The organism is Streptococcus hyovaginalis DSM 12219 (genome assembly GCF_000420785.1).
GTDB lineage: Bacteria > Bacillota > Bacilli > Lactobacillales > Streptococcaceae > Streptococcus > Streptococcus hyovaginalis.
Map to the genome: position 1 here is coordinate 1 of NZ_ATVP01000009.1, position 57,440 is coordinate 57,440.

General features: G+C 39.5%; 61 protein-coding genes and 1 pseudogene (1 of these 62 running past the window's edge). 52 read left to right on the plus strand and 10 right to left on the minus strand.

Translation table 11 applies throughout. The features are described from left to right. Positions 1–266: 266 nt before the first annotated feature. The 27 genes and pseudogenes from pcrA (at position 267) to G574_RS0107315 (ending at position 25,036) form a co-directional block, all read left to right on the plus strand. On the plus strand, positions 267–2,582 hold the full coding sequence (gene pcrA / locus G574_RS0107185) for a DNA helicase PcrA (protein ID WP_029691598.1): 2,316 nt from the start codon (positions 267–269) through the stop codon (positions 2,580–2,582). A gap of 567 nt (positions 2,583–3,149) precedes the next feature. Continuing rightward, positions 3,150–3,395 (plus strand): GlsB/YeaQ/YmgE family stress response membrane protein, encoded by a 246-nt coding sequence (locus G574_RS0107190; protein WP_017769121.1) that lies wholly within the window; start codon positions 3,150–3,152, stop codon positions 3,393–3,395. Between the two features lie 19 nt (positions 3,396–3,414). After that, on the plus strand, positions 3,415–3,984 hold the full coding sequence (gene amaP / locus G574_RS0107195; RefSeq protein ID WP_029691599.1) for an alkaline shock response membrane anchor protein AmaP: 570 nt from the start codon (positions 3,415–3,417) through the stop codon (positions 3,982–3,984). 8 nt (positions 3,985–3,992) lie between these two features. Next, positions 3,993–4,184: a DUF2273 domain-containing protein gene (locus G574_RS0107200; protein ID WP_029691600.1), complete on the plus strand. Its 192-nt coding sequence runs from the start codon at positions 3,993–3,995 to the stop codon at positions 4,182–4,184. Between the two features lie 44 nt (positions 4,185–4,228). Continuing rightward, a complete protein-coding gene (locus G574_RS0107205; RefSeq protein WP_029691601.1) occupies positions 4,229–4,765 on the plus strand; it encodes an Asp23/Gls24 family envelope stress response protein in 537 nt (178 codons plus the stop codon). A gap of 27 nt (positions 4,766–4,792) precedes the next feature. Then, complete coding sequence (locus G574_RS0107210; RefSeq protein WP_017769125.1) at positions 4,793–4,984, plus strand: CsbD family protein; 192 nt, start codon at positions 4,793–4,795, stop codon at positions 4,982–4,984. A gap of 25 nt (positions 4,985–5,009) precedes the next feature. Next, positions 5,010–5,498 (plus strand): annotated as a pseudogene (locus G574_RS12020) (Asp23/Gls24 family envelope stress response protein); the annotation flags it as partial. Between the two features lie 423 nt (positions 5,499–5,921). Beyond that, a complete protein-coding gene (locus G574_RS0107220) occupies positions 5,922–6,563 on the plus strand; it encodes a GntR family transcriptional regulator (RefSeq protein WP_029691603.1) in 642 nt (213 codons plus the stop codon). A gap of 91 nt (positions 6,564–6,654) precedes the next feature. Beyond that, positions 6,655–7,245, plus strand: coding sequence for a restriction endonuclease subunit S (locus tag G574_RS0107225; protein ID WP_051130550.1), 591 nt, complete (start codon positions 6,655–6,657; stop codon positions 7,243–7,245). 42 nt (positions 7,246–7,287) lie between these two features. Next, positions 7,288–8,622, plus strand: a complete 1,335-nt coding sequence (locus tag G574_RS0107230; protein ID WP_029691605.1) for a DUF2130 domain-containing protein — start codon at positions 7,288–7,290, stop codon at positions 8,620–8,622. Positions 8,623–8,652: 30 nt separating this feature from the next. Beyond that, positions 8,653–8,880, plus strand: coding sequence for a DUF1858 domain-containing protein (locus G574_RS0107235; RefSeq protein ID WP_029691606.1), 228 nt, complete (start codon positions 8,653–8,655; stop codon positions 8,878–8,880). A 4-nt stretch (positions 8,881–8,884) separates the two neighbouring features. After that, a complete protein-coding gene (locus tag G574_RS0107240; protein ID WP_029691607.1) occupies positions 8,885–10,228 on the plus strand; it encodes a DUF438 domain-containing protein in 1,344 nt (447 codons plus the stop codon). A 168-nt stretch (positions 10,229–10,396) separates the two neighbouring features. Next, entirely contained in the window at positions 10,397–11,281 is an 885-nt protein-coding gene (gene truB, locus G574_RS0107245) for a tRNA pseudouridine(55) synthase TruB (protein WP_029691608.1), read from the plus strand. Beyond that, positions 11,278–12,189, plus strand: coding sequence for a bifunctional riboflavin kinase/FAD synthetase (locus G574_RS0107250; protein WP_029691609.1), 912 nt, complete (start codon positions 11,278–11,280; stop codon positions 12,187–12,189). Before truB ends, G574_RS0107250 begins: the two co-directional genes overlap by 4 nt. A gap of 68 nt (positions 12,190–12,257) precedes the next feature. Continuing rightward, positions 12,258–12,671, plus strand: a complete 414-nt coding sequence (locus G574_RS0107255; RefSeq protein WP_017769134.1) for a Spx/MgsR family RNA polymerase-binding regulatory protein — start codon at positions 12,258–12,260, stop codon at positions 12,669–12,671. Then, positions 12,664–12,945: a UPF0223 family protein gene (locus G574_RS0107260; RefSeq protein ID WP_029691610.1), complete on the plus strand. Its 282-nt coding sequence runs from the start codon at positions 12,664–12,666 to the stop codon at positions 12,943–12,945. Before G574_RS0107255 ends, G574_RS0107260 begins: the two co-directional genes overlap by 8 nt. Beyond that, positions 12,935–13,693, plus strand: coding sequence for an inositol monophosphatase family protein (locus G574_RS0107265; protein ID WP_029691611.1), 759 nt, complete (start codon positions 12,935–12,937; stop codon positions 13,691–13,693). The genes G574_RS0107260 and G574_RS0107265 overlap by 11 nt, the downstream gene beginning before the upstream one ends. A gap of 58 nt (positions 13,694–13,751) precedes the next feature. Beyond that, positions 13,752–15,083: an RsmF rRNA methyltransferase first C-terminal domain-containing protein gene (locus G574_RS0107270; protein ID WP_029691612.1), complete on the plus strand. Its 1,332-nt coding sequence runs from the start codon at positions 13,752–13,754 to the stop codon at positions 15,081–15,083. 138 nt (positions 15,084–15,221) lie between these two features. Continuing rightward, positions 15,222–16,088 (plus strand): phosphate ABC transporter substrate-binding protein PstS, encoded by an 867-nt coding sequence (locus G574_RS0107275; RefSeq protein WP_029691613.1) that lies wholly within the window; start codon positions 15,222–15,224, stop codon positions 16,086–16,088. Positions 16,089–16,098: 10 nt separating this feature from the next. Then, a complete protein-coding gene (pstC, locus tag G574_RS0107280; protein ID WP_029691614.1) occupies positions 16,099–17,034 on the plus strand; it encodes a phosphate ABC transporter permease subunit PstC in 936 nt (311 codons plus the stop codon). Next, positions 17,024–17,908: a phosphate ABC transporter permease PstA gene (gene pstA, locus G574_RS0107285; RefSeq protein WP_029691615.1), complete on the plus strand. Its 885-nt coding sequence runs from the start codon at positions 17,024–17,026 to the stop codon at positions 17,906–17,908. Before pstC ends, pstA begins: the two co-directional genes overlap by 11 nt. Positions 17,909–17,924: 16 nt before the next feature. Beyond that, complete coding sequence (gene pstB, locus G574_RS0107290; RefSeq protein WP_029691616.1) at positions 17,925–18,728, plus strand: phosphate ABC transporter ATP-binding protein PstB; 804 nt, start codon at positions 17,925–17,927, stop codon at positions 18,726–18,728. Positions 18,729–18,740: 12 nt separating this feature from the next. After that, positions 18,741–19,499, plus strand: a complete 759-nt coding sequence (gene pstB, locus G574_RS0107295; RefSeq protein WP_029691617.1) for a phosphate ABC transporter ATP-binding protein PstB — start codon at positions 18,741–18,743, stop codon at positions 19,497–19,499. Between the two features lie 22 nt (positions 19,500–19,521). Further along, positions 19,522–20,175, plus strand: coding sequence for a phosphate signaling complex protein PhoU (gene phoU / locus G574_RS0107300; RefSeq protein ID WP_029691618.1), 654 nt, complete (start codon positions 19,522–19,524; stop codon positions 20,173–20,175). A gap of 159 nt (positions 20,176–20,334) precedes the next feature. Continuing rightward, positions 20,335–22,878 carry a M1 family metallopeptidase gene (locus G574_RS0107305; protein ID WP_029691619.1) on the plus strand — a complete coding sequence of 848 codons (2,544 nt, stop codon included), beginning with the start codon at positions 20,335–20,337 and terminating at the stop codon, positions 22,876–22,878. A 186-nt stretch (positions 22,879–23,064) separates the two neighbouring features. Continuing rightward, complete coding sequence (locus tag G574_RS0107310; protein WP_029691620.1) at positions 23,065–23,736, plus strand: response regulator transcription factor; 672 nt, start codon at positions 23,065–23,067, stop codon at positions 23,734–23,736. Further along, positions 23,729–25,036, plus strand: coding sequence for a sensor histidine kinase (locus G574_RS0107315; RefSeq protein WP_029691621.1), 1,308 nt, complete (start codon positions 23,729–23,731; stop codon positions 25,034–25,036). Before G574_RS0107310 ends, G574_RS0107315 begins: the two co-directional genes overlap by 8 nt. An 81-nt stretch (positions 25,037–25,117) precedes the next feature. On the opposite strand, the gene rpsT is transcribed toward G574_RS0107315, so the two are convergent. Then, positions 25,118–25,351 (minus strand): 30S ribosomal protein S20, encoded by a 234-nt coding sequence (gene rpsT / locus G574_RS0107320; RefSeq protein ID WP_017769147.1) that lies wholly within the window; start codon positions 25,349–25,351, stop codon positions 25,118–25,120. Positions 25,352–25,419: 68 nt separating this feature from the next. Next, positions 25,420–26,340, minus strand: a complete 921-nt coding sequence (gene coaA, locus G574_RS0107325) for a type I pantothenate kinase (protein WP_029691622.1) — start codon at positions 26,338–26,340, stop codon at positions 25,420–25,422. Between the two features lie 126 nt (positions 26,341–26,466). On the opposite strand from coaA, the gene G574_RS0107330 reads away from it, so the two are divergent. From G574_RS0107330 to G574_RS0107375, 10 genes are all read left to right on the plus strand, one after another. Continuing rightward, a complete protein-coding gene (locus G574_RS0107330) occupies positions 26,467–27,057 on the plus strand; it encodes a class I SAM-dependent methyltransferase (protein ID WP_029691623.1) in 591 nt (196 codons plus the stop codon). Further along, complete coding sequence (locus G574_RS0107335) at positions 27,054–28,331, plus strand: pyrimidine-nucleoside phosphorylase (RefSeq protein ID WP_029691624.1); 1,278 nt, start codon at positions 27,054–27,056, stop codon at positions 28,329–28,331. Before G574_RS0107330 ends, G574_RS0107335 begins: the two co-directional genes overlap by 4 nt. Before the next feature lie 12 nt (positions 28,332–28,343). Continuing rightward, positions 28,344–29,006, plus strand: a complete 663-nt coding sequence (gene deoC, locus G574_RS0107340; RefSeq protein ID WP_029691625.1) for a deoxyribose-phosphate aldolase — start codon at positions 28,344–28,346, stop codon at positions 29,004–29,006. Next, positions 28,993–29,382 (plus strand): cytidine deaminase, encoded by a 390-nt coding sequence (locus G574_RS0107345; RefSeq protein WP_029691626.1) that lies wholly within the window; start codon positions 28,993–28,995, stop codon positions 29,380–29,382. The genes deoC and G574_RS0107345 overlap by 14 nt, the downstream gene beginning before the upstream one ends. 74 nt (positions 29,383–29,456) lie before the next feature. Then, positions 29,457–30,509, plus strand: a complete 1,053-nt coding sequence (locus G574_RS0107350) for a BMP family lipoprotein (RefSeq protein WP_029691627.1) — start codon at positions 29,457–29,459, stop codon at positions 30,507–30,509. Between the two features lie 269 nt (positions 30,510–30,778). Further along, complete coding sequence (locus tag G574_RS0107355; protein ID WP_029691628.1) at positions 30,779–32,311, plus strand: ABC transporter ATP-binding protein; 1,533 nt, start codon at positions 30,779–30,781, stop codon at positions 32,309–32,311. Then, on the plus strand, positions 32,304–33,365 hold the full coding sequence (locus tag G574_RS0107360; protein WP_029691629.1) for an ABC transporter permease: 1,062 nt from the start codon (positions 32,304–32,306) through the stop codon (positions 33,363–33,365). The genes G574_RS0107355 and G574_RS0107360 overlap by 8 nt, the downstream gene beginning before the upstream one ends. Positions 33,366–33,367: 2 nt before the next feature. Next, positions 33,368–34,324, plus strand: coding sequence for an ABC transporter permease (locus tag G574_RS0107365; protein ID WP_029691630.1), 957 nt, complete (start codon positions 33,368–33,370; stop codon positions 34,322–34,324). Positions 34,325–35,090: 766 nt separating this feature from the next. Beyond that, positions 35,091–36,458 carry a H2O-forming NADH oxidase gene (gene nox / locus G574_RS0107370; protein WP_029691631.1) on the plus strand — a complete coding sequence of 456 codons (1,368 nt, stop codon included), beginning with the start codon at positions 35,091–35,093 and terminating at the stop codon, positions 36,456–36,458. Between the two features lie 139 nt (positions 36,459–36,597). Continuing rightward, entirely contained in the window at positions 36,598–36,936 is a 339-nt protein-coding gene (locus tag G574_RS0107375) for an ATP cone domain-containing protein (protein ID WP_017769954.1), read from the plus strand. Positions 36,937–36,998: 62 nt separating this feature from the next. Here G574_RS0107375 and G574_RS0107380 read toward each other — a convergent pair whose 3' ends face one another. From G574_RS0107380 to G574_RS0107390, 3 genes are all read right to left on the minus strand, one after another. After that, positions 36,999–37,727 (minus strand): histidine phosphatase family protein, encoded by a 729-nt coding sequence (locus G574_RS0107380; protein ID WP_029691632.1) that lies wholly within the window; start codon positions 37,725–37,727, stop codon positions 36,999–37,001. Between the two features lie 144 nt (positions 37,728–37,871). Then, on the minus strand, positions 37,872–38,816 hold the full coding sequence (locus tag G574_RS0107385; protein ID WP_029691633.1) for an FAD:protein FMN transferase: 945 nt from the start codon (positions 38,814–38,816) through the stop codon (positions 37,872–37,874). An 8-nt stretch (positions 38,817–38,824) separates the two neighbouring features. Next, the gene (locus G574_RS0107390; protein ID WP_017769951.1) at positions 38,825–39,010 is read right to left on the minus strand and encodes a 4-oxalocrotonate tautomerase; all 186 of its coding nucleotides are present in this window, start codon (positions 39,008–39,010) and stop codon (positions 38,825–38,827) included. 201 nt (positions 39,011–39,211) lie between these two features. On the opposite strand from G574_RS0107390, the gene G574_RS0107395 reads away from it, so the two are divergent. The 11 genes from G574_RS0107395 (at position 39,212) to G574_RS11840 (ending at position 49,739) form a co-directional block, all read left to right on the plus strand. Then, positions 39,212–39,784 (plus strand): thymidine kinase, encoded by a 573-nt coding sequence (locus G574_RS0107395; RefSeq protein ID WP_029691634.1) that lies wholly within the window; start codon positions 39,212–39,214, stop codon positions 39,782–39,784. A gap of 26 nt (positions 39,785–39,810) precedes the next feature. Beyond that, positions 39,811–40,890 carry a peptide chain release factor 1 gene (gene prfA / locus G574_RS0107400; RefSeq protein WP_029691635.1) on the plus strand — a complete coding sequence of 360 codons (1,080 nt, stop codon included), beginning with the start codon at positions 39,811–39,813 and terminating at the stop codon, positions 40,888–40,890. Then, a complete protein-coding gene (gene prmC / locus G574_RS0107405) occupies positions 40,890–41,720 on the plus strand; it encodes a peptide chain release factor N(5)-glutamine methyltransferase (protein ID WP_029691636.1) in 831 nt (276 codons plus the stop codon). Before prfA ends, prmC begins: the two co-directional genes overlap by 1 nt. Continuing rightward, positions 41,713–42,315, plus strand: coding sequence for an L-threonylcarbamoyladenylate synthase (locus G574_RS0107410; protein ID WP_029691637.1), 603 nt, complete (start codon positions 41,713–41,715; stop codon positions 42,313–42,315). Before prmC ends, G574_RS0107410 begins: the two co-directional genes overlap by 8 nt. Before the next feature lie 10 nt (positions 42,316–42,325). Further along, a complete protein-coding gene (locus G574_RS0107415; protein ID WP_029691638.1) occupies positions 42,326–42,760 on the plus strand; it encodes a GNAT family N-acetyltransferase in 435 nt (144 codons plus the stop codon). Between the two features lie 120 nt (positions 42,761–42,880). Next, positions 42,881–44,137, plus strand: coding sequence for a serine hydroxymethyltransferase (glyA, locus tag G574_RS0107420; RefSeq protein ID WP_029691639.1), 1,257 nt, complete (start codon positions 42,881–42,883; stop codon positions 44,135–44,137). Positions 44,138–44,142: 5 nt separating this feature from the next. Continuing rightward, positions 44,143–45,117, plus strand: coding sequence for a nucleoid-associated protein (locus G574_RS0107425; protein ID WP_029691640.1), 975 nt, complete (start codon positions 44,143–44,145; stop codon positions 45,115–45,117). Next, entirely contained in the window at positions 45,117–45,722 is a 606-nt protein-coding gene (locus G574_RS0107430; protein ID WP_029691641.1) for a lysozyme family protein, read from the plus strand. The genes G574_RS0107425 and G574_RS0107430 overlap by 1 nt, the downstream gene beginning before the upstream one ends. Before the next feature lie 10 nt (positions 45,723–45,732). Beyond that, the gene (locus G574_RS0107435; RefSeq protein WP_029691642.1) at positions 45,733–47,472 is read left to right on the plus strand and encodes an ABC transporter ATP-binding protein; all 1,740 of its coding nucleotides are present in this window, start codon (positions 45,733–45,735) and stop codon (positions 47,470–47,472) included. After that, positions 47,472–49,202 (plus strand): ABC transporter ATP-binding protein, encoded by a 1,731-nt coding sequence (locus G574_RS0107440; RefSeq protein WP_029691643.1) that lies wholly within the window; start codon positions 47,472–47,474, stop codon positions 49,200–49,202. The genes G574_RS0107435 and G574_RS0107440 overlap by 1 nt, the downstream gene beginning before the upstream one ends. A 321-nt stretch (positions 49,203–49,523) precedes the next feature. Continuing rightward, positions 49,524–49,739, plus strand: a complete 216-nt coding sequence (locus G574_RS11840; protein WP_245540406.1) for an NAD(P)H-dependent oxidoreductase — start codon at positions 49,524–49,526, stop codon at positions 49,737–49,739. 200 nt (positions 49,740–49,939) lie between these two features. On the opposite strand, the gene G574_RS0107450 is transcribed toward G574_RS11840, so the two are convergent. The 4 genes from G574_RS0107450 to G574_RS0107465 form a co-directional block, all read right to left on the minus strand. Then, entirely contained in the window at positions 49,940–51,658 is a 1,719-nt protein-coding gene (locus tag G574_RS0107450; protein ID WP_029691644.1) for a phospho-sugar mutase, read from the minus strand. Positions 51,659–51,764: 106 nt separating this feature from the next. Continuing rightward, positions 51,765–52,334, minus strand: a complete 570-nt coding sequence (locus tag G574_RS0107455) for an ECF transporter S component (RefSeq protein ID WP_029691645.1) — start codon at positions 52,332–52,334, stop codon at positions 51,765–51,767. After that, on the minus strand, positions 52,321–52,872 hold the full coding sequence (gene coaC / locus G574_RS0107460; RefSeq protein ID WP_017769937.1) for a phosphopantothenoylcysteine decarboxylase: 552 nt from the start codon (positions 52,870–52,872) through the stop codon (positions 52,321–52,323). Before coaC ends, G574_RS0107455 begins: the two co-directional genes overlap by 14 nt. Next, positions 52,865–53,548 (minus strand): phosphopantothenate--cysteine ligase, encoded by a 684-nt coding sequence (locus tag G574_RS0107465; protein ID WP_029691646.1) that lies wholly within the window; start codon positions 53,546–53,548, stop codon positions 52,865–52,867. The genes coaC and G574_RS0107465 overlap by 8 nt, the downstream gene beginning before the upstream one ends. Before the next feature lie 153 nt (positions 53,549–53,701). Here G574_RS0107465 and G574_RS0107470 point away from each other — a divergent pair, with 153 nt between their 5' ends. Further along, positions 53,702–54,532, plus strand: coding sequence for a lipoate--protein ligase family protein (locus tag G574_RS0107470; RefSeq protein ID WP_029691647.1), 831 nt, complete (start codon positions 53,702–53,704; stop codon positions 54,530–54,532). An 82-nt stretch (positions 54,533–54,614) separates the two neighbouring features. Beyond that, positions 54,615–54,947 carry a glycine cleavage system H family protein gene (locus G574_RS0107475; RefSeq protein WP_029691648.1) on the plus strand — a complete coding sequence of 111 codons (333 nt, stop codon included), beginning with the start codon at positions 54,615–54,617 and terminating at the stop codon, positions 54,945–54,947. A 121-nt stretch (positions 54,948–55,068) separates the two neighbouring features. On the opposite strand, the gene G574_RS0107480 is transcribed toward G574_RS0107475, so the two are convergent. Then, positions 55,069–55,812: a PHP domain-containing protein gene (locus G574_RS0107480; protein ID WP_029691649.1), complete on the minus strand. Its 744-nt coding sequence runs from the start codon at positions 55,810–55,812 to the stop codon at positions 55,069–55,071. A gap of 401 nt (positions 55,813–56,213) precedes the next feature. On the opposite strand from G574_RS0107480, the gene hisC reads away from it, so the two are divergent. After that, the gene (gene hisC / locus G574_RS0107485) at positions 56,214–57,266 is read left to right on the plus strand and encodes a histidinol-phosphate transaminase (protein ID WP_029691650.1); all 1,053 of its coding nucleotides are present in this window, start codon (positions 56,214–56,216) and stop codon (positions 57,264–57,266) included. Continuing rightward, positions 57,263–57,440, plus strand: the 5' end (the start) of a protein-coding gene (locus G574_RS0107490) for an ATP phosphoribosyltransferase regulatory subunit (RefSeq protein ID WP_029691651.1). It continues 797 nt past the right edge of the window; 178 of the gene's 975 nt are visible here — the first part of the coding sequence; its start codon is at positions 57,263–57,265; its stop codon lies beyond the right edge, outside the window. The genes hisC and G574_RS0107490 overlap by 4 nt, the downstream gene beginning before the upstream one ends.

Below are 57,440 nucleotides of genomic sequence, written 5' to 3' on the forward strand. Positions count from 1 at the left end.
TTTTGGTAGGTTTTAACCGCGTGGTAACGTGTTTCTAGAGTATGTGGTAAATAGCGAAGATTTTGTGATATACTAGTCATGAGAAGATTCCTTTTTGATGAGTCGTGGTACTCTTATCATATCAGGGAATCTTCTTTTTGACTTCTAGAAGTCTCACATCTATTGTAACGCTACATTTTAGAGAAAGGGATCTGTCATTAGTGAGTGTAATTCTTTCTCAAACATGATAAAATAGAGTGTGATTTTACAAAAAGAAAGAGGACCTTATGAATCCTTTATTAAATGGTATGAATGATCGTCAGGCTGAAGCGGTGCAGACTACAGAAGGACCGCTTTTAATAATGGCAGGGGCTGGTTCAGGAAAAACTCGTGTATTGACCCACCGCATTGCTTATTTAATTGATGAAAAGTTTGTCAATCCTTGGAATATCCTCGCTATCACCTTTACCAATAAGGCAGCGCGTGAGATGAGAGAGCGTGCTATGGCACTTAATCCAGCCACCCAAGATACTTTGATTGCGACCTTTCACTCCATGTGTGTACGTATCTTACGTCGGGAAGCTGATCATATTGGCTACAACCGTAACTTTACTATCGTAGATCCAGGTGAGCAGCGCACGCTCATGAAGCGTATTCTCAAGAATCTTAATTTAGATCCTAAAAACTGGAATGAAAGAAGCATTTTAGGAACGATTTCAAATGCTAAAAATGATCTCTTAGATGAAAAGGCTTATGAGATGCAGGCTGGCGATATGTACACGCAAATTGTTGCCAAATGTTATAAGGCTTATCAGGAAGAGCTAAGACGTTCTGAAGCCATGGATTTTGATGATTTGATTATGATGACTTTGCGTCTTTTTGATCAACATCCTGATGTGCTTGCCTACTACCAGCAGCGTTACCAGTACATTCATGTGGATGAGTATCAAGATACCAACCATGCCCAGTATCAGCTCGTAAAATTATTAGCTTCACGATTCAAAAACATCTGTGTGGTTGGGGATGCGGACCAATCCATCTACGGATGGCGTGGGGCTGACATGCAGAATATCTTGGACTTTGAAAAAGATTACCCAGAAGCCAAAGTGGTTTTACTTGAAGAAAATTACCGTTCGACCAAGAAAATTCTGCAAGCTGCCAATGAAGTCATTAACAATAACCGTAATCGTCGTCCTAAAAAACTTTGGACACAAAATGCGGATGGGGATCAGCTGGTTTATTATCGCGCCAATAACGAACAAGATGAGGCAGTTTTTGTGGCGTCGACCATCTCTAATATGGCGCGTGAACTGGGCAAAAATTTTAAGGATTTTGCCGTGCTTTATCGCACCAATGCCCAATCGCGTACCATTGAGGAAGCTCTGCTCAAGTCTAACATTCCTTATACCATGGTCGGTGGTACCAAGTTCTACAGTCGTAAGGAAATTCGTGATGTAATTTCTTACTTAAATGTCATTGCTAATACAGCGGATAACATTTCCTATGAGCGTATTGTCAATGAACCTAAGCGTGGTGTTGGTCCTGGAACCTTGGAAAAGATCCGTAGCTTTGCAAATATTCAAAACATGAGTCTCCTTGATGCGTCCGAACAAATCATGCTCTCAGGTGTCAAAGGAAAAGCTGCTCAGGCAGTTTGGGACTTAGCCAATCTTCTCTTAAATCTTCGATCTGACTTGGACAAGTACAGCATCACTGAACTGGTTGAAGCTGTTTTGGAAAAATCTGGATATCTAGAGACTTTGCAAATACAAAACACGCTAGAAAGTCAGGCTCGCATTGAAAATATCGAAGAGTTTCTCTCTGTAACCAAAAACTTTGATGAAACTAACGAAGATGGGCCTGAAGATGAGTCTGGTCTTGACAAACTTGGTCGTTTCTTAAATGACTTGGCCTTGATTGCTGACACAGATGACGGTAATGAAGAAGCTGCTGAAGTAACCTTAATGACCCTTCATGCAGCCAAAGGTTTGGAATTCCCTGTTGTCTTTCTGATCGGCATGGAGGAAGGTGTCTTTCCACTGTCGCGGGCTGCAGAAGATCCAGATGAACTGGAGGAAGAACGTCGTTTGGCTTATGTTGGTATTACCCGTGCGGAAGAAGTCCTCTTTATGACCAATGCCAATACGCGTACCCTCTTTGGTAAGACTTCTTATAATCGTCCTAGTCGTTTCTTGAGAGAGATTTCAGATGAGTTGTTACAATACCAAGGCTTGGCTCGTCCAGCTAACTCATCATTCGGTGTCAAATACACCAAAGAGAGCTCAACACAGTTTGGACAAGGTATGAGTTTGTCACAGGCTCTGCAGGATCGAAAAGTCCAAGCACAGCCACGTTCAACTGGTCAGCCTTTTACTAAAGCTACAGGAGCAAGCGGTCCCGTGCCCTTTGGGCAGGCGGCTAAATCCGAAACAAGTGACACCAACTGGCAAATCGGCGATATTGCCCATCACAAAAAATGGGGCGATGGCACTGTTTTAGAAGTGTCTGGTTCAGGTTCAACCCAAGAATTAAAAATCAAATTCCCAGAAGTGGGGCTCAAAAAACTATTGGCCTCAGTAGCACCTATTACTAAGAAATCATAATATCAGTGATAATGAAGTGAAACAAGTGCATTATCAAGTGCTACATTATTACATTATATAGAAGATAAGTCTGGTAGACTTTATCAATTTAGTTATTTCTGATTTGGAAATCAGCTCCTATAACCGCGTCTTTAGGCCATGTTTTGGGGCTTTTTTTCTTGAATTTTAGCTTGTTTATGAGGGTAGTAGGCTTGATCGATTTGTTTTGATATTTTAGAAAGACAATATATTAGAGGAAAAAATGCCATGTGACAGACAAAAAAGTAATATATCAAAAAAATTTTAAAAATTTCAAGCATATATATTGTATTTCGGATAGAATATTGTATAATAACAATATAAGTTAAATGAGATGTGGTCAGTTTTAGAAATGCTGATTCAGAAGCATAGGAAACGTTTTCTTGGTTTGATCAACAAATCTAAATCGTTATATTACACAATCACTTAATTTATAAAATAGTCACTTTGACCAATTCTCGAGAAAAACTTATTTATTTAATTGTTGTGATACTTCTAATGAAGTATCTGTTGGACTCACATAGAGATGTGAATAGAAAGGTTTATATTATGTCGTTATTATGGTCACTTATCGTTGGAGCACTTATCGGTCTTGTTGCAGGAGCTATCACTAAAAAAGGTGGTTCAATGGGTTGGATCGCTAACATCGCAGCTGGTATCGTTGGTTCTTGGGTTGGTCAATCACTCTTTGGCGCTTGGGGTCCAAGCTTAGCTGGTATGGCACTTGTTCCATCAATTCTTGGTGCTGTGATTGTTGTTATCGTTGTATCATTTGTGCTTGCAAAAACAAAATAATCTATTATAAGGAGACGTTATGGCAAAAGGATTGAAAATTATCTACAGCCTCATCGGGTTAGTGCTCCTCACAATACTTGCTTATGTTATTGTTCTCAATCAACGGGTACTTCGTTTACCAGCCCTAGCTTGGTTACCAGTTAGTTGGCGTCCAAACTTTTGGTTTAGAGAAGCTCTGGCACAGTATTTCTTATGGGTTTCAGTTATCTTATTTGTTGTTGTTCTAGTTGGAATCTTTGTCATTATCTTCTTCCCTCGTCGTTATAGTGAAGTAGAATTGGCAGATAACCAAGGTAAGTTGAAACTGAAAAAATCAGCTGTTGAAGGTTATGTAAAGAGCTTAGTAGAGTCTGAAGGATTGATGAAAAATCCTCGTGTGACAGCTAACCTCTACAAAAAGAAATTCAAAGTTGATGTTAAAGGGCAAGTCGTTCCACGTACTAACGTGATTGCAAACACCGAACAGCTTAAAAAGGATCTGGAAACAGGACTTAAAGCATTCTTTGGTGTGGAACACGATGTTGACTTTGCAGTTAAGGTTAAGGATGTTGTTGAGGAGCGTCAAACACTTAAAGGGCGTGTAGAGTAGGAGTGAGTATGGAATTATTTGAAAAGTATAAATACCCCATCATTGGTGGAGGGTTAGCTTTCTTCTTAGCACTTCTGCTAGTGACATTTGGCTTCTTTAAAACATTGTTGGTGCTTATTCTGGTTGTAGCTGGTACATTTGCGGGCTACTATCTCCAAGAAACAGGCCTAATCGATCGTTTTTTCGAAAATTTTAAATAAGATTACCTTTTAAAATGTGGTAAAAATAGAAAGAGGAATTTATTATGGTAGAAAATCACAAAGTAAATAACAACCCAGTTGATCCAAAGTCTGTACGTGGTCAATTGACCTACGAAGATAAAGTGATTGAGAAAATCGTTGGTCTTGCAGTGGAGCATGTTAATGGTCTTCTTGCTGTCAATGGTGGCTTCTTCTCAAACATCAAGGACAAATTGGTTAACACAAACAATGTCACTGATGGTGTTAATGTTGAAGTTGGTACAAAACAGGTTGCAGTTGATTTGGATGCTGTTGTTGAATACCAGCAACACGTTCCAACAATCTTTGACCAAATTAAAAAAGTTGTCCAAAATGAAATCACTAAGATGACAGATCTTGACGTTGTTGAAGTCAATGTTAACGTTGTTGATATCAAAACTCGTGCACAACATGAAGCTGATTCTGTAAGTCTTCAAGATCGAGTGACAAGTGGTGCACAAGCTACAACTGAATTTGTATCAAACCAATATGATAATGCTAAAGGTGCAGTAAGTAATGGTGTTGACCGTGTTCAAGAAAATCGTGAGCCACGCGTAAAATAACCAAGAGAGATAAGTGGAGGAACTAATATGTCTGAAGAAAAATTCAATGCTAAAGCGGAACAAGTTTCTGGAAGTGTCAAGGAAGGTCTTGGTAAATTAACTGGAGACAAGCGCACAGAATCAGAAGGTAAGACTGAAAAAGCATCTGGCAGTGTCAAAGAAAAACTAGCTGATGCTAAAGACGCTGTTAAAGGCGCTATTGACGGTCTTAAAAAATAATCAAAATTAGAAATAGGTAAGTATTATGTCTGAAATTAAAAGTACAGTAACTTATGATGAAAAAGTAATTCAGAAAATCGTTGGACATGCTCTTGAAAACATTGATGGATTATTAGCTATCAGCGGTGGATTTTTCGCTAACGTGAAAGACAAATTAGTTAACTCTGATGATGTGACAACTGGTGTCAATGTTGAAGTTGGTAAAGAAGAAGTCGCTACTGATCTTGATATCATTGTTGAATATGGCAAAGATATTCCATCAATCGCCGAAGGGATCAAAGCCATCGTTGCTCAAAACGTTGAGGTTATGACACACCTTAAAGTGGTTGAAGTGAATGTTAATGTTGTTGACATCATGTCTCGTGAAGAGTATGAAGCATCATCTGTAACCGTTCAGGACCGTGTGGAAGCTGGCTACGAAAAAGCTAAAGAAGCGACTGCAGCTGGTTATGAGCGTACAAAAGAAGCTGCTCAAACGGCAGGTGAGTATATTTCTGAAAAATCATCTGAAGCAGGTGAGTACATTTCAGAAAAAGCTTCAGATGCTAAAGATTTTACAGCTGAGAAAGCTTCAGATGCCAAAGATTTTACAGCTGAGAAAGCTAAAGATGTTAAAGAATTCACAGCTGAGAAAGCTAAAGATGCTAAAGAATTCACAGCTGAAAAAACAGAAGAAGCAAAACAATATGCTTCTGAGAAAAAAGCTCAAGCTAAAGATGCTATTGATCAGGAAGACAATAGCGAAGTCACTTACACAGCATCTTCAGATGGCGATGTCGTTGTTGCAGATTAATTTTTAGGTTAATTATCTTAGTAATGTGTTGTGGAAGGGTTGGGAAGGATATCCCAGCCCTTTAATGTTAAAATGAAATATTAAAAACATTTCTATTTTCAAGGTGGCTTACCTATGGTAAAATCTCACGCGGAGGTGAAGAATATGCGGAGAGTTAACTCAGAGGTAAGGAGCTCGAAGTACCAACAGGTAGCCGTTGCCGTCGCAAAACGCATTGCAGATGGTGACTATGAGGTGGGAGAAAAGTTAAAATCCCGCTCTACTCTAGCCAGTACTTTTAACGTTTCTCCAGAAACAGCGAGAAAAGGATTAAATATCCTGGCGGATATGCAGATATTAACCCTAAAACATGGAAGTGGTGCCATTGTATTATCTAAGGAAAAGGCGGAAGCCTTTCTTAGTAATTATGAATCAACCCACTCTGCTGCGATGCTAAAAAATAAAATCAGGGAGAATATCCAAAAGCAAGAAGAAAATCTAGCTGATTTAACCGATTTGGTTGATGAATTTTTATTGCAAAGTCAATCCGTTAGCCGTAAATACCCTTTTACACCCTATGAAGTGATTTTAACAGATGATGCGAATCATCTTGAAGAGTCAATACGGGATTTGAATATTTGGCATCAAACAGGAGCAACAATTGTAGGTATCGAACGTGATAATACCTTATTATTATCACCTAGTCCTTATGAAGTTCTCAAATCAGGTGATCATATCTTTTTCGTGGGTGAAGAATTGGCTTATTCTCGTCTGAAAAATCTATTTGACCTACATCCAGGTTTATAGTCTAAAAACCAGATTATGTCTGGTTTTTTGCTTGAAAAAAGAAGGGTTTTGTATTAGAATACAAATACTTAGTAAAGAGATAGGAGAAGCCGTGTCTATATTTGGAAATGAGCCCGAGCCAAATAATACCCGCAAACTAAAAGAATTGACAACTATATTTAAAGGGAGAGCTGTTTCCTCCAAGGCAGAGGGTGACCGTATTGCTGTTATTAATATTGTAGATATTAAGTCTGGCGAGATTGATTATTCAAATTTGAAAACTTATGATGAGGATGCCAGGTCGGTTTCTCGCTATCTTTTGGAAAAGGGAGACTTATTAATTGCCTCAAAGGGAACCCAAATTAAGGTGGCTGTTTTTGATGCGGATATGGGTCCAGTGGTAGCTTCTTCTAACATTACAATCGTCAGGCCGAAAGAAAAAGTACGTGGCTATTACTTGAAATTTTTCTTTGAATCTGATGTTGGGAATCATTATTTAGAAACAACCAATCATGGTAAGGCTGTTATTAATCTTTCGACAAAAGAAATTAAAGAAATCCCGATTCCCATTATTCCATTAGTCAAACAAGATTATGCCATTGGGCGCTATCTTAAAGGGCTTTTAGATTATAATCGAAAAACGATGCGGGCTCATCAGGAGTGGCAACATATTCAAGATGATGTGAGACGCTCCTTGTTTTAAATGATTATTGCCCCATTTCCCATTTACAAAGGATAATGATACATGAACGAAATCAAATGCCCTCATTGTCAGACACTGTTTAGTATTAATGACACTGAGTATCATCAATTATTGGAACAAGTACGAACCAAAGAGTTTGAGCATGATTTGCTTGAACGGTTGTCATCGGAACGAAAATTGCTGGAAGAGCAGTCTAAAAATGAGTTACAACTACAATTGGGGCAGAAAGATGAAGTCATCACGACTCTACAGCATCAATTGGATAGTTTTGAACAGCAAGAAGCATTAAAAGTGCAGACATTACGGTCAGAGCGTGATAAAGACGTTCAAGAGTTACAGCAACAACTCGATAAGTTAGCCTCTGAACACGCTTTATCTTTGGCTCAAACTTTGGCAAGTAAAGAGAGTGAAAACCAAAAATTATCAGCTGAGTTGCAGCAAATTACTTTGCAGAAAGACAAAGAAAAGCAGGAAGCATTAGCGCTTTTACAACAAGAGAAAGATCAGTTAAGAAATCAATTGCTTTTACAAGAGCAAAAACAAGAATTAGACAAACAAGCATTAGTGAGTCAATTTCAAACTGAACTTGCTCAAAAAGATGAGTTGTTGGCCTATTATAAAGATTTTAAAGCCAAACAATCCACCAAAATGATTGGTGAGAGCCTTGAACAACACTGTGAGTATGAGTTTAATCGCTTGCGTATGACCGCTTTTCCTAAAGCGCAGTTTGGAAAAGATAATGATGCCACATCAGGTTCAAAAGGTGACTATATTTATCGTGAATATGATGAGAACGGCATTGAAATCATTTCGATTATGTTTGAGATGAAAAACGAGGCTGATGAGACGTCTACTAAAAAGAAAAACGAGCACTTTTTCAAGGAATTGGATAAAGACCGACAGGAAAAGCGCTGTGAGTATGCGGTTTTAGTATCTTTATTAGAAATGGACAACGAGCTATATAATAATGGTATTGTCGATGTATCATACGCCTATCCTAAAATGTACGTTGTTCGACCACAATTTTTCATTCCTATTATCACCTTGTTACGTAATGCAGCCTTAAATTCATTACAATACAAACAAGAGTTGGCCTTGGTCAAAGAACAGCATATTGACATTACGCATTTTGAAGAAGATTTAAACACCTTTAAAAATGCCTTTGCTAAAAATTACCAGTCAGCAAGTAAGAATTTCAAGAAAGCTATCGATGAAATTGATAAGGCCATTAAGCGTATGGAGGCTGTAAAAGCCGCTCTTACGACAAGTGAAAATCAGTTGCGATTAGCAAACAATAAACTTGATGATGTATCAGTAAAAAAATTGACACGCAAAAATCCCACGATGAGAAGTCAGTTTGAAGCGTTAGATAGTTAAGAAGTATTTAAATACTAAAGGAGAAGGCGATTGGATAATTGTATTGATTTGTCCCAACCCATAGCAGAAGTGTTAGAAGAACACCCTGAATTAAAAGACATTTTGGTAGGGCTCGGATTTAAACCATTAAATAATCCAGCTATGCTTGCAACAGTTGGTAAAGTAACCAGTTTAAAAACGGGATCGCGTCTTGCTAACATTCCTCTAAATGATATTAAGGCCACACTATTTGCTAATGGATATGAGGTGAAGGAGTAAAAAGATGCCAAGTAAGCGTATTGAAATACTAAAAAATATTCTACTGGATTTACACCATGGTAGTTCTCCAGAATCCGTTCAAGAGCGTTTTAATCAGCATTTTTCAGGGGTTTCTGCTTTAGAAATTTCCATGATGGAGCATGAGCTGATGTCATCAGATACAGGGATAACTTTTGAGGATATTATGAGTCTCTGTAATGTCCATGCCAATCTTTTTAAAGGGGCTGTTGCAGACGTGGCAGTAGCTGATGTTGATCAAGAAGGCCATCCCGTCTATGTGTTTAAGCAAGAAAATCTTGCGCTTAGATCTGCCTTGTTGAGGGTGAGACGAATCTTATCCAATCTATCTGATCCTGAAAATATGACAATTTGGGATCAGTTAGTTAAAGGACTGCGCCATCAGACAAAATTGTTAGCCCAGTTTGACCAACATTATACACGCAAAGAAGAATTGTTCTTTCCCATCATGGAGCGCTATGGTCACGATGCGCCTCCAAAAGTGATGTGGGGTGTGGATGATGATATTCGTGATTTGTTTTATGTTTTTCAAACCAAGTTGGACACTTTAGCTAATAAGGCAGATCTCCTTTCTGTGACAACAGCTTTTGAAACTTTTGCCAATGAATTTGAAGAGATGATTTTTAAGGAAGAATCTATTTTACTGATGATTCTGTTAGAGACTTTCACTCAAGATGATTGGTTGGCCATAGCAGATAAAAGTGATCAGTATGGCTATGCTATTATTAAACCGACACAAAAATGGCAACCTGAGCGTCAAAGTTTTGTTGAGGCAGATGCTCCAACGTCTATGATAGGTAAGGGGCAATCAGGACAAGATGAATCGGGACAAATGACAACACTGGAAACAGAAATTGGTACCTTTACGATAAGTTTTGCTCCTAAAAAGAATAAGGAGGTCGGTGACCGACATACCCCGCAGGCATTTGGCAATGGTTACTTATCAGTGGAACAAGCTAATTTGATCTTAAATCATTTACCAATGGAAATTACCTTCGTTAATAAAGATGATATTTTCCAATATTATAATGACTATGTTCCTACAGAAGAGATGATCTTTAAACGAAATCCGAGTCAAATTGGGCGTCACGTAGAACTTTGTCACCCACCTAGAGTTCTTGAAAAAGTTAAGAAGGTCTTAACTCTCTTGAAAACAGGGAAAAAAGACAAGGTCACCATGTGGTTTAAATCTGATAAACGTGATCTATTTGTTCATATCACTTACGCTGCTGTCCGCAATGCGGCTGGTGAATTTGAGGGCGTCCTGGAGTACGTTCAAGAAATTCAGGATTTTCGTGCTATAGATACTGATTTCAATCGCGATGTTTAACAGTCATGCTAAAATAAGACGGGGTCTTAGGCCTGGTCTTATTCTGTTTGTAATGCTTTATTTTAAAATAGCCATATAAGAGACTTGCAGTCCCTTATCATTTCTTGTCTGAGTCAACTTGAGAAAAATACCAAGTGTCAGCATATAGTTTGTGTTATAATGACAGTTATGGTTAATGGAATTATTAATTTGAAAAAAGAAGCTGGCATGACCAGTCATGATGCAGTCTTTAGACTGCGAAAAATTCTCCAGGAAAAGAAGATTGGCCATGGAGGAACTCTGGATCCGGATGTTACGGGAGTTTTGCCTATTGCTGTTGGAAAAGCGACACGCATTATTGAGTATATGACAGATTCCGGAAAGGTGTACGAAGGGCAGATTGTTCTCGGTTTTGCAACAACGACAGAAGATGCCAGTGGTGATATTGTTGCGAAAACACCGGTACCAAATAGTCTCACGGAAAAAGAGATTGATGAAGCCATGTCTCATTTTGAAGGGGATATCACGCAAATCCCTCCCATGTATTCCGCTGTGAAAGTAAAAGGGAAAAAGTTGTATGAGTATGCTCGCCTTGGTGAAAATGTTGAACGCCCAGAACGTCAAGTGACCATTAAATCTTTTTTACGGACGACTCCACTTGTCAGAGAAGGGGACACTGTCTCATTTCATTTTAAAGTAAGCTGTGGTAAGGGAACTTACGTCAGAACACTTGCTGTAGACCTAGGGAAACACTTGGGATTAGCCAGTCATATGTCTCAGCTACAAAGGACAGCCTCTGCGGGATTACAGCTAGAAGAGGCCTACTCTCTAGAAGAGATCAGCAATAAGTGTGAACAGAATGACCTTTCCTTCTTGCTACCAATTGAGGATGGTTTGACCAATTTGGGTTCAGTTGAACTGAGTGCAGATGAAGTCAAAGAAGTTACTTTTGGTCGTTTTATTACCATCAAGGCACAGGAAGAAATCGTAGCAGGTTTTCATCAGGGAAAAGTCGTTGCGATTTTGGAGAAAAGAGGAGAATACTACAAACCTAAGAAAGTACTTATATCATGAAAATAAACTACATTAAGAATCATCAAGACATTGTGGAACCTCAAAAAACGGTCCTTGTGCTGGGGTATTTCGATGCTCTGCATCTTGGACATAAGGCGCTTTTTGATAAAGCCCAGGAAGTGGCTAGAGAGAGTCATTTAGATATTGTCGTATTGACCTTTCTTGAGTCGCCTAAATTAGCTTTTAGCAGATTCACACCCGACCTATTGCAACACCTGACCTACCCTGAAAAACGCTATGCTATGTTTGAAACTTATGGTGTCGATAGACTTTATTTGATGAACTTTACTAGTGATTTTGCAAAAATATCATCTGATGATTTTATTGCAACCTATATCAAATCACTCAATCCTGAAACTATTATTGTTGGCTTTGACTATCATTTCGGTCATAATCGCACAGATGCAGATTACTTATCCAGAAATTTTGAGGGCAATGTGATTACCATCGATGAAGTGACAGACGATGGTCACAAAATTAGCTCAACTCGTATTCGTGATTTAATAGCTTCAGGGAACATTTCCGAAGCAAATCGGTTGTTAGGGTATGATTTTTCGACGCGTGGAATTGTTGTACATGGCGATGCTAGGGGAAGAACGATTGGTTTCCCGACAGCTAATTTAGCTCCCATTGATCGTACACATATCCCATCAGATGGGGTTTATGTCACTGATGTTACTGTTAAGGGACAACGCTATCGCTCAATGACCAGTATCGGTAAAAATGTGACATTTGGTGGCACAGAGTTGCGTTTAGAAGCCCACATCTTTAATTTTGCGGGAGATATCTACGGAGAAACGATTGAAATTTTTTGGCTGGAAAAAATTCGTGAGATGGAAAAATTTAACGGCATTGATGAGCTTGTCGAACAACTTTGTAGGGATCAAGAAATTGCGATTAATTGGTGAAAAGCATAGCCAAGAGCAGTTATTTTTTGTATAATAAAAACAAGTAGATTGATTAAATGGGGCAAAGAATGATTACATTATTTCTATCACCAAGTTGTACGAGTTGTCGTAAAGCCAGAGCGTGGTTGGAGAAGCACGACGTTAACTATGAAGAGCATAACATTATCACTAGTCCTCTTTCTCAGGAAGAATTGATGTCTATTTTATCTTTCACTGAGAATGGTACAGAGGATATTATTTCAACGCGCTCTAAAGTTTTCCAAAAGCTAGATGTTGATGTCGATGATCTCTCTATCTCAGAATTAATTGACTTGATCGCGTCAAATCCAAGTTTATTGCGCCGTCCGATTATCATGGATACTAAGCGTATGCAAATTGGATTTAATGAAGATGAAATTCGTGCTTTCTTACCACGTGACTATCGCAAGCAAGAGTTGCGTCAAGCGACTATTCGTGCGGAAATTGAGGGGAAACATGCCTAAGGATAATTATACCTACCCGTTAGATCTAACCTGGAGTACTGAAGAGATGACTTCAGTACTCCATTTTTTTAATCATGTTGAAAAAGCATACGAAGCAAAGGTTTCTGCCAGTAAATTGTTAGACGCTTATCGTACCTTTAAGCAAGTTGTGCCATCTAAAGGGGAGGAAAAACGTCTTGATAAAGCGTTTGAGCAGGCAAGTGGTTATTCATGTTATTGCGCTATTCAGGCTGCAAAAGCACAACCGGAAGGGTGGGTGAGTTTTGGAAAATAGATACCATTTCGCTCAAAGAGTGATTAGAGAAGCCGGTCAATTTATCAAAAATCGTATGGAAGATGCCTTTGATATTGAAGAAAAAACAGATCAAACTGATCTTGTTACCAGTTTGGATAAAGAATGTCAGACTTTGATGATAAGCCGCATCCAAGAGCAGTATCCAGAAGATCACTTCTTGGCTGAAGAAGATGATGTCGCTCACACCATTTCAGACGGTAATGTTTGGGTTTTAGATCCAATCGATGGTACTGTTAATTTCATTGCGCAACGCGATCATTTTGCAGTTATGATAGCCTATTATGAAGATGGTATTGGCAAGTTTGGTTTGATACTAGACGTCATGCAGGACATTCTCTATCGAGGCGGCGGAGAATTCCCTGTGTTTGCTAATGAGAAAGCTTTGTTACCGTATGAACCGAGACCGCTCAAACGCTCTTTAGTTGGCGTTAATGCGCAGATGTATTTAGAAAACACTGCGCATATTCGCGACCTTACCAACACTGCCTTGGGAGTTCGCATATATGGTGGCGCTGGTATTAGCATGGCCCAGGTTATGAGTGGTAAGCTGTTTGCTTATTTTTCCAATATTGCGCCATGGGATTATGCGGCTGCTATTATTATGGGAGAAGCATTAGGCTATCAGTTGTTAACTGTAAACGGGGAAAAACCAGATTTTACAACACGTCAAAAAGTCATGTTTATTCCCAAATTAGAAACAGGAATGATTCAAGAAAAGGTTCATTAATAGCTGTGACAAGCTACTTTAGGTGAGCCTCTTGGTCGATTTTGATATAATAGAAACTATGGAATTACCGAGTCAATTTATAAAAAAGTATCAGGCTTTATTGGGGGATGAGTTCAAAACATTCATTGAAACATTTGATGACTCTCCTGTGCCTGCCTTTCGTGTGAACCCTTTGAAACAAGGAAAGCAAAGTTTTTCAGATCCGATTCCTAATACTCTGTGGGGATACTATGGTAAGATCTCTGGAAAATCGATAGAACATGCTACAGGGCTAGTCTATTCACAAGAACCTGCAGCACAGATGGTTGGGCAAATTGCTCAACCAAAAGAAGGTATGAAGGTCTTAGACTTAGCTGCTGCACCAGGTGGTAAAACAACACACTTGTTAAGTTACTTAAACAATACGGGACTACTGGTCAGTAATGAAATCAATACTAAACGGAGTAAAATCCTAGTTGAGAATGTCGAACGTTTTGGAGCGAGAAATGTCCTTGTAACCAACGAGTCTGCTGAAAGGCTAGCGTCAACCTTTAAAGATTATTTTGATATGATTGTTTTTGATGGTCCCTGTTCAGGCGAGGGAATGTTTCGGAAAGATCCAGATGCTGTGAAATATTGGCATCAGGATTATCCTAAAGAACTGTCACAACTTCAAAAGTCAATATTAGCAGATGCAGTTACGATGTTAGCTCCTGGAGGAGAATTGATTTACTCCACATGTACATGGTCTCCTGAAGAAAATGAAGATGTTGTTAATTGGTTAGTCACAAGTTTTGATTATCTCGAATTGGTGCCTATAGATGCTGTGAATGGTATGACTCCGTCACCTTTGTTACTAGGAACCGTCCGCATGTATCCTCATCACTTTACAGGCGAAGGACAATTTGTTGCCAAATTGAAGGATACAAGAACTTCCTCGTCTTTATCGAAAAGCCAAGGAAGACGGAAACAGAAGCAGAAACAAGTACGTCTGACAGATGAGCAACAAAGCCTGTGGTCTTCTTTTAAAAATGAAGTCTTACAGAGTGATTTAGGGACTAACTTACAAACTTTTGGCGATAATCTGTATGACTTGCCAGACGGGTTACCGGATTTATCGCAGCTCAAGATTGCCCGAAATGGCTTGCATTTAGGGACCTTTAAAAAGAAACGATTTGAGCCATCTTTTGCTTTAGGTTTAGCCCTTTCACCAGAAGAAGTCAGCCAGAAAATTGAAATTGGCATAGAACAGTTTAAGGACTATGTAGCTGGAAATCCTTTGACTTTAGAAAAAGCCTATGCAAATGGTTGGTATCAAGTGGTTGTGAATGGGAATGGACTGGGATTTGCGAAAGTTGTAGGCTCTCAATTGAAAAATTACTACCCTAAAGGGTTGAGATACAAAACCTAACTGTTATTGAATACAAATTAAAAATAAAATTTAGAAAGTTAAACAAGTTCTTGTTATAATGTTTTGGTGAGTGCCTTTGTGTGCAAGATTAGCCACAGGTCACTACTGATAATTGATTTCGCTTGTCGGAGGAAAAAAATGAAAAAGAAGAAGCTTCTCACTTTAATGGGATTTCTTGCACTTACACTCCTTACACTATCTGGCTGTGCTAGTTGGATTGATAAAGGAGAAACATCAACAGCAGTTGGTTCTACAGCTTTACAACCATTGGTTGAAGCAGCAGCTGATGAATTTGGTAAACAGAATCTTGGGAAGTCCATTAATGTTCAAGGTGGAGGATCTGGAACTGGCCTTTCACAGGTACAATCAGGGGCTGTTCAAATCGGAAATAGCGATGTTTTCGCTGAAGAAAAAGATGGTATCGACGCTTCTAAATTAGTCGATCACCGTGTTGCTGTTGCGGGATTGGCTGTTATTGTCAATAAGGAAGTCACAGTTAATGATTTAACAACAGAACAGTTAAGAGATATTTTTTCTGGTAAGATTACCAATTGGAAAGAAGTAGGTGGCGACGATCTTGAGATTTCGATCATCAACCGAGCAGCTAGTTCTGGATCTAGGGCGACATTTGATAGCATCATCATGGATGGAACCAATGCTAAACAAAGTCAAGAGCAAGATTCAAATGGGATGGTAAAATCAATCGTTTCTCAAACACCAGGTGCCATTTCTTATCTTGCCTTTGCTTACTTAGATGATTCTGTTGAAACGATGAAGTTGAATGGTTTTGACCCTACACCTGAAAATGTAGCGACAAATGATTGGCCAATTTGGGCTTACGAGCACATGTATACCAAAGGTCAGCCAACTGGTCTTACGAAAGAGTTTTTGACGTATATGATGTCAGATGAGGTTCAAAATAATGTTGTAACAGCCATGGGTTATATACCAATGAATGACATGAAAGTTGAAAAAACTGCCTATGGCACAGTATCAGCAAAATAAAGGAGCTAAGATGAAGAATCAGGAACTAGCTAAGCAATTAGTGACACCTTCTAAAAATTCTCGTCTCGAGAAATTTGGTAAGATTATTACGTTTTTGTGTCTTGCCTTAATTGTTTTTATTGTCGCAATGATTTTAATTTTTGTGGCACAAAAAGGCCTGTCAACATTCTTCGTTGACGGTATCAATATTTTTGATTTCCTCTTCGGGAAAGAGTGGCAACCAAGTGTCAAGGGCCCAGATGGTAATCCTCTTTTAGGGGCTCTCCCAATGATTATGGGATCGTTTATGGTAACCATTTTATCAGCTTTAATTGCAACACCATTTGCAATAGGAGCAGCGGTCTTCATGACAGAGATTTCACCTAAGTACGGTCGTAAAATCCTTCAACCCACAGTTGAGTTGTTGGTAGGTATTCCGTCAGTTGTTTATGGTTTCATTGGTTTGCAAATCGTTGTCCCATTTGTGCGCTCTATCTTTGGAGGAACCGGTTTTGGTATCTTATCAGGGGTTTTCGTTTTATTTGTTATGATTTTGCCTACGGTAACTTTCATGACAACGGATAGTTTGCGCGCCGTTCCTAGACATTACCGCGAAGCGAGCTTGGCTATGGGAGCAACGCGTTGGCAAACCATTTGGCGTGTTGTTTTAAATGCTGCACGTCCTGGTATTTTTACGGCCATCATTTTTGGGATGGCTCGCGCTTTTGGGGAAGCATTGGCTATTCAAATGGTTGTTGGTAACTCAGCGGTTATCCCAACTTCTTTGACAACTCCAGCTGCAACCTTAACGTCTGTCTTAACCATGGGAATCGGTAACACCGTTATGGGAACAGTGCAAAATAATGTGCTATGGTCTCTGGCTCTTGTTCTACTTTTGATGAGTCTAGCCTTTAATACCCTAGTTAAGTTTATTACGAGAGAAAGAAAGAGAAATTATGAACGCTAAAAAAATGGATAAATTAGCAACTGGTTTGTTATATACCATTGCAGGAATTATTGTAACGATTTTGGCATCTCTCATTATCTTTATCTTGGTACGTGGGTTGCCACACATCAGTTGGTCATTCTTAACAAGTCAATCGTCTTCCTATAAAGCAGGAGGAGGAATTGGGATTCAGCTATATAATTCTTTCTTCCTTTTGGTGACGACCTTGATCATTTCAATTCCGCTTTCTACAGGGGCAGGGATTTACCTGGCTGAGTATGCAAAAGCAGGACGATTAACGAACTTCATTCGAACTTGTATTGAGATCTTGTCTTCTTTGCCATCAGTAGTTGTTGGTTTGTTCGGATACTTGATCTTTGTTGTACAATTTGAATATGGTTTCTCAATCATCTCAGGTGCCTTAGCCTTGACAGTCTTTAACCTCCCTCAAATGACGCGTACAGTTGAAGATAGCTTACGGACGGTACACCATACCCAACGTGAAGCAGGTCTTGCCTTAGTTTTGTCTCGTTGGGAAACGATTCTCCATGTGGTTATTCCAGAAGCCTTACCTGGTATTGTTACAGGGATTGTGCTTGCTTCTGGTCGTATCTTTGGTGAGGCGGCTGCCTTGATCTATACTGCGGGACAATCAGCGCCTGCTCTAGACTGGTCAAACTGGAACCCTCTAAGTGTTACGAGTCCAATTTCACCATTCCGTCAGTCTGAGACATTGGCTGTTCATATCTGGAAAGTAAATAGTGAAGGAACTATTCCAGATGCGACATTGGTTTCAGCAGGATCAGCAGCAGTGTTACTTATCTTTATTTTGATTTTCAATGTGTCCGCACGTTATATTGGTAAGAAACTACACGCTAAATTAACATCTGTCTAAGTGCTAAGGAGTTAACATGTCTGAATATAATTGGGATGAAAGACATATCATTACATTTCCAGAAGAAAACCTCATTTTATCAACAAATGATCTCCATGTTTATTATGGTAAAAATGAGGCTATCAAGGGAATTGATATGCAATTTGAAAAAAATAAAATCACTGCTTTGATTGGACCTTCAGGATGTGGCAAATCAACTTTCCTACGAAGTTTGAATCGTATGAATGATACCATTGATATTGCCAAAGTTACTGGTGAAATTATGTATCAAGGTATTGATGTTAACGCATCTGAGATTAATGTCTATGAAATGCGCAAACACATCGGAATGGTATTTCAAAGACCAAACCCATTCGCCAAATCAATCTACAATAATATCACCTTTGCCCATGAGCGTGCAGGTGTGAAAGATCGAAAAGTTCTTGATGAAATCGTTGAAACATCACTGAAACAAGTAGGACTTTGGGATAAAGTCAAGGATGATTTGCATAAGTCTGCTTTTACCTTGTCAGGTGGTCAGCAACAACGACTTTGTATTGCCCGTGCCATTTCTGTTAAACCAGAAATCCTCCTGATGGATGAGCCTGCTTCTAACTTGGATCCAATTGCCACTATGCAATTGGAAGAAACCATGTTTGAGTTGAAAAAGAATTACTCCATTATCATTGTTACCCATAATATGCAACAAGCAGCTCGTGCTAGTGATTACACGGGATTCTTCTATCTTGGAAATTTGATTGAGTATGATAAAACAAAAAATATTTTCCAAAATGCCAAGTTACAGTCAACAAGTGATTACGTATCTGGTCGATTTGGATAAGAAAGGAAAGATATGACAGAACCTATTTTACAAGTTCGTGATTTGTCCGTTTACTATGGAAAGAAAAAGGCCTTAAATAACGTCTCTATCGATATTTTTCCTAAGGAAATTACAACCCTCATTGGCCCTTCAGGATCTGGAAAATCAACCTTGCTTCGTTCCATCAATCGTATGGGAGACTTAAATCCAGAGTGGTCTTTAACTGGTTCCATCACTTATGATGGGCATAATATCTATAGCCCAAGAACAGATACTGTAGATCTTCGTAAGGAAATCGGAATGGTTTTCCAACAACCCAATCCATTCCCAATGTCGATTTATGAAAATATTGTCTATGGGCTACGTATCAAAGGTATCAAAGATAAAGCTATTCTAGATGAAGCAGTTGAGAAATCATTGATCGGTGCTTCCATGTGGGATGAGGTCAAGGATCGTCTTAACGATTCAGCACTTGGTTTATCTGGAGGACAACAGCAACGTGTGTGTGTTGCTCGTGTTTTGGCAACTAGTCCGCGTATTATTTTGCTAGATGAGCCAACATCTGCTCTTGATCCAATATCAGCAGGAAAAATCGAAGAAACCCTTTATGGTCTTAAAGAGGATTACACTTTGGTTGTTGTGACAAGATCAATGCAGCAAGCATCGCGAATTTCAGATCGAACTGGCTTTTTCCTAGATGGTGAGTTGGTAGAATACAATGATACCAAGACCATGTTTATGAAACCAGCGCATAAAGAAACAGAAGATTATATTACAGGTAAATTTGGCTAGTCCATAAAAGAGAGAGGTGTCTATGTTACGTACACAATTTGAAGAAGAATTAGACAAATTAAACAACCAGTTTTACGCTATGGGGACTGAAGTACTAGCACAAATTAATAAAAGTGTTCGTGCATTTGTCAGTCATGATCGTGACCTTGCCCAAGAAGTTATTGATGAAGATGAAGTTGTCAATAATTACGAAACTAAGCTTGAGAAAAAATCTTTAGAAATTATCGCCTTACAGCAACCCGTTTCGCAAGACTTAAGAACAGTTATTACCGTTTTGAAAGCCTCAAATGATATTGAGCGTATGGGAGATCATGCTTCAGCAATCGCTAAGGCAACCATCCGTATGAAAGGTGAGGAGCGCGTTCCTCAGGTTGAAGCTGAAATCAGCAAAATGGGCAAAGCTGTTAAGCGCATGTTAGAAGATGCCTTGAATGCTTATATCACAGGTGATGATGCTATTGCCCGTGAAGTTGCTGTCAAAGATGAAGAAATCGATGAATATTTTAGAAATATTCAGCATCAAGCTGTTGAAAGTATTCGTCAGAATCCAGAGGCAGCATTTGCCGGTAAAGAATATTTCCAGGTGCTCATGTACCTAGAACGTATTGGAGATTACGCACGCAATATCTGTGAGTGGGTCGTTTACCTAAAAACTGGTAAGATTATCGAATTATAAGATTAAATATGATATAATAAAGGGCGTTCAACAAAACGTCCTTTATGTTTTGATTGCAGATAGGACGTTGTTGAGAACACAGCATTCTTAACGATACTTGATAAGAATGCTGTGGAATATTACTAAGGGGACGACGTTTCCCCGACAGTAAGGAGTTTTATGAAAGTAGTAGAACATTTAATTGAAACCTTTATTCCCGAAAATTATAATCTGTTTCTTGATTTAAATCGTGATGAAAAGGTTTTTTCAGGAAATGTCGCCATTAGTGGTGAAGCTTTGGACAACCAAATGGCTTTGCATCAAAAAGATTTGCATATTGAATCTGTAAAGCTTGATAATGAACCTCTTGTTTTTGTTATTGATAATGATAACGAATGTGTTCGTATTGATTTGCCTGAAACGGGCATCATGACTCTTGTCATCGAATTTTCTGGTAAGATTACGGACAATATGACAGGTATTTATCCTTCTTATTACACTGAAAATGGTGTCAAAAAAGAAATCATTTCCACTCAGTTTGAAAGTCATTTTGCTCGTGAAGCATTTCCTTGTATTGATGAACCGGAAGCTAAAGCAACTTTTGACTTATCCTTAAAATTTGATCAAAAAGATGGCGAGCTTGCATTATCCAATATGCCTGAAGCCAATCCTGAACTTCGACAAGAAACAGGTGTGTGGAGCTTTGAGACAACACCTCGCATGTCGTCTTATCTACTAGCGTTTGGATTTGGGGATCTCCAAGGGAAGACCCAAACTTCTAAAAATGGAACAGAAGTAGGCATCTTCTCAACCAAGGCACATTCTTTAAAATCATTAGATTTTGCGCTCGATATAGCTGTACGAGTGATTGATTTTTATGAAGAGTATTTTGGGGTAGCCTATCCTATACCTTTGTCATATCATTTAGCCTTGCCTGATTTCTCAGCGGGAGCCATGGAAAACTGGGGATTGATTACTTACCGCGAGATTTACTTGCTTGTTGATGAGAACTCTACCGTTGCCAGTCGTCAACAAGTTGCCCTCGTTGTTGCCCATGAGTTGGCTCACCAATGGTTTGGTAACTTGGTAACCATGAAATGGTGGGATGATCTTTGGTTAAATGAGAGCTTTGCTAATATGATGGAATATGTGGCCATAGATGCTATTGAGCCTGACTGGCATATCTTTGAAGATTTCCAGACCAGTGGTGTACCACATGCCTTAAAACGTGATGCAACAGATGGTGTCCAATCGGTCCACGTTCAAGTCAATCATCCTGACGAGATTAATACTCTCTTTGATGCAGCCATTGTTTATGCTAAAGGTAGTCGCTTGATGCACATGCTGAGACGCTGGTTAGGAGATGAAGCTTTTGCAACTGGTTTAGGTGCTTACTTTAAGAAGCATCAATATCAAAATACAGTGGGATATGACCTATGGCGTGCCTTATCGGATGCCTCAGATAGAGATGTCGCTAGTTTTATGGACTCATGGTTAGAACAACCAGGCTACCCAGTAGTATCAGTTGAGGTTGTGGATGATCAGTTGGTGATTCGTCAAGAGCAATTTTTCATTGGTCAGGGGGAGGATGCTGGACGACTTTGGCAGATCCCACTCAACAGCAATTGGACTGGTTTACCGGATATGTTGACAGAAGCTCAGGTGGTAATTCCTAGTTATGCTGAGTTAGCTAGTCAGAATCAGGGGGCTTTGAGATTAAACACAGAAAATACAGCTCATTATATCACTCATTATAAAGGTGACGTTTTAGAGTCTGTGTTATTAGAATTGGAAGCTCTTGATGCTATTAGCCAGTTACAAGTCGCTGAAGAAAGACGCTTGCTAGCTGAGGGAGGACGCATTTCATTTGCTGATTTGATCCCTCTCTTGAGACGATTAGCCAAAACCAATGCCTATGTTGTGATTGCGGCGATTAGCGCTATTCTTGAAACATTGGATAAATTTATTGATGAGGGTTCGGAAGAAGAAGCTGCTAAGCATCTCTTGGTTCGCGAAATTTTCCATGAACACTACCAACGGTTAGGTTTCCTTCCAAATGAAGGCGAGTCTGATGAGGACGAGATGATTCGCCAGATCGTTTTAGCACATCTCATTGAGGCCAAAGATCCAGAAGTCATGATGGAAGCCAATCGATTGTTCGAACATTATCATAGTAATTTAGAAGCCATACCGGCTGCGATTCGCACCTCCTTGTTGGTTAATGCTTTTAAAACTTCGGAATCTGATGATTTATTGGCTGAGTATACGGATTACTATGTTAAAACAAACGATGGTACCTTTAAACGTCAGTTGACTCAAGCGATGGCCTATACTAAATCAGAGGAACATCTGGAGGCGATTCTGTCTTATCTACAAAATAAGGACATTGTAAAACCACAAGATTTGTCATCTTGGTATGCTGCCTTATTAAAACATGACTTCGCACAAGAAACGGTTTGGAATTGGTCGAAAAATCACTGGGACTGGATTAAATCTGCTCTTGGTGGAGATATGAGTTTTGATGCTTTTGTTATTATTCCGTCACGGATCTTTAAGACTCCACAAGCCTTAGAAGAGTATAAAGCTTTCTTTGAACCACAACTAAGTGATATGGCACTTAGCCGTAATATTGCTATGGGGATTAAAGAAATCACTGCGAGAATTGACTTAATTGCTAAAGAAAAAGAAGCGATATCTATCACTCTTTTAGAACATAGATTTTAAACGAAACGCTATGAAACTCTCCCTGAAAGGTTTCATAGCGTTTTTCAATTTAGGTAATCTTAAGTTACAGTTGCTACAGTATACTTAATAATCCCACGAAACAGGTTGGCGGATACTTTTTTAAGGAGAGTAGTGGTCGGTATCTTGTTTTTGAGATATAATAGGTTTACCAAAAGGAGAGACAAGATGATAAAATTATTATTAGTGGAAGATGATTTGAGTTTATCCAATTCTGTATTTGATTTTTTAGATGATTTTGTTGATGTCATGCAGGTTTTCGATGGAGAAGAAGGGCTTTATGAAGCAGAATCGGGGGTCTATGATTTAATCCTGCTTGATTTGATGTTACCTGAAAAAAACGGTTTCCAGGTTCTCAAAGAGTTGCGTGAAAAAGGGATCACGACACCCGTTTTAATCATGACTGCCAAGGAAAGTTTAGATGATAAAGGGCACGGCTTTGAGCTAGGGGCTGATGACTATCTGACCAAACCCTTCTATTTAGAAGAGTTGAAAATGCGTATCCAAGCCCTTTTGAAACGTTCCGGAAAGTTAAGCAATACTAATATTGAATACGGTAACATCACTGTGGATACTGCTATTAATAAGGTGACGGTTGATGGTCAGGAAGTGGAATTATTGGGCAAAGAGTTTGATCTTCTCATGTATTTCTTACAAAATCAAAATGTCATTTTGCCCAAAACACAAATTTTTGACCGCCTTTGGGGTTTTGATAGCGATACAACGATTTCTGTTGTTGAGGTATATGTGTCTAAAATTCGGAAAAAACTCAAAGATACAACCTTTACAGAAAATCTGCAAACCTTAAGAAGTGTTGGTTATATTTTAAAAGATGCGTAAATACATAAAAAAGAAAATCAAATCAGATAACTTTAACCCCTTTCTTCACTTTGCCGCTGTTTTTACGATTATCTTTTTGGTGATGACCATTATTATTATTCAGATCATGCGACTAGGGCTTTATTCTTCGACAGATAATAGTTTAAAAAAAGCAAGAGCGGTGGTTCCAGCCTATATTCAGATGACCATGTCGCGTACCACTGTGGTAACTTCTGATGATTATGATGAACCGCTGGTTATCAATCCTGGTAAAATAAATCCCAACGACAACCTTGCAGCCGCATTAGATGTGATTGTTTACGATGCCGATGGGAATATCTTGAATCCCTTTGATGCCTACTCAGAATTTTCTTACGTAGGACTGAAGAAATCAGAACTTAATAGTATTGTCAAAAAGAACCTTCTTAATGCCTATGGGCACTCGGAGACCTATCGTAGCTTGACATTAGAAGTTTCGGATCTAGCCTATCCACAAGTCCGCTACATTAGTTTTTTAGCCAGTACGAGACAGCTAGATGAAGCCTTCGATCGCTATGTTCAGGTAGTTGTTCGCGTTATGATAATTTTTTGGTTTATTTCGGTAATAACAAGCGTTTATCTCGCTAAATGGAGTCGGCGCCCTATTATTGCGAGTTATGAGAAACAAAAAGCCTTTGTCGAAAATGCTAGTCATGAATTGCGAACCCCTCTGGCTGTTTTGCAAAACCGTTTAGAAACCTTATTTCGGAAACCAAATGATACAATTTTAGAGCATAGTGAAAGCATTGCTGCCAGTTTGGATGAGGTTCGGAATATGCGATTATTGACAACCAATTTGCTGAATCTAGCAAGACGAGATGACGGCATTAATCCTAAAATAGAGCCTATCACTCCCGTTTTCTTTGACGATATTTTCCATAATTATGAGTTAATAGCAGAAGAAAGTGGCAAACAATTTCGATCTACTAATACTTTAGAGCACACCATAAAATCAGATAAGGTGCTTATTAAGCAATTGATGACTATTTTATTTGATAATGCATTAAAATATACTGCAGAGGATGGTGAGATTACAATCGCGGTATCACATAAAGATCGGCGATTAATGATAAAGGTCTCTGATAATGGTCCTGGTATCTCAGATACAAATAAATCTAAGATTTTTGATCGCTTCTACCGAATTGATAAAGCAAGAACGCGTCAAACGGGAGGGTTTGGTTTGGGTTTATCCTTGGCCAAACAAATTGTTGAGGCAATGAATGGTAAAATCATTGTTAAAGATAACATGCCAAAAGGAACTGTCTTCGAAATTCTCTTATAATGGCTTATTCGATCGGCATTGATGGCACTAAAGGAAGATGTAAAAAAAGAACTACCGAAAGGCAGTTCTTTTTAAATTTTATTAACCAAGTTTAGCAGCAAGGCGTGCTTTATCACGACTAGCTTTGTTTGCGTGGATCAAACCTTTTGATTTTGCTTTATCGATGCTAGATGAAGCAGCGCGGAAAAGCTCTTCAGTTGGATTAGCTTCAAAAGCTTTGATTGCAGTACGCATAGCTGATTTTTGTGCTGAGTTTTTCTCGTTACGTTTAACGTTAAGTTCAGCGCGTTTGATAGCTGATTTAATATTTGCCAAAGTGTCTCACCTCCATTTTTACTAACTCTATTATTATATAAGAAATCCCACGCTTTGACAAGCCTTTCTCACTTTTTGAGGTAAATTTCATCTATTTTATGATTGGCAGATTTATGTAAGATAACGTCAGCGCGATTCCTGGAAGGTTCAATGTAATCTTGTAAATTAACCAGATTAATCGTTTTCCACGTATCACGTGCAATATCAAGCACTTCGTTATGAGGAAGCTGCGTGAAGCGATGATAGTAGTTATTAGGGTCTTTTTCAGCGATGGTTAATAATTTTGAAAAACGTTCTAAATACCACGATTCAATATGCTCGACAGAAGCATCAATATAAATTGAAAAATCAAAGTAATCGGTCATATAGAGGTGTTCGTTTTGGGGATTTTGAAAAACATTGATTCCTTCAACAATTAAAAAATCTGGCGCTTCAATGGTTTGCAGCTGATCGGGAACGATATCATAAATTTCATGGGAATAGATTGGAATGCTGGCTGTACCATTGGTTTTAATGGCATCAAGAAAATTCAAGAGTTTAGGCATATTATAAGATTCTGGAAAACCTTTACGATTTAAAATGCCTTTTTCAACCAACTGTTGATTAGGGTATAAAAAACCATCCGTTGTCACTAATTCAACTCGAGCATCAGGATGGCTACGGCTTAATAGTAACTGTAATAAACGACTGGTTGTTGATTTCCCAACTGCAACAGAACCCGACACACCAATAATGAATGGGTGCTGGTAAATATCATCTTGTAGAAAGAGACTCTTTGAAAAAGAGAGGTCATCACTTGCTTTTTTATAGATCTTAATGAGGTTAATCAAAGGAAGATAAATGTCTTTGACGTCATTCAAATCAATCTTATCATTTAAACTACGAAGGCTTTCGAGTTCATCGAGCGTGAGTAGTAAAGGCTTTGTCCGGTGCAATTGTTGCCAATTACTTCTGGAAATTCTTTTAAAATTTAGTAAATCATGTATCATTATAAAACTCCTGTTGCCCATTATAACAGTAAAATGTCAAAATGAAAACCGTTTCAAAAAAACTAGAAGAAAATGTCAATCTATGGTAAAATATAGTTCGCACAAAAGAGGAAGAAAAGAGAAACTATGACGCAAATGTATTATGAGGAAAATCCAGAAAGCCAACATGATTACCATGACTTAAGTGTGACCTTATTGGGTGAAACCTTTCAATTTACGACAGACTCGGGCGTCTTTTCAAAGAAAATGATCGATTTTGGCAGTCAAGTACTCCTTGGAACACTTGATTTTGAGAAAGGCTCTACGGTACTAGATCTGGGGTGTGGTTATGGTCCTCTAGGGATCGCTTTAGCTAAGGTTCAGGGAGTAAAAGCAACTCTAGTCGATGTTAATAAAAGAGCTCTCGAACTGACTAAAAAGAATGCTTTAGCTAATCATGTGGACGTAGCAGTTTTTCAATCGTCTGTCTATGAGAACATTACGGAAAAATTTGATCATATTATTTCCAATCCACCGATAAGAGCTGGGAAAGATGTTGTTCATAAGATCTTAGAGGAGGCCTTTGATCATCTTAATCCTAAGGGCGATTTGACCGTAGTCATTCAAAAAAAGCAAGGAGCACCTAGTGCCAAGGCTAAAATGCAAGCTGTTTTTGGCAATGTTGAGACGGTAAAAAAAGATAAAGGCTATTATATTTTAAGGAGTACAAAATCATGAGGACAGTAGATTTAATCCAAAAAAAGCGTGACGGTTTTTCTCTAACATCTGAGGAAATCAAGTGGTTAATTGATGGTTATGTCTCCGGGGAGGTTCCTGATTACCAGATGGCTGCTTGGGCTATGGCTGTTTATTTCAAAGGAATGACCACTCAAGAAACAAAAGATTTGACCATGGCAATGGTAGCTACGGGAGAGCAGATTGATCTCTCGGCAATTCCTGGTGTTAAAACCGATAAACATTCTACAGGAGGAGTTGGCGATAAGGTAACGTTAATTTTGGCTCCCTTAGTAGCTAGTTTTGAGGTACCTGTTGCAAAAATGAGTGGGAGAGGTCTCGGTCATACTGGTGGCACTTTGGACAAATTAGAGTCCATCGCAGGATATCAAATTGAACGCAATCAAGAAGAGTTCATACAGCAGGTTCAAACGATTGGTTTATCAGTTGTGGGGCAATCTGATAAGCTTGTGAAAGCTGATAAGCTTTTATACGCCCTCAGAGATGTGACAGCCACTGTTGATATTATTCCTTTAATTGCAAGCTCTGTGATGAGTAAAAAAATCGCTTCTGGTGCGGATGCCATCCTACTTGATGTTACCGTAGGTGAGGGTGCTTTTATGAAAACGCTCGAAGAGGCAGAACAATTAGCGTCAACCATGGTTGCCTTAGGCAATGAAGTGGGACGTAAAACGGTCGCCGTCATTACCGATATGAGTCAGCCCGTTGGACAAGCCATTGGCAATCGCTTAGAAGTTCTTGAAGCATTAGAGATTATGCAGGGAAAAGGACGTCCTGATGTCACAGCGTTCATTTGCGAATTAGCACAAATCATGCTCAGTCTTGCGGGTAAAGAAGAGACGCTAGATACCATTAAACAGCATTTAGTCAGTGGTAAGGCATTAGCAAAATTTGAAGAAATGGTAGTAGCACAAGGCGGTGATTTGACCGATCTATATCGCCCATCATCTGCAGCATTTGTCACTGACGTTACAGCTGATGAGAATGGTTTCATTGAAGAGTTACCAGCTCTAGAATTTGGGCTCTTTGCTATGAGATTAGGAGCAGGACGAGCAGTAAAAACCGATTCTCTAGACTATGAAAGCGGTATAGTGTTCGCGAAAAAAGTTGGTGATAGTATTAACAAGGGCGAAACTATTGCTAAAATCTATTCAAACCAAAAATTAAGTGAAAACCTACTTACAGAATTTAAAAAAAATGTTAAAATAGGTTTGACAGAAAGCCAGCCAAAAGAAATTATAAAAATCATATCTTAGGAGATCATATTAATGGACATTAATCACTTAATTGACCACACACTTCTGAAGCCAGATAGCACACGTGACCAGATCGACCAATTGATTCAGGAAGCTGATGACTATCAGTTTGCAAGTGTTTGTGTTAATCCCACTTGGGTAAATTATGCTAGTGACAAGTTAGCGGATTCCACTGTGAAAGTTTGTACTGTTATTGGTTTTCCTCTAGGAGCGTCAACAAGTGAAACGAAGGCGTTCGAGACCAAAAATGCTATTGAAAATGGCGCCGATGAAATTGATATGGTTATTAATATCGGAGCCGCTAAAGATGGAGACTTTGCACTAGTTCAGTCTGATATTGCGGCAGTCGTTGAAGCTAGTGGAGATAAGCTAGTTAAGGTTATTATTGAAACATGTTTATTGACCGACGACGAAAAGATTAAAGCTTGCCAAGCTGCGGTGGCTGCGGGAGCAGACTTTGTAAAAACTTCTACTGGTTTTTCAACTGGTGGTGCAACTGTTCATGATGTTACCCTAATGCGCAAAACCGTAGGTCCTGATATTGGCGTTAAAGCATCAGGTGGGGCTAGATCTTTCGAAGATGCGAAGGCATTTGTAGAGGCAGGAGCGACACGTATCGGAACGTCTTCAGGTATTGCTATTATCAAGGGAGAGTCTGTAAGTGGAAACTACTGATTTAGTTGCTTTAGCACAACAAGCTAGCGAAAATGCTTATGTTCCCTATTCTCAGTTTCCTATTGGCGCTGCTGTTGTTACAAAATCAGGAGAAGTTTTTCAGGGATGTAATATTGAAAACATCAGCTTCGGATTGAGCAATTGTGGGGAGCGAACAGCTATTTTTAAGGCTGTTTCAGAAGGGCATCGAGAGCTTGAAAAGATAGCGGTCTATGGATCAACCAATGAACCAGTATCGCCATGTGGTGCTTGCCGTCAGGTTATGGCTGAATTTTTTGAGCCTAGCGCTAAAGTTATTTTAATTTCGAAAAATGGTAAGACAGTCGAGATGACAGTCGAAGAGTTGTTGCCATACTCTTTTACAGATTTGACATAATCTGTGTATTGTTAACCTTTAGGGGTTGTTAGCTCGCAACAGTGTTGCAATATTTTTTAGGAGGGTTCATTCAGATGAACAAAAAAATTATTGGTGTTGGATTAGCGTCAGTAGCAGTACTAACGCTTGCAGCTTGTGGCAATCGTGGAGCATCTAAATCAGGTAGTGGTAATGATGCTGGACTAAAAGTTGCTATGGTAACTGATACTGGTGGTGTTGACGATAAATCTTTTAACCAATCTGCTTGGGAAGGCCTTCAGGCTTGGGGTAAAGATAATAAATTAGAAAAAGGATCTGGCTATGATTATTTCCAATCAACCAGTGAATCTGACTACGCTAATAACTTAGATACAGCTATTTCAAGCGGGTATCAACTTGTATTTGGTATTGGTTTTGCTTTGCATGATGCTATTGAAAAAGTTGCTGAAGACAACCCTGATACAAACTTTGTTATCATTGATGATGTGATTGAAGGTAAAGATAACGTTGCAAGTGCTACATTTGCTGATAATGAAGCTGCTTATCTTGCTGGAATTGCTGCTGCTAAGACAACTAAGACGAAAAAAGTTGGTTTTGTAGGTGGTATGGAATCTGACGTTATCACACGTTTTGAAAAAGGATTCGAAGCAGGTGTAAAATCTGTTGACGATTCAATCGAAATCAAAGTTGATTATGCAGGATCATTTGGTGACGCTGCTAAAGGTAAAACAATTGCTGCCGCTCAATATGCTAGTGGCGCAGACATTGTCTATCAAGTTGCAGGTGGTACAGGTGTAGGTGTCTTCAGTGAGGCTAAATCTCTAAACGAAGGTAAAAACGAAGCTGAAAAAGTTTGGGTTATCGGTGTAGACCGTGACCAAAAAGATGAAGGTAAATACACTTCAAAAGATGGTAAAGAGTCTAACTTCGTATTGACTTCTACCCTAAAAGAAGTTGGTAAAACAGTTGAACTTGTATCAACACAAGCACAAGATGATAAGTTCCCAGGTGGTGACGTTACTGTTTATGGACTTAAAGATGGCGGTGTCGATATTGCAACGACAAACGTTGATGATGAAACCATAAAAGAAATCGATGCTGCTAAAGAGAAAATTATCTCTGGTGACATTAAAGTTCCACAAAAATAATGCTTTCTGAGGGGCTAGTCCCAGGTCTCGTCTCTCGTTATTTGATTGTTGAAAGACCTAAACGAAGTGGTTGATTAAGGTTTCGTTGGCATTTTACGCTCTACGACTCATTTCTGATCAACTGTGTGGGGGCGGGAAGACGAACTCTGTTTTCAATCGTCGAGTTCTTTCCCGCTCCTTTTTTGAACTGAGATGTTATGTCTCAGTAAAGTTCATCATTTTATGATGGATTTTAGTGATCTATAACTTCCATTGAAAGGAATGCCCTTATGACTCAAAATGTCATTGAAATGCGAGAAATTACTAAGGTTTTTGGTGATTTTGTTGCAAATGATAAAATTAATTTAAATTTGCAAAAAGGTGAGATTCACGCCCTACTTGGTGAAAATGGTGCAGGAAAATCAACGCTGATGAACATGTTGTCAGGACTATTAGAGCCAACTAGTGGTGAGATTGTGGTTAATGGTCAATCGGTGTCTATTGATTCACCTTCAAAAGCGTCACATCTTGGTATTGGAATGGTTCACCAACACTTTATGTTAGTAGAAGCTTTTACAGTTGCCGAAAATATCGTGTTAGGGAACGAAATGACATCAGGTATATCACTAGATATGAAGAAAGCTCATCAGGAAATAACAGAGCTGTCTGAAAAATATGGTTTAGCTGTTAATCCCAAAGCTAAAGTCGCAGATATATCGGTTGGCGCTCAGCAGCGTGTTGAAATTTTAAAAACCCTATACCGTGGTGCCGATATTTTGATTTTTGATGAGCCTACAGCTGTTCTGACGCCTGCAGAAATTACAGAGTTGATGTCGATAATGAAAAATCTTACTAAAGAAGGTAAATCCATTATCCTAATCACTCATAAATTGGATGAGATTCGAGCAGTTGCTGATCGTGTTACGGTCATTCGTCGTGGTAAGAGTATTGAGACGGTTGCCGTTGGCGATTCAACATCAGAAGAACTTGCAGAAATGATGGTAGGTCGTTCTGTTTCATTTACAACTGCTAAACAAGCATCTATCCCAGGTGATGTCGTACTTGCGATTGAAAATCTTGTCGTTGATGAGAATCGCGGTGTGCCTGCAGTTAAGGACTTGTCATTGGAAGTGCGTGCAGGAGAAGTGGTCGGTATTGCCGGTATTGATGGCAATGGACAAAGTGAATTAATCCATGCCATTACTGGTTTACGTAAAGTAAAGTCAGGCCATATTGCCATTAAAGGAACAGATATCACAAAACTATCATCGCGAAAAATAACAGAGTTAAGTGTAGGTCATGTACCAGAAGATCGCCATCGTGATGGTTTAGTTTTAGACATGACACTTGCTGAAAATATTGCTCTCCAAACGTATTACAAAGAACCACTCAGTAAAAATGGTATTCTAAATTATAATAAAATTAATGACTATGCCAAACAATTGATGGCGGAGTTTGATGTTCGGGGCGCTAGCGAATTAGTTGCTGCCAGAGGTTTTTCAGGTGGTAACCAACAAAAAGCTATTATTGCTAGAGAGATCGATCGTGATCCAGATCTTCTGATTGTCAGCCAACCAACACGCGGACTAGATGTTGGTGCCATCGAGTATATCCGTAAACGTATCATTGAAGAACGTACCAATGGTAAAGCTGTTTTGGTAGTTAGTTTTGAACTTGATGAAATTCTTGATTTGTCGGACCGTATTGCCGTTATCCACGATGGGCGTATTCAGGGAATTGTTTTACCAGAAATGACAAATAAACAGGAACTTGGCATATTAATGGCAGGTGGTGTGATTGAGAAGGAGGCAAGTCATGTCTAAAAAAATGCAACAAATTGCAGTTCCAATCATCTCTGTTATTTTGGGGCTGGTTTTAGGAGCAATTATTATGCTCATCTTTGGTTATGATCCGCTTTGGGGCTACGAAGGGCTTTTCCAGATAGCATTCGGTAGTGTTAAAAATATCGGTGAAATTTTGAGGGCCATGGGACCGCTGATTCTGATTGGTCTTGGGTTTACGGTGGCAAGTCGAGCTGGATTCTTTAACATTGGTTTGTCTGGCCAAGCGTATTCTGGTTGGATTGCTGCTGGATGGTTCGCTTTGACCAATCCAGATTTACCACGTCCTATAATGATTATCATGACTATCATTATTGCTATCTTAGCTGGTGGTATCGCTGGAGCTATCCCGGGGATTTTACGTGCTTATTTAGGAACTAGTGAAGTTATTGTTACGATTATGATGAACTACATCATTCTATTTGGTGGCAATGCGATTGTACAGCATGTTTTTCCTAAAAGCATTATGAGAACAACGGATTCATCTATTTATGTGAGTTCAAATGCGACTTATCAATCTGAATGGTTGGGAGCTTTAACCAACAATTCTCGCTTAAATATTGGTATTTTCTTTGCCTTTATTGCGGTAGTGATCATTTGGTTCTTGCTTAATAAAACGACTTTAGGCTTTGAAATTCGTTCAGTCGGGTTAAATCCTTATGCCAGTGAATATGCAGGTATGTCAGCTAAGAGAACGATTATACTATCTATGGTTATTTCAGGAGCCCTTGCGGGACTTGGCGGCGTCGTCGAAGGTCTTGGGACATTTGAAAATGTCTATGTTCAGAGTAGCTCGCTAGCTATTGGTTTTGATGGTATGGCTGTCAGTCTATTAGCTTCTAATCACCCTATTGGTATCATTTTTGCAGCCTTCTTATTTGCTGTTTTAAATGTTGGTGCACCTGGTATGAATATTGCAGGCATCCCACCGGAGTTAGTTAAAGTTGTGACAGCATCTATTATTTTCTTTGTTGGAGCTCATTACTTGATTGAGCGTTTCATCAAACCCAAAAAACAAGTGAAAGGTGGTAACTAATCATGAGTTTATTGACGATTTTATCTTTGTTGGTCAGCTCCATGTTGATTTATGCCACACCACTTATCTTAACAAGTATTGGGGGCACCTTCTCAGAGCGTTCAGGTGTGGTCAATGTCGGTCTAGAAGGCATCATGGTTATGGGAGCATTTTCAGGAATTGTTTTCAACTTAACATTTTCTGATGTTTTGGGTAATGCGACACCTTGGATTGCAACTCTTGTCGGTGGTCTTGTTGGCATCCTATTTTCACTTATTCATGCGGTAGCTACGGTTAATTTCCGAGCAGACCATATTGTCAGTGGTACAGTTCTAAACTTGATGGCACCTGCTTTATCGGTATTTCTTGTCAAAGCTTTCTACGGAAAAGGACAAACGGATAATATCGCAGAAGCTTTTGGGAAATTTGATTTTCCGATCTTGTCACAAATTCCCATCATTGGCGATATCTTCTTCAAAGGAACAAGTTTAGTCGCTTATGTTGCTATCTTGCTTTCATTCTTAGCCTGGTTCCTCCTCTATAAAACTAAGTTTGGACTTCGTTTACGCTCGGTTGGTGAACATCCTCAAGCGGCGGATACTTTAGGGATTAATGTTTATCTGATGAAATACTACGGGGTCATGATTTCTGGTTTATTAGGTGGAATGGGAGGAGCAGTTTATGCCCAATCCATCTCAGTTAACTTTGCAGGAACAACCATCCTTGGTCCAGGATTTATTGCACTTGCGGCTATGATTTTTGGAAAATGGAATCCAATCGGTGCCATGTTATCTAGCTTATTCTTTGGGGTTTCACAAAGTTTGGCTGTTATTGGCAATCAATTACCATTCTTATCACAAATTCCAACAGTTTACCTGCAAATTGCACCGTATGTCTTAACTATTCTGGTGTTAGCAGCCTTCTTTGGCCAAGCTGTTGGACCTAAAGCTAATGGTAAAAACTATATCAAGTCTAAGTAATAGATCTTCGATAAAGGTAGAAATGACACTAGTCAAAACATCGCCATTAATTTGGTGATGTTTTTTTTTATGAAAGATGATCTAGCTTACTGTTAGTCTACAGAAAGTCATAGCAGAATGCTATTGAAGGTTTGATAGCGATCGCTATCAAACCCCATGAACAACCATTTTTGAAAGGATTGATATCTTAGTGACCTCAAAACGAAAAAAGATGGCGTTTGTTGACTTCAATCTCCTAAATCACTTTTTATACGATTTGATTTTCATTTAACTGTCCAAAGTATACTAAAGACTATGGTGTGGTAGCAACGAATCTTAATTCAGGTGTTTTGTAAGAAGAAAACTATGATATGAAAACCGTTTTTTAAATGGAAAAATGTCATTGAGCTGCTATGATCTGAATAAGTTATTTAATATTGGTTTTGGCTCTAAATGTTTTGCTTATGATGTCGAATCAGTAACGCTATTGGTAGAATAAGCAAATAAGTTATCAGATTTCTATTTTGGATTTTTGTAGACAAGTTGGTCTTTACAATGATCGAAAATCTTATGTTTTAAGTCATTATTGGGAATAGAAAATATTTAGAAGTCTTATTGGTCTTTCTTAACAGTAAAAACTAGAAAAGATGCTGACTTTTTGATACAATAGTAAGCGTTAACATACCAATACATGTTTCTCTTTTGTGATATAATGAGCAAATAAATAGGTGAGATATCATGTTTGTGTTATACTTAACAAGTAAATAAAAATAATGGAGACTTTACTATGAGTAAAATCGTCGTTGTGGGTACAAACCACGCTGGTACTGCATGTATCAAAACAATGTTGTCAAACTACGGTGCTGAAAATGAAATCGTAACATTTGACCAAAACTCAAACATTTCTTTCTTGGGTTGTGGTATGGCACTTTGGATCGGTGAACAAATTGATGGTCCAGAAGGTCTTTTCTACTCTGATAAAGAGCAATTGGAAAGCATGGGCGCAACTGTTCACATGGAATCACCAGTTGTAGACATTGACTTCGAGAAAAAAGAAGTAACTGCAATTGTTGATGGTAAAGAGCATGTAGAATCATACGAAAAATTGATTCTTGCGACTGGTTCACAACCAATCATCCCACCAATCAAAGGTGTGGAAATCAAGGAAGGATCAACTGACTTTGAAGCAACTCTTGAAAACCTTCAATTTGTGAAATTGTACCAAAACGCTGAAGACGTGATTAACAAGCTTGAAAATCCAGATATCAACCGCGTAGCTGTTGTTGGTGGTGGTTACATCGGTGTTGAGCTTGCAGAAAGCTTCAAACGTAAAGGTAAAGAAGTCGTTCTTGTTGATATCGCTCCAACAGTTATGGGTGCATACTATGACCGCGACTTCACTGAAATGATGAACAAAAACCTTGAAGAGCACGGTGTGAAATTGGCTCTTGGTCAAGCAGTTCAAGCTATCGAAGGCGATGGTAAAGTTGAGCGTCTTGTAACTGACAAAGAAACATTTGACGTTGACATGGTTATCATGTGTGTAGGCTTCCGTCCAAACACAGGTCTTGCTAAAGGTCAATTGGAAACATTCCGTAACGGTGCGTGGATTGTTGATAAGAAACAAGAAACAAGCATGAAAGACGTTTATGCTATCGGTGACTGTGCAACAATTTATGACAACGCTCGTCAAGATACAAGCTACATCGCTTTGGCTTCAAACGCTGTTCGTACAGGTATCGTAGCAGCACACAACGCAACTGGTCATGAGTTGGAAGGTGTTGGTGTTCAAGGTTCAAACGGTATCTCAATCTTCGGTCTTAACATGGTTTCAACTGGTTTGACAGAAGAGCGCGCGAAAGATGCTGGTTTCAACGCAGCAGTAGCATCATTCACAGACCTTCAAAAACCTGAATTTATCAAACATGACAACCACGAAGTAGCGATCAAAATTGTCTTCGACAAAGATACACGTGTTGTTCTTGGTTGCCAAATGGTATCACGCGAAGATATGTCAATGGGTATCCACATGTTCTCACTTGCTATCATGAAACAAGTAACAATCGAAGAGTTGGCATTGATGGATCTCTTCTTCTTGCCACACTTTAATAAGCCTTACAATTACATCACAATGGCAGCACTCGGTGCAGAATAATGTTATTATAGTAGAAGAAGACCCTAAACAGGGTCTTCTTTTACTTGTTTTCTAGAATTAATAGGTTTAGCTTGACAAATCATGAAATCCCTTGCATAATTAATGTAAGCAATGAAAATGGCTTGAAGGGAGGCTTCTTATGCAAATAATCAAACGTGACGGACAGGTTGCTGAATTTGATCCTGAAAAAATTTATCAAGCTATCTTGAAAGCAGCACAGACAGTTTATATTATCGATGATAACTGGCGTAATAATTTAGCACAAGTAACAAAAAAAGTTGTGCTTGATCTAGAAGAAGCGCAAGTTGAGCGTCCAACGATTAACATGATTCAATCTTTGGTTGAAAATCGTTTGATGGACGCTGGTTATATTAATATTGCAGAACATTACATTTCTTACCGACTACAGCGTGATTTAGAGCGTAATGGCTATGATGATAAAGTGATTGTTCACCTTCATTTTGAACAAATCATGTAAATTTTAATAGTGAGTTATTCTACCTGCTTTCCTATTATGAAAGTAGGTGTTTTTTTGAGGACTTATAAATTTAAAAAGTCATCATAAGTCAAGACCGCAACGAGATTGGGTTTACCTGTTCCATCTGGTTTAAAGATAATCGACGTACCAGCAGGGGGATAAAAGCCATAAGCTTTATCAAACTTACCTTGGTGTGTAAACAAAAATGTATTTTTACCAGCTGGTGGTGGGGTAACCGTACGGTTGCGTAGGTTTTGTAAGGAAGTTTCTAATTCTTCAGCATCATCAAAATTTAAGGAACCCGTTAGGTCTCGACTGATATCGAGATCATCACCAAAGGCAGCCTGAGCATGTTGCCAGACAAAGTAATACTCTGACGTGATTACTCTATCGAGAGGGATATTCAAGTCTTTGACTTTTTGTCCATAAGCAGCCATTTCAGAAACACTTGACTGTGAGATACGTTGTCCATCATCAATAACGAGATTTCGAAGTTTGTCTGGAACAGGTGAATCTTGACCTCCTGCCCCAGTGTATCTAAAAACGATAACATAGCCTCCGGTGGCTAATTGTTCAGCTAAATCATCAGGTGTTTTGACATTGGTGAAATCGATAGAACTAGATGTTGCGGTGATAAGGGCTTCTTTAGTTTTATCTTGAGGTGTCTTTGTTGAGGGTGTCTGAGATCGCTCTTCTTGCTTGTTAGATGATGGCACAGTTGATGCGGTATTGCTACAAGAAGCTAGGATGAATAATAGACCGGCTAGAAGTATATAAAGTTGCTTTTTCATATGATTCTCCTTTCTCTATTATATTACCACTAATTAAAGATAAATCAAGAGATTTGTCTTGTAGCTTAATTAAGTTTGGGATCAGTATGAGTACTCTGTAATGATTCCCCCTACGAGATACGAAAAAAACCGAGACAGTCAGTCTCAGGATGAGTAAAGTGTATTGTAGTGCTTTTTCAATGATTCTGATATTAGAATATGGTTATCCTTAGTGACGATGATACCTTCGATCATTGGATTTTCATTGAGTATTCTCAGGACTTCAGCAATAGGTAATCCGAAAAGTCTTGTTGTCCATATTTCGCAGTCTACAGATCGTTTAGAAACAACTGTGAGACTGGCCATATCGGTTTCGACAGGATAACCTGTCTTAGGATCAAAAATATGGTGGTAGGTCTTACCTTTGTAGTGGAAATTTCGCTCATAAATACCAGAGGTCACAATAGATTGATCTGTGATTTTGAGAATACCAACATTTTCACCACGTTTTTTAGTAGGGTTTTGAATACCAATATACCATTTTTGGTCAGGTCTTTGACGATTCGGACCATGAACCAATACATTTCCTCCTAGATTGATCATGGCTGATGTCACGGATTGTGAAATGAGATAGTCCATTATCTGATCAGCGATATAGCCTTTAGCAATAGCTCCCAAGTCGATTTGCATTCCCTGCTCTTTTAAAAAGACGGAGTGCTCTAAATCATTGAGGCCAATCCATTCTGGATTGGTTAGTTTTAGTGACCTTTGGATGCTTTCAGAACTAGGCAGATGAGCATCATGAAAACCAATGTGCCAATTCTTAACGAGAGGACCGATAGCGATGTTTAAGTAGCTCGGTTTCTCTAAACTATGCTTTTTCCCAAGGGTAATTAAGTCGTACAGTTGAGGATGGACCTTTACTGGCTGCAATCCAGCTTTATGATTGATCAGCATCAATTCTGAATGTTCATCATTTGCGCTAAAACGCTGATCATACATATGCAGTTGTTGGACGCACTTCTGAATCAAAAAGTTGGGGTCATCACTATCAATCTGCAAATCTATCTTGGTTCCCATGAGTTTTAGGCTGTGAGTCTGGATCGTCATTGACTAGCTTAGCCTTTCTTTTTTGCTTCTCCGGCTGGATAATAGGTACCTTCAGGCATGTCGTTAATAATGACATGGATAGCTTCTTTAGGTGCTTGGGCAACACGTGAGATAACTTCAGTTACTTCACGAGCAAGCTGATCTTTTTGTTCTTGAGAACGGCCTTCAAACAAATCAATTTTAACAAATGGCATAATAAAACTCCTTATGATTTTTCAAGAAAAGCACACAGGAAATGATTCTCCTGACTTTATCTTGTTTAAATGATGGTATTATTTTAGCATATTAGAGCTAAGATGTCAGATTTTGTAGAGGAAAATTAGTCATTTACGCTGGTCGCCAATAGTTCTCTTTTATGGTAAAATGAATGGGATATTGAAAGAAGAGGTTATACTTTGGCACAGCTATATTATCGTTATGGCACCATGAATTCGGGGAAATCCATTGAGATTTTAAAGGTTGCTTACAATTATGAGGAACAAGGTAAGCCCATTATTTTAATGACAAGTTCCCTTGATAATCGTGATGGGTTTGGCTATGTTTCAAGTCGCATTGGCATTAAACGTCAGGCAGAAGTCATTACACCAGAAACAGATATCTTGGGCTTTATTCAAAAGCAAACTATCAAACCTTATTGTGTTTTGATTGATGAGTGTCAGTTTTTAACCAAGGCAAATGTTTATGATTTGGCACGAGTTGTGGATGAATTAGACATTCCTGTAATGGCATTTGGGTTGAAAAATGATTTTCGAAATGAGCTCTTTGAAGGCTCTAAATACTTTTTACTACTAGCCGATAAAATCGATGAAATTAAAACGATCTGCCAATATTGCTCCAAAAAAGCAACTATGGTCTTGCGAATAGAGAATGGGAAACCTGTTTATGATGGCGATCAAATTCAAATAGGTGGTAATGACACGTACACATCTGTTTGTCGTAAGCATTATTTTAATCCCCCGCTGATTTAACGGATTTTATGAAGGAGAAGAATGAGATGAATATTTATGATCAATTACAGGCGGTTGAAGACCGTTATGAAGAATTAGGTGAACTGTTATCAGACCCAGCTGTTGTTGCGGATACCAAACGCTTTATGGAATTGTCTAAAGAAGAGGCTAGTACGCGTGATACAGTTACAGCATATCGTGACTATAAGCAAATTCTTCAAAATATCACGGATGCTGAAGAAATGATTAAGGATGCAAGTGGCGATCCTGACTTAGAGGAAATGGCAAAAGAAGAATTAAAGGACTCTAAATCCGCTAAAGAAGAATACGAAGAGAAGCTCAAAATCTTACTACTCCCTAAAGACCCAAATGACGATAAAAATATTATCTTAGAAATCCGCGGTGCTGCTGGTGGTGATGAAGCTGCCCTCTTTGCAGGTGACTTGTTGCAAATGTACCAAAAATATGCCGAATCTCAGGGCTGGCGTTTTGAAGTTATGGAGGCTTCTTATAACGGTGTCGGCGGTATCAAAGAAGTGGTTGCCATGGTATCTGGTCAATCCGTCTACTCTAAATTGAAATATGAATCAGGTGCCCATCGTGTGCAACGTGTGCCTGTAACCGAAAGTCAAGGACGTGTCCATACGTCTACGGCAACTGTTTTGGTGATGCCAGAAGTAGAAGATGTGGAATACGACATTGATCCTAAAGACCTTCGTGTGGATATCTACCATGCTTCAGGTGCTGGTGGGCAAAACGTCAACAAGGTAGCCACAGCTGTACGTATGGTCCATATTCCTACTGGTATCAAGGTAGAAATGCAGGAAGAACGTACCCAACAAAAGAACCGTGATAAGGCTATGAAAATTATCCGTGCACGTGTCGCTGATCATTTTGCCCAAATTGCGCAGGAAGAACAGGACGCTGAGCGTAAATCAACAGTTGGTACAGGAGATCGTTCAGAGCGTATTAGAACTTATAACTTCCCGCAAAACCGTGTGACTGACCACCGTATTGGGTTGACGCTTCAAAAACTAGATACCATTCTTTCTGGGAAATTAGATGAAGTGGTTGATGCCCTAATCATGTATGACCAAACGCAAAAATTGGAAGAATTGAATAACTGATGACTTATAGACAGCTAATAAATGCCCTAGGTCATGAACTTGAAGCTATTGGTGAAGAAAAAGAAGCACTTATCTTTGCTTTTAAAGAAAAAAAAGGTTGGTCAACGACTGATTTTGCTCTGGAGCAAGCCAAAGAGGTGTCCCCTGAAGATCAAGCTCTGCTGGAAGAGATTTACCATGCTTTGAAGCAGCACACTCCTGTTCAGCATTATTTAGGACATGCTTACTTCAAAGATCTACTATTGACGGTTTCTTCAGATGTTTTAATTCCTCGGCCAGAAACTGAAGAATTGGTGGATCTTATTTTAGCTGAAAATCCTTACGAGGATTTAACTGTTTTAGATATTGGAACTGGGAGTGGTGCTATTGCGTTGGCTCTGAAATCGCAACGCCCTTCCTGGCAGATCACAGCTTCGGACATTTCTGAAAATGCTTTGGAAATCGCTAAAAGAAATGCTGATGATTTAGGGTTAGCTATCGATTTGATGCCATCGGATGTTTTTAGCGACCTTTCAGGAACCTTTGATATTATTGTCTCTAACCCTCCATATATCGCAGAGAATGATAGAGATGAAGTGGCTGAGAATGTTTATGCATTTGAGCCTCACCTAGCTCTGTTTGCCCCTTCAGATGGCTACGCTGTCTATGAGCGCATCATAAATGGTGCTAGAGATTTTTTAAAACCTAATGGTCGCCTATACTTTGAAATAGGCTACAAACAAGGACCAAGGCTTGTTCAACTGTTAAATCATGCTTTCCCAAATCGCCGTGCCAAAGTCATTAAAGATAGCTTCGGAAAAAATAGAATGGTGGTGTTAACTAATGAGTGACCGTGAATTCTTGTCCCATCGATTAGAGAGTGGACTTCCCGTTATCTTACCAACAGAAACTGTTTATGGGATCTTTGCTAAAGCACTGTCTGAGGATGCCGTTGATCTGGTTTATACTTTAAAGGATCGTCCACGCGAGAAGGCAATGAATCTCAATGTTTCGACTTTTGAAGAAATTTTAAACTTTTCCAAGAACCAACCGGACTATCTGAAAAAACTTTACGATGCTTTTTTACCAGGCCCTTTAACCGTTATTTTAGAAGCTAATAATCAAGTGCCAAACTGGATCAACTCTGGTTTGAAAAGTGTAGGGTTTCGTTTGCCCAGCCACCCCATGACTCGTGCCTTGATTGCTACCCACGGTCCTTTAATAGGGCCATCCGCTAATAAATCTGGTCAGGAGAGTGGAAAGTATTATAAGGATATTTTTGCTACTTTTGATGGCCAGGTACCAGGTTATGAAGACGATGCTTTTTTAGAAGGAATTGATTCGACTATTATCGACTTATCAGGGGAAAAAGCGCGTATCTTGCGTCGTGGTGAAATATCAAAGGAAGCTATTTTGGCGGTTGTGCCGGAAATACCATTTGATTGAGGAGTAAACTATGCTAAGATCGCTAACTAAATCAGACATTCCTGTTTTACAGGAAATCAATAAAGATGCTTTGGGCTATGAAGTCATGCTCGAGACCACTAGACAGCAATTTGCAAAACTACATGACGATAGCAAACATGTCATGATTGGCTTTTCAGATGACCAAACAGATAGTCTTCTGGGCTATGTTCATGCAGAAATTTATGAGTGTTTGTATGCTGAGTCGGGTTTCAATATTTTAGCATTAGCTGTCCTGCCAGACCACCAAGGTAAAGGGATCGGGACTAAACTTATGAAAGCCATTGAAGAACAGGCTAGAAAACAAAGATTAGCTTTTATTAGATTAAACTCAGGGAGTGAGCGTTCAGAAGCACATGGCTTTTATCGCCAAATAGGTTATCTCTCTACGAAGGCACAATTACGATTTATCAAGACAATTGAGTAGTGAATAACTTTAAAATGGTGTTTAAAAACGAACTATCAGCTATAAATAAGTAATATTCGTTTATCTTTTAGATGTTGTTGCGTATGATTATAGTTAAAAGATTACAAAGGAGTATCACACATGATTTTTGACCAAAAGGATTTTAAGGCATATGATCCAGAGCTCTGGGAGGCTGTTGAAGCAGAGGCGAATCGTCAACAGAATAATATTGAATTGATTGCTTCTGAAAATGTTGTTTCTAAAGCAGTTATGGCAGCACAAGGGTCTTTATTAACCAATAAATATGCGGAGGGGTATCCAGGCAATCGTTATTATGGGGGGACTGAGGCTGTTGATGTTGTCGAAAATTTGGCCATTGCACGTGCTAAAGAATTGTTTGGTGCACAATTTGCAAACGTCCAAGCACACTCAGGAAGTCAAGCCAATGCAGCTGCTTACATGGCTTTAATTGAATCAGGGGATACTGTTTTGGGAATGGATCTCTCAGCAGGTGGTCATTTAACCCACGGTGCTGCAGTCAATTTTTCCGGTAAAACCTATCATTTTGAGGCTTACGGCCTTGATGCAGAAACAGAGGAACTCAACTACGAAGCGATCTTAGAAAAAGCAGAAGCTGTTAAACCGAAATTAATCGTTGCGGGAGCGTCTGCCTATGCTAAAGCCATTGATTTTAAAAAGTTTCGTGAGATTGCAGATAAGGTTGGTGCCAAACTCATGGTTGACATGGCACACATTGCTGGCTTGGTAGCAACAGGTCTTCACGATAGCCCAATTCCATATGCAGATGTTGTGACGTCGACAACACATAAAACCCTTAGAGGACCGCGTGGTGGTTTGATTTTGACCAATGATGAAGCCTTGGCTAAAAAAATCAATTCGGCAGTCTTTCCTGGGTTACAAGGTGGACCGTTAGAGCACGTTATTGCGGCTAAAGCTGTTGCTTTCAAAGAGGCTCTGGATCCTGCTTTTACGGACTATAGTAAACAAGTCATTGCCAACGCTAAGGCTATGGCAGAGGTTTTCCAAGAGGATCCTAATTTCCGTGTCATTTCTGGAGGAACAGATAACCATCTTTTCTTGGTTGATGTCACAAAAGTTATTGAAAACGGTAAGGTGGCACAGAATCTTCTAGATGAGGTTCATATCACCCTTAATAAAAATGCAATTCCAAATGAAACCTTGTCACCATTTAAAACATCTGGTATTCGTATCGGTAGTTCTGCCATCACCAGCCGTGGCATGAAAGAAGCAGAAGCACGAACGATTGCTAAATTGATTATCCAGGCTCTCAAAAATGCTGATAATGCAGAGGTTTTGGAAGATGTGAAAGCACAGGTCAAAAACCTAACTGATGCTTTTCCCTTGTATACCGATTAATACTTATGCTTGATTTATACCTCAAAAAATTAGTCATCCATCAGTTCAGTCCCAATGATACAGAGCTACTATTATCAGACCAAGTATTGGATTTTACTCCTCGTTTAGATGATTATTTCCGTAAAAAAATCAGTAAGGTTTTCTCAGAAGATGCGAAGAGAGGTCAGCTTCCAGCAGAACATCCATTTGTCTCCTATCTATCAGACGATTTATTGAAGGCTTCCGAGACGATTGCAAATCTTTGGAAAGAAGCATTTGTTATTTCGGAAGATCAAAAAACGAACGATCTTATCTTTATTGAGTTTGATCGAGATGGTCAGCCTTATTTTGCCTTTCTCAGAATAGCTTTAAAGGAACAGTTGGCGCATTTATCTGATCACAAACATCCGATTTCAGTTACGCAAAATAATTTGCCGAGTGCTGCGCAATTACCAGATGAAGCCCTTATCGTTAATCGTACATCTTATCAGTATTATCTTATAGAGAAGCGAATTAAGCATAATGGCTCTTTTGCGAATTATTTTTCCGAAAATTTCTTGCAAGTGGAGCCCGAGCAATCTGTCAAAAAATCAATCAAGCTGATGGAAACCACTGCTCATAAAATTGCAGAGCAATTCAATAAGGACGATTTTCAATTTCAGTCTAAGATGAATGCAGCTATCCATCAACATATGGAGGAAGATCAGGAATTATCACCCGAGAAATTAGCGGATCACTTGTTTGATGATCACTTAACAGCGCGTTTAAATTTTGTAGATCAGTTAAAAGAAGCAGTTCCCAATCCAATACCTGTTTCTGATATCGATTATTCTAGACAGACAAAAAAATTAGAAACGCAAAAATTGTCTCTATCAAACGGGATCGAGCTTCTGGTTCCTAATCACGTTTATCAAGATGCTGACTCGGTTGAATTCATCCAAAACCCAGATGGAACCTATGCCATCTTAATTAAAAATATTCAGGATATTAGCAGTAAGTAATGATGAAATATATCAAATGGTTTATTCTCGTGTTACTATTGGGAACAATGACCATTCAATCTTTGAGAGTCTATCGTGATGTGAAAAACGTCTTATCCTATCGGCCAATAGTTGAGGATATTCTTGCAGAGCATGACTCCGTATCAACTGAAGATTTAGTTTTAGCCATGATTTACACAGAAACGAAAGGGCAAGAAGCTGATCTCATGCAGTCTAGTGAAAGTTCAACAGGTGTGGCCAATACCATTACAGATAGTCGTGAGAGTATCAGGCAAGGTGTAACGGTCTTATCTGAGAATCTTTTAACATCGCAAAGCAAAGAGACGAATATATGGACGGCTGTTCAAGCCTATAATTTTGGTAGTTCGTATATCGATTTTGTTGCCAAAAATGGGAGCAAAAATACTATTAGTTTGTCAAAAAAATACTCCCGAACCGTGGTTGCACCTAGTCTGGGAAATACGTCTGGGGAAACCTATCGTTATTATAATCCGATTGCCCTCCTATATGGTGGTGGAGCACTTTATCGTAACGGCGGTAATATCTACTATGCTAAACAAGTCCAGTTCAATCTTGTGCTTATTAAACTCATAAGTCACTTTTAGGAAGGGAGCTATGTCGGCATTATTACTTTATTTTAAATCCTATTTGAAAGAAACTATATTGGGGCCTCTATTTAAATTATTAGAGGCTTCTTTTGAGTTGTTCATTCCTTTGATTATTGCGAGCATCATTGACCACATCATTCCTCAAAGCAACCAAAGTCAACTTATTGTAATGATTCTCCTGTTATTTGGTCTGGCTTTATTAGGTGTCATTGTCTCTATTACGGCGCAATATTTTTCGTCCAAAGCTGCCATTGGTTATACCGAGCAACTCTCAGATGATTTGTTTCATCATATCATGCATTTAAGTCAGAGCCAGAGGGACCTTCTGGGGACGTCTAGTTTGGTGACTAGGATGGTGAGCGATACTTATCAAATACAGACGGGAATCAATCAGTTTTTGAGACTCTTTTTGAGATCGCCATTTATTGTTTTTGGTTCTGTTATCATGGCTCTTACCATTAGCCCAACTTTAACGACCTATTTTATGATGATGGTTGTGGCTTTATTGGTTGCTATTTTTGTGATGAGTCGTTTGTTAAATCCTCTTTACAGTCAAATTCGTCAGCTGACAGATGCTTTAGTCGCTAAGATTCGTGAGCAACTTGAAGGGGTCCGTGTCATCAGGGCCTTTGATCGCATTGATTCTGAAGAAATGGCGTTTCAACACTTAAATAACCATTACTATCACCAGCAAATTAAAGCAGGAATCTTGTCTAGTCTGGTAGGACCTGTGACGATTGTAATTGTCAACGTCACTTTAATAGCGGTCATTTGGCGAGGGACTGTCTTAATTGAACACTCACTATTAAGCCAAGGAATGCTCGTTGCTCTGATTAATTACCTTTTACAAATTTTGGCTGAATTGCTGAAGATGACCATGTTGGTAACCTCTTTAAATCAAAGTTTCATCAGTGCCAAGCGGGTACAAGCGATTTTTGATCTAGAAATTGAAGGCGAAAAGATAAATCTTTCAGATGAGACCAGTAGTAGGGATTTGTCTGGGATGGCAATAGTAGCGGAAAAATTATCCTTTAGGTACCCTAATGCGAGTAAGGCTGCACTTGAGGACATTAGTTTTACCTTGGCGTCGGGTCAAAGCTTGGGGATTATTGGTGGAACTGGTTCAGGAAAATCGACTCTAGTTGCATTATTAACACGGCTTTATCAGGCGCAATCTGGTCAGTTGTTGCTTTCTCACAAAGGAACTACAGCACAGTCTGTCAAGGAATGGCGTGGTTGGACAGCAGTTGTTCCCCAAAAAGCTCAGCTTTTTAATGGTAGCATTCGTAGCAATTTGCAGCTAGGTCAAGGGAATGACCTTTCAGATCAAGATATGATCCAAGCGCTATCTATGGCACAAGCTTGGGACTTTGTTCATGAAAAAGAGGGGCAGTTAGAGGCTGAAGTTGCGGCTTTCGGTCGTAATTTTTCGGGTGGTCAACGCCAACGCCTTACCATTGCAAGAGCTATCTTGCGTCGTGCCCCTTTTCTGATCTTAGATGATGCTACTTCGGCACTTGATTATCTGACAGAACGTCGCCTGTTAGAGGCAATTAATCAAGAAAGACAGGAGAGCGGTGGTCATCTGATTATTGTTTCTCAAAGAACACGTAGTTTAAAAGAAGTGGATAAGATTCTTGTTTTGGATCAAGGGAAACTTCTAGCACAAGGAAGTCATGAGGAACTTCTGGAAACTTGTCACGTCTATCGTGATATTCATTTTTCTCAAGAAAGTCAGGAGGCCTAATGAAAGCTAGAATTGAAAAGGCTGTTCAAAGACGCTTGATAAGGGATTTACTAACCTATCGTATGGGGTTAGTAATCATTGTCTTAACTACCCTAGTACAAGTAGCCTTGACTGTTTATTTCCCTGTTTTGATTGGACAAGCGGTTGATAGCTTACTTAGTCCTAATCGTTTGGCCTTATTAGTCCCTATTTTGCTTAAAATGCTAGTGACCATGTTAGCCAATGCCGTCATGCAATGGTTATCTCCCCTTTTATCCAATCGTTTGGTTTATACTTACACAAGTGATCTCAGAAATAAGATCAATCATCATCTAAATCATTTACCTATAGCCAGTATTGATCGCTTTGGAGTTGGTGATTTGGTCAGTCGGATAACAACTGATTTGGAACAACTAAGCAATGGTTTACTGATGGTCTTTAACCAGTTCTTCCTAGGAATTGTCATGATTATAGTTACGCTAGTGACCATGTCCAGTTTAGATATCATTATGGTGACTTTAGTTCTGGTTCTGACTCCCCTTTCATTAGTACTTTCAAGATTTATCGCCCAAAAAAGCTATCTGTATTTCCAAGAACAGACACAATCACGTGGACAACAAACCCAATTTATTGAAGAAGCCATTAATCAAGAGACAGTTGTACATCTTTTTAATGCACAGGATCAGATGCAGGAGCGTTTCCGAGACTTGAATCATCGATATGCTCAACATTCTCAAAAAGCCGTCTTTTATTCATCCACAGTTAATCCAGCAACACGATTTGTCAATAGTTTAATCTATGCTCTTTTAGCTGGAATTGGTGCTTTTCGTATTATCCAAGGAGGATTTACTGTTGGGCAATTGGTCACTTTTTTGAATTACGTTAATCAGTACACCAAGCCTTTTAATGACATTTCCTCGGTTATGTCAGAACTTCAAAGTGCATTAGCCTGTGCTGAACGTCTCTATCACCTCTTAGATCTTCCTTTAGAAGAGGCATCCCCATCTTTGGTCTCACTGGACGATCTTTCGGGCCATGTCACTTTTGAGGAGGTGTCTTTTGGCTATATCCCTGATAAACCATTGATTCAAAATCTTAATCTAAATATTCCGGCCGGCAGTCAGGTGGCTATCGTAGGGCCAACGGGAGCTGGGAAATCAACTCTGATCAATTTGCTGATGCGATTCTATGATAGCGATTCTGGAAGGATTTATATCGATCAGACCCCTATCGATGACGTAGATCGTCAGGTGCTTCGTCAACAGATGGGAATGGTCTTGCAAGAAACTTGGTTGAAATCTGCTAGCGTTCATGACAATATTGCCTATGGTAAGCCAGATGCTAGCCGGGAAGAGGTCGTTTTAGCTGCAAAAGCAGCTAATGCCCATTTCTTTATCGAACAATTGCCAGAAGGTTATGATACTTTCTTAGAAGATGGTGGAGCGTCGTTATCTCAAGGACAGCGCCAATTGCTGACCATTGCACGTGTGATTCTCAAATCTCCTAAGATATTGATCTTGGATGAAGCGACTTCGTCTATTGATACGCGAACAGAAAGCTTGATTCAAGATGCTTTTAACACATTAATGACTGGCCGTACGAGCTTTATCATTGCCCATCGTTTATCAACCATTCGAAATGCGGATATGATATTAGTCATGGTAGATGGCGATATTGTCGAGCATGGTAATCATGAGCAATTGATGAGTCAAAAGGGATTTTACTACAAGATGCAAAGACAAGAAGATTAGCTATGATAACATCAGAGAGTAGCATTCTTGGTTGATATTCTAGAATATTGTTGTGCATGTCGTCAGGTATTCTTGAGAATGATGCGACCTAGTGATAAATTTCTCCTGTAAATACCTTTTGGAAAGAATCAAAATTTAGATCCTTGTCTCGCGATTTAAGGAGGAACTGTGATGGTAAAAAAATTGGTTTCAATTTAGATAGCATTCGTCAAGGATCAAATTTCCAGAAGATGTTGAGATTATCCGCATTCCAATTGATGATTTATCACTTTATGATCTTGAATATGAAAACGGTATTCTTCCTGATAGTCATCAATGCTGTTGGCACCAATTGACAGAACAGATGACTTTGTTTTCATCACACCAGAATATAATCATGGCTTGCCAGCTTCTATCAAAAAGGCCATTGATGTCGTCTCTCGTACTGTGTCTGAAAGCTATATGAAAGGCAAACCTTACTTGATTGTCACCACTCAACTGGTTATGTGTCAAGCTTTGGTGCTAAGCATCATCTTTGTCAAAGTTTGGTCTTTTTAGATGTTCCTGTCCTTGCGCAACTAGAAGTCTGCAGCGCACAGGTTCACAAACTTTTTGATGACGACAATCACATTTGACAAATGAAGGTACCAAAAACTTCCTTAACACAGTGGTTGATACTTACCTTGATTTTGCCAGTCATTTTGTTAAACATTAATCTAAAAAAAAAAGAGCCAAGCGGCTCTTTTCTTTCGCACCATTTATCCAACAAATGCGTTGATTTCTTTTTCAATATTGGCGATTTTTTCTTCAGATTCAGCCAGGGTTTCACCGACCGTTGCGATGTAGAATTTGATTTTAGGCTCGGTACCTGATGGGCGAACGGCAAACCAGCTATCGTCTGTCAGGGTGTACTTGAGCACATCTGACGGAGGTGTTGTCAGTTCAGTTGTCGTTCCGTCAAGAGCGACAGCTTTTTGCAGAGCAAAGTCTTCGAAGAGGGCAATGTCTGTGCTGTTAAACTGCTCAGGGGCATTGTCACGGAACTTAGCCATGATAGCCTTGATTTGCTCAGCACCGTCTTTACCAGAAAGAGTAACAGATATTGTTTTCTCAGCGAAGTAGCCGTATTCCTTGAAGATTTCGTCGATACCATCTGCCAAGGTCATGCCACGAGAGCGGTAGTAGGCAGCAATTTCTGCGACCATGAGAACAGCTTGAATGGCATCCTTATCACGCACGAAAGGCTTAATCAAATAACCAAAACTTTCTTCAAAACCAAACATATACGTATGATTATGTTTTTCTTCAAATTCTTGGATTTTTTCAGCGATGAATTTGAAACCTGTCAAGACGTTGAACATGGTTGCGCCGTAGCTTTCGGCAATCTTGGTTACCAATTCAGTTGACACAATAGATTTTGCGAGGGCAGCATTTTCTGGTAGAGTACCAGCTTGTTTGTGGGCTTCGAGAATGTATTTGGCAATGATAGCACCGATTTGGTTACCAGACAGGTTCCAGTATGAACCGTCTGCTTGACGAACTTCAACACCAACGCGGTCAGCATCTGGATCTGTTGCCAGCAATACATCTGCACCAACTTCGCGGCCAAGTTCTTCGGCAAGTGCAAAAGCAGCTTGACTTTCTGGGTTTGGCGAGGCAACAGTAGAGAAGTCTGGATCAGCTGTTGCTTGAGCTTCAACAACTGCTACAGATTCAAAACCAGCTTCAGCCAAGGCACGACGTGCCAACATCTCACCAGTACCGTGAAGTGGTGTGTAGACAATCTTCATGTCCTTACCATGCTCAGCAATCAAGTCTTTGTTGATATTGATAGACTTGAGCTCATCCAGGTAGAGGCGGTCTGTCTCTTCACCGAGAACCGTAATCAGACCATTAGCCTTGCTTTCTTCCAAGTCAGCCAATTCCACTACAAAAGGATTGTCAATGGCACGGATGTAGTCTGTCAAAGCAGACGCATCTGCTGGTGGAATTTGTCCTCCATCTTCGCCGTAAACCTTGTAACCATTGAATTCTTTAGGGTTGTGGCTGGCAGTCACCATGATACCTGCAACGGCATTGTAGTGGCGGACTGCAAAGGATAACTCAGGCGTTGGACGTAGGCTTTCAAAGACGTAAGATTTGATGCCATGGGCTGCCAAGACCTGTGCGGATTCAAAGGCAAACTCTGGAGAGAAGTGGCGAGTGTCGTAAGCAATTGCTACCCCACGTTTTTTAGCTTCTTCACCTTTAGACTCGACCAATTTTGCCAAGCCTTCGGTTGCTTGACGCACCACGTAGATATTGATACGATTGGTACCTGCGCCGATATAGCCACGCATACCCGCTGTACCAAACTCAAGGTTGGTATAAAAGGCATCTTCCTTAGTCGCTTCATCCATACTTTCTAACTCTTGACGAAGGTAGTCAGGCAGGTCAGCAACATTTAGCCAGGTTTGATAGGTTTCTTGATAAGTCATAGCAATCTCCTTTAAAACAAACATTCGTAATGAATGGAAATATATTAAACGCTTACAATTATACCACTTTTACAGAAAAAAAACCATGGTATTTTCATGGCTTCCATTATTTTTTTGAACGCTTTAAGCGAGGAATCATCGTTGTCACCAAAATCGCTGAAATAACCATTTCTGCCAAAGCATTTGTTGACATAACAGCGCCTAACAAGGCTTGAATACTGCCACCATATACGTCTGAGAAGAAGATGAAGATTCCTAATAAGACAAATACGGTATTGGTTAACGAGCCAACGATACCTGAAATGGCTAAACCAAGTTTTCCTGAAAACCACTTAGCTGTATAGTAAGGCAAAATACCAATCAGTAATCGAGGTATTAAGGCAATGACAAGAGAAAAAATATTACCTTGCTCCACAAACGGTGAGAATAGATAGTTTGTCGGCAAAATAATGATACTATTGGTCACAAGACTCATGAGCCCCATTAGGATACCTAAACTAGCCCCAATTTTAGGCCCGTATAAAATAGCAGCGATAATGACCGGAATCTGAACCAAAGTTGGCTTGATAGGAATGGGCCAAACGCTGAATACCATGTTACTTAATAATTGGATAATCAGCATAATGGCAAAGAAAATGGCAACAATGGCTGTTTGCCGAGCTTTATTTACTTTCACGAAGAGTCTCCTCAATGATTTTTACTAAAATATCAACGTCAGCTAAGGCTCCTCGTCCAATATCACCACAAGCTAAGACAGCTGATTTAGGCTCAATTTCACGATAACCAAATGTCTTTAAACGCTCGATATTAGCTTGTGTAGCAGGGTGATCGTACATTTTTGTATTCATAGCTGGAGCGAAGAGTTTAGGAACATGATTAGGAAGGGCAAGGGCGGTCGCCGTCACCATGTTGTCTGCAAATCCATTAGCCAGATGGGCGATGGTATTAGCAGAAGCAGGGGCTAAGATGAATAGATCAGCCGCTTTCCCGAGGTCAATGTGGTTAATACGATCAGCAACCTTTTCTTCCATAACATCAAGATGAACGGGATGTTTAGACAATACCTGTAAGGTTAAAGGTGTTATGAACTGTGTAGCTGCTTCAGTCATTAAGACATGAACTTGGTAGCCAAATTTACTGAGTTGACTTGTGAGATCAGCCGCTTTGTAAGCTGAAATAGATCCTGAAACTGCCAAAAGAATAGTCTTAGTCATTTGTGATTACCTCATTATAAAGTAATTGAGCGATATCCTCTTTAGTCGCTGCTTCCGTGACACTGTTAGCTTTAACAAAAAAAGCTGGGTGAGTCTCACCAGAAATCTGAGATAAATCATTAGCTACGATAAGATCAGCCTGATTTTTAACCAGACTCTCACGCGCAACAGCTAATAATTCCTCTTGAGAAACAGCCACTAGTAATTTAAAGCCAATCAGCTTGATGCCAGGATACCATTGTTTTACCAGGGAAATAATTTTTGGAGTCTTTTTCAAGAACAAGACCTGATACTCCGATCGTGATGATATTTTGGTCTCTTGATTTTTGGTGTGTAACAAGGTATCAATATCAGTCTGTTTGACCTCTTCTAAGTCTGCCATGTAGACTGGTGTATAGTCAGAAACGGCCATAGCATGGATCATGACATCGTGTTTAGGAACTAAGATTTTCAAAATTTGTTCTAAACTGGCCACGTTATCAATGACTTCAATAGTCAATAGATTACTAGCCTTGGGTTTAAGAGCCTGTTTGGTTGTCACTAGAGTAACGTGATGCCCTTTTGCCACAAACGTTTCTGCAATGCGTTTCCCTAGTTTTCCTGTAGAATGATTGGTGATACCCCGAACAGAGTCAATCGCCTCTGTTGTACCACCAGATGTGATCAATATTTTCATATCCATATTTTACTAAAAAAGCGACAATCGGTAAACTTTTGAGTGATATCATAAAATAGAGAACTTCTTGCTATTTTCAAAAAAAGTTGAGTTATAAAGAAGAATAAGGTATGCTAAATAAGGCATTAAACCAAATTGAAGAGGTGAGTATCTTTGTCTGAAGCATTGACCCTGTTAGGTGCTTTGAAACTGAATGTTTTTGGGCTCTATGAGAATCGTCAAGAACAACGTGTTCAGCCTTTCGCCTGGGCGGACACTTTTTTGCGTTATGTAACAAAACATGAGGACCAAATGATTGTCCATTTTTGGCCAATGGAAGATATTGTCATTTTAGGTATGCTGGATAGACAAGTGCCTTATTTTGAAGAAGGTTTAAAGAGAATTAAGGCCTTTGGCTATCAGCCTATCATACGGAATATTGGCGGTTTAGGTGTTATTTCAGACGATGGCGTTCTGAACTTTTCTTTGATTCTACCGAATGCTAATCAATTATCAATTAATGATGCCTATTTAGTTATGGTAGCTCTCATTAGAGATATGTTTTCAGACTTTGAGCAAACGATTGACCATTTTGAAGTTCCTCGTTCTTACTGTCCAGGTGACTTTGACTTGAGTATCTCAGGTAAGAAATTTGCGGGCTTAGCTCAGAGACGGATCCAGAACAGCGTCGTCATTTCTGCCTACCTTAGTGTTTACGGAGACCAAAATTTCCGAGGAGAGTTGGTGAGAAACTTCTATGACGTGGGAATAAAAGATCAGCCTACCAAAGCTAACTATCCCGATATTGATCCATCCTGCATGGCGAATCTGTCAGATTTACTGGGGGTTTCACTGTCTATTGAAGAGATTCAAAACCGTGTCTTAAAAAGTCTGGAAAAACAAGGTTTGAAAAAACGCCAGCTGCATTTGGATGATGATCTAATCAGCACTTATCGCAAATTTTTAAAACAACACTTGAATCGTAACGTGAGTACTCTAAGCTGAAAATTTTTCATAAACTTGCTATACTATAGTAGCGTATGACATCCTAAAGGATTATCATCAGATTTTAAACGGAGGTTAAATGATGGCAAAAGTTGCTAATTCCCTGTTAATTACGAAAAATGACACGATCTACACCCTTAGCATGACCCCTGAATTACAGGATTTACTCGGTGATATTGCTTATATTGATTTTACAGAAGAAGATGGTGTGGCTGTAGATGACAGCTTGCTTAATCTAGAAAGTTCTAAGGCTGTTATGGAGTTAACTAGTCCACTAGCTGGCAAAGTGGTCGAACGCAATCTTGAAGCGAGTTCTGACCCAAGCCTGCTCAACCAAAAGGGAGCCGATAAAAACTGGATTATTAAATTGACCAATGTGGATGAGAAAGCTTACCAGTCACTTGCTGACGCCTAATCATCAATGCTTTCACTTATTCGATTATCAGCTGAGACGTATTGAAGAACACATTTCTGATGAGAACCCTTTTGGGTCTCTCGGTAATAAGGTCAAAAAACTAGCTTTCGAGGCTAGTTTTTTAGTTTAAGTTGATGATTTCTGTTTTGGGAATACCGTATTCTGCTAAGAGTTGGAGCATCTTCTCGAAGCCCAGTTGAAAATGTTCTAAGACATGACCGTCGGAGCCGAGTGAATAGCGGTGACAACCTAGTTCTTTGACCAATTGAAGGGCGTAACGGTAAAGCTCCTCGTGGTGGTAGAGGTAGATGCTCTTGGCGTTGAGTTCAAAGGCTAAATCATGGGATATCATTTTCTTGAAAATGCGGATGAGTTGGGCTTCAAATGTTTGTAGTTCTGGAACAGTCACATCAAAGAGACGGAAACCGTAGTCAAAATGCGCCAAGACGTCAGCTGGAACGCGTCCGATGGCATATTCCAAGCGATCCAAATAATCGGTCATGACCGCTATCTTGTCCATATCCGCGACTTCCTCGTCCAGATAATCATTCACTCCGTTGTGATGGACGGACAATAATTTGAGGTCAAAATCTTTGTCTTCTAAGTAGGCTAGAATATCGTTTTCCCGCGGTTGGAAATAGCCAATTTCAATGCCTTTCTTGACGCGGTTACCGTAGCCTTCATTGAGCGCAGCAATTTCTTGGGAATAGGCCTCGTAATCAGGAATGTCATCCTGCTTGCTGTAGGGATTGGACAAATCAAAATGCTCCGTGGTCACGATTTCGCCGCTGTAATGTTCAAGATAATCTTGAAATCGCGCTTTAGAATCGTAGGAGTAGTGAGTATGCAAGTGGTTGTCTCTCATGGAAAATCTCCTTTCTTTCTATTGTAACAAAAGCAAGCCAGAAGGAACAAGTTTCGGAAATTAAGCGAAATAAACTAAAAAAATCTGATAATTCTTGTAATTTATCAAAAATTTGGTAAAATAGTACAAAATATAAAGCGATGAGAGAAACAATCCCAGACTATTTTCAGAGAGTATCTAGTTGCTGAGAGGATACATCGGTTTGGGCACACATTCTTGAGTGCAATTGCCAACGGTTTTGAACCTAGTAGTGATTGACGTCTGTCTACGTTACGGACTGAAGTCTTTGACTTCCTGAGGGATATATGGCGACGTATGTCTAAATGAAGGTGGAACCACGTGTAAGCGTCCTGAAACAAGGACCTTGTGCGTGGTTTTTTTATCGTTTGAGAGGTGATGACATGGAAATAAAAGGGCTTAGAAAAATTACGCCTTATGTAGCTGGAGCGCAACCACAGGTGGCCAATATGATTAAACTCAATACCAATGAGAATGCCTATGGACCAAGTCCAGCGGTAATTGCGGCTTTGGCTGATTTTGATGCGACAAACCTACGTCGCTATTCAAGTCTGGACCAAGTGGGACTACGTCAGGCTTTGGCGGAGCAACACGGTTTGGAGGCAGACCAATTTGTCATTGGCAATGGTTCAGATGACATCTTATCTATGGCTTTTCTGTCCTTCTTTAAAACGGAGCAACCGATTTTATTCCCCGATTTGACCTATGGCTTTTACAAGGTCTGGGCTGATTTGTATCAGCTTCCTTTTGAAGAAATAGCTTTGGCGGAGGATTTTAGCTGGCGGGTGGCGGATTACCAGAGAGAATGTGGCGGTGTGATTTTGACCAATCCCAATGCTCCGACGGGGCGTTTCCAGTCTCTGGACGATATTGAGGAAGTTCTGAAGGCTAATCCGCAGGTCGTTGTCATCGTTGATGAGGCATATGTCAATTTCGGCGGGCAGACAGCTGTTCCGCTTTTGGATAAATACCCCAATCTCTTCATTACACGGACCTTCTCCAAGGATGCATCACTAGCGGGTTTGCGCGTCGGATACGGTATAGGTTCCAAGGAGCTGATTGGTGTCATTCAAGCGGTGCGCAATGCTATCAATCCTTATAATGTGGATGACATCTCTGAAGCTTTGGTATTGGCTGCAGTCAAGGATTGGGCCTATTACGAAGAAACCTGCCGGAAGATTATGGTAACGCGCGATTGGTTTGGGGAAGAATTAACCAGACTTGGCTTTGACGTTTTGCCGTCAGCAACCAATTTCCTCCTAGTGCGACCAGCTCATGTCAGTGCGGGAGAACTGTTCAGGCAATTGGAAGAGCAGCAGATTTATGTCCGGTATTTTTCAAAACAAGAACGTATAAAGGATAGACTGCGCATCTCTATCGGTACACAAGAAGAGATGGAGCGGGTCTTAGCAAGGATAAAGGAAGGGTGCCTATGAACAATCGAACATTGCCACAAGGATTGTACGACAAGCTTTTCAAACGCGCTCGTGCCACCTATGAAATTGAGCGGACGGTCAGCGACCTCTTGATAGAGTGCGGTTTTCACCGAATTGAAACGCCGACCTTGGAGCATTTTGAAGTCTTTTCAGATACGATTGATACCAATAATT

Excerpts from the sequence above, each read along its gene's own strand:
- pcrA (WP_029691598.1), top strand. The coding sequence starts at position 267 with ATGAATCCTTTATTAAATGGTATGAATGATCGTCAGGCTGAAGCGGTG.
- G574_RS0107190 (WP_017769121.1), top strand. The coding sequence starts at position 3,150 with ATGTCGTTATTATGGTCACTTATCGTTGGAGCACTTATCGGTCTTGTT.
- amaP (WP_029691599.1), top strand. The coding sequence starts at position 3,415 with ATGGCAAAAGGATTGAAAATTATCTACAGCCTCATCGGGTTAGTGCTC.
- G574_RS0107200 (WP_029691600.1), top strand. The coding sequence starts at position 3,993 with ATGGAATTATTTGAAAAGTATAAATACCCCATCATTGGTGGAGGGTTA.
- G574_RS0107205 (WP_029691601.1), top strand. The coding sequence starts at position 4,229 with ATGGTAGAAAATCACAAAGTAAATAACAACCCAGTTGATCCAAAGTCT.
- G574_RS0107210 (WP_017769125.1), top strand. The coding sequence starts at position 4,793 with ATGTCTGAAGAAAAATTCAATGCTAAAGCGGAACAAGTTTCTGGAAGT.
- G574_RS0107220 (WP_029691603.1), top strand. The coding sequence starts at position 5,922 with ATGCGGAGAGTTAACTCAGAGGTAAGGAGCTCGAAGTACCAACAGGTA.
- G574_RS0107230 (WP_029691605.1), top strand. The coding sequence starts at position 7,288 with ATGAACGAAATCAAATGCCCTCATTGTCAGACACTGTTTAGTATTAAT.
- G574_RS0107240 (WP_029691607.1), top strand. The coding sequence starts at position 8,885 with ATGCCAAGTAAGCGTATTGAAATACTAAAAAATATTCTACTGGATTTA.
- truB (WP_029691608.1), top strand. The coding sequence starts at position 10,397 with ATGGTTAATGGAATTATTAATTTGAAAAAAGAAGCTGGCATGACCAGT.
- G574_RS0107250 (WP_029691609.1), top strand. The coding sequence starts at position 11,278 with ATGAAAATAAACTACATTAAGAATCATCAAGACATTGTGGAACCTCAA.
- G574_RS0107255 (WP_017769134.1), top strand. The coding sequence starts at position 12,258 with ATGATTACATTATTTCTATCACCAAGTTGTACGAGTTGTCGTAAAGCC.
- G574_RS0107260 (WP_029691610.1), top strand. The coding sequence starts at position 12,664 with ATGCCTAAGGATAATTATACCTACCCGTTAGATCTAACCTGGAGTACT.
- G574_RS0107270 (WP_029691612.1), top strand. The coding sequence starts at position 13,752 with ATGGAATTACCGAGTCAATTTATAAAAAAGTATCAGGCTTTATTGGGG.
- G574_RS0107275 (WP_029691613.1), top strand. The coding sequence starts at position 15,222 with ATGAAAAAGAAGAAGCTTCTCACTTTAATGGGATTTCTTGCACTTACA.
- pstC (WP_029691614.1), top strand. The coding sequence starts at position 16,099 with ATGAAGAATCAGGAACTAGCTAAGCAATTAGTGACACCTTCTAAAAAT.
- pstA (WP_029691615.1), top strand. The coding sequence starts at position 17,024 with ATGAACGCTAAAAAAATGGATAAATTAGCAACTGGTTTGTTATATACC.
- pstB (WP_029691616.1), top strand. The coding sequence starts at position 17,925 with ATGTCTGAATATAATTGGGATGAAAGACATATCATTACATTTCCAGAA.
- pstB (WP_029691617.1), top strand. The coding sequence starts at position 18,741 with ATGACAGAACCTATTTTACAAGTTCGTGATTTGTCCGTTTACTATGGA.
- phoU (WP_029691618.1), top strand. The coding sequence starts at position 19,522 with ATGTTACGTACACAATTTGAAGAAGAATTAGACAAATTAAACAACCAG.
- G574_RS0107305 (WP_029691619.1), top strand. The coding sequence starts at position 20,335 with ATGAAAGTAGTAGAACATTTAATTGAAACCTTTATTCCCGAAAATTAT.
- G574_RS0107310 (WP_029691620.1), top strand. The coding sequence starts at position 23,065 with ATGATAAAATTATTATTAGTGGAAGATGATTTGAGTTTATCCAATTCT.
- G574_RS0107315 (WP_029691621.1), top strand. The coding sequence starts at position 23,729 with ATGCGTAAATACATAAAAAAGAAAATCAAATCAGATAACTTTAACCCC.
- coaA (WP_029691622.1), bottom strand. The coding sequence starts at position 26,340 with ATGATACATGATTTACTAAATTTTAAAAGAATTTCCAGAAGTAATTGG.
- G574_RS0107330 (WP_029691623.1), top strand. The coding sequence starts at position 26,467 with ATGACGCAAATGTATTATGAGGAAAATCCAGAAAGCCAACATGATTAC.
- G574_RS0107335 (WP_029691624.1), top strand. The coding sequence starts at position 27,054 with ATGAGGACAGTAGATTTAATCCAAAAAAAGCGTGACGGTTTTTCTCTA.
- deoC (WP_029691625.1), top strand. The coding sequence starts at position 28,344 with ATGGACATTAATCACTTAATTGACCACACACTTCTGAAGCCAGATAGC.
- G574_RS0107350 (WP_029691627.1), top strand. The coding sequence starts at position 29,457 with ATGAACAAAAAAATTATTGGTGTTGGATTAGCGTCAGTAGCAGTACTA.
- G574_RS0107355 (WP_029691628.1), top strand. The coding sequence starts at position 30,779 with ATGACTCAAAATGTCATTGAAATGCGAGAAATTACTAAGGTTTTTGGT.
- G574_RS0107360 (WP_029691629.1), top strand. The coding sequence starts at position 32,304 with ATGTCTAAAAAAATGCAACAAATTGCAGTTCCAATCATCTCTGTTATT.
- G574_RS0107365 (WP_029691630.1), top strand. The coding sequence starts at position 33,368 with ATGAGTTTATTGACGATTTTATCTTTGTTGGTCAGCTCCATGTTGATT.
- nox (WP_029691631.1), top strand. The coding sequence starts at position 35,091 with ATGAGTAAAATCGTCGTTGTGGGTACAAACCACGCTGGTACTGCATGT.
- G574_RS0107375 (WP_017769954.1), top strand. The coding sequence starts at position 36,598 with ATGCAAATAATCAAACGTGACGGACAGGTTGCTGAATTTGATCCTGAA.
- G574_RS0107380 (WP_029691632.1), bottom strand. The coding sequence starts at position 37,727 with ATGAAAAAGCAACTTTATATACTTCTAGCCGGTCTATTATTCATCCTA.
- G574_RS0107385 (WP_029691633.1), bottom strand. The coding sequence starts at position 38,816 with ATGACGATCCAGACTCACAGCCTAAAACTCATGGGAACCAAGATAGAT.
- G574_RS0107390 (WP_017769951.1), bottom strand. The coding sequence starts at position 39,010 with ATGCCATTTGTTAAAATTGATTTGTTTGAAGGCCGTTCTCAAGAACAA.
- prfA (WP_029691635.1), top strand. The coding sequence starts at position 39,811 with ATGAATATTTATGATCAATTACAGGCGGTTGAAGACCGTTATGAAGAA.
- prmC (WP_029691636.1), top strand. The coding sequence starts at position 40,890 with ATGACTTATAGACAGCTAATAAATGCCCTAGGTCATGAACTTGAAGCT.
- G574_RS0107410 (WP_029691637.1), top strand. The coding sequence starts at position 41,713 with ATGAGTGACCGTGAATTCTTGTCCCATCGATTAGAGAGTGGACTTCCC.
- G574_RS0107415 (WP_029691638.1), top strand. The coding sequence starts at position 42,326 with ATGCTAAGATCGCTAACTAAATCAGACATTCCTGTTTTACAGGAAATC.
- glyA (WP_029691639.1), top strand. The coding sequence starts at position 42,881 with ATGATTTTTGACCAAAAGGATTTTAAGGCATATGATCCAGAGCTCTGG.
- G574_RS0107425 (WP_029691640.1), top strand. The coding sequence starts at position 44,143 with ATGCTTGATTTATACCTCAAAAAATTAGTCATCCATCAGTTCAGTCCC.
- G574_RS0107430 (WP_029691641.1), top strand. The coding sequence starts at position 45,117 with ATGATGAAATATATCAAATGGTTTATTCTCGTGTTACTATTGGGAACA.
- G574_RS0107435 (WP_029691642.1), top strand. The coding sequence starts at position 45,733 with ATGTCGGCATTATTACTTTATTTTAAATCCTATTTGAAAGAAACTATA.
- G574_RS0107440 (WP_029691643.1), top strand. The coding sequence starts at position 47,472 with ATGAAAGCTAGAATTGAAAAGGCTGTTCAAAGACGCTTGATAAGGGAT.
- G574_RS0107450 (WP_029691644.1), bottom strand. The coding sequence starts at position 51,658 with ATGACTTATCAAGAAACCTATCAAACCTGGCTAAATGTTGCTGACCTG.
- coaC (WP_017769937.1), bottom strand. The coding sequence starts at position 52,872 with ATGACTAAGACTATTCTTTTGGCAGTTTCAGGATCTATTTCAGCTTAC.
- G574_RS0107465 (WP_029691646.1), bottom strand. The coding sequence starts at position 53,548 with ATGAAAATATTGATCACATCTGGTGGTACAACAGAGGCGATTGACTCT.
- G574_RS0107475 (WP_029691648.1), top strand. The coding sequence starts at position 54,615 with ATGGCAAAAGTTGCTAATTCCCTGTTAATTACGAAAAATGACACGATC.
- G574_RS0107480 (WP_029691649.1), bottom strand. The coding sequence starts at position 55,812 with ATGAGAGACAACCACTTGCATACTCACTACTCCTACGATTCTAAAGCG.
- hisC (WP_029691650.1), top strand. The coding sequence starts at position 56,214 with ATGGAAATAAAAGGGCTTAGAAAAATTACGCCTTATGTAGCTGGAGCG.